Annotated in this window: 49 protein-coding genes (1 of these 49 running past the window's edge); 9 read left to right on the top strand and 40 right to left on the bottom strand. The window is 70.7% G+C overall.

All coding sequences use genetic code 11. The features are described 5' to 3' along the window. The 3 genes from ACFQRJ_RS10695 to ACFQRJ_RS10685 all read left to right on the top strand — a co-directional run. A protein-coding gene (locus ACFQRJ_RS10695) for a hypothetical protein (protein WP_377019054.1) crosses the window boundary here: on the top strand, positions 1-675 show its 3' portion. The gene continues 219 nt to the left of window position 1, outside the view; the window shows 675 of its 894 coding nt (coding positions 220-894); its start codon lies beyond the left edge, outside the window; the stop codon is at positions 673-675. 43 nt (positions 676-718) lie between these two features. Further along, a complete protein-coding gene (dapD, locus tag ACFQRJ_RS10690; protein ID WP_377019053.1) occupies positions 719-1,717 on the top strand; it encodes a 2,3,4,5-tetrahydropyridine-2,6-dicarboxylate N-succinyltransferase in 999 nt (332 codons plus the stop codon). Between the two features lie 79 nt (positions 1,718-1,796). Beyond that, a complete protein-coding gene (locus ACFQRJ_RS10685) occupies positions 1,797-2,672 on the top strand; it encodes a hypothetical protein (RefSeq protein ID WP_377019270.1) in 876 nt (291 codons plus the stop codon). Positions 2,673-2,780: 108 nt separating this feature from the next. Here the strand turns inward: ACFQRJ_RS10685 and ACFQRJ_RS10680 are convergent, their stop codons facing one another. Genes ACFQRJ_RS10680 through fdxA form a run of 3 tightly spaced genes read right to left on the bottom strand, consistent with a single transcriptional unit; the run spans position 2,781 to position 5,734 of the window. Further along, positions 2,781-4,178 carry a citrate synthase gene (locus ACFQRJ_RS10680; protein WP_377019052.1) on the bottom strand — a complete coding sequence of 466 codons (1,398 nt, stop codon included), beginning with the start codon at positions 4,176-4,178 and terminating at the stop codon, positions 2,781-2,783. 53 nt (positions 4,179-4,231) lie between these two features. Further along, positions 4,232-5,401 carry a succinyldiaminopimelate transaminase gene (gene dapC / locus ACFQRJ_RS10675; RefSeq protein ID WP_377019051.1) on the bottom strand — a complete coding sequence of 390 codons (1,170 nt, stop codon included), beginning with the start codon at positions 5,399-5,401 and terminating at the stop codon, positions 4,232-4,234. Between the two features lie 3 nt (positions 5,402-5,404). Next, entirely contained in the window at positions 5,405-5,734 is a 330-nt protein-coding gene (gene fdxA / locus ACFQRJ_RS10670; protein ID WP_377019050.1) for a ferredoxin, read from the bottom strand. On the opposite strand from fdxA, the gene ACFQRJ_RS10665 reads away from it, so the two are divergent. Beyond that, positions 5,733-6,263, top strand: a complete 531-nt coding sequence (locus ACFQRJ_RS10665) for a hypothetical protein (RefSeq protein WP_377019049.1) — start codon at positions 5,733-5,735, stop codon at positions 6,261-6,263. The genes fdxA and ACFQRJ_RS10665 overlap by 2 nt on opposite strands. On the opposite strand, the gene ACFQRJ_RS10660 is transcribed toward ACFQRJ_RS10665, so the two are convergent. From ACFQRJ_RS10660 to ACFQRJ_RS10630, 7 genes are all read right to left on the bottom strand, one after another. Continuing rightward, a complete protein-coding gene (locus ACFQRJ_RS10660; RefSeq protein ID WP_377019048.1) occupies positions 6,202-6,783 on the bottom strand; it encodes a CDP-alcohol phosphatidyltransferase family protein in 582 nt (193 codons plus the stop codon). The two genes, ACFQRJ_RS10665 and ACFQRJ_RS10660, sit on opposite strands and share 62 nt — an antisense overlap. A gap of 18 nt (positions 6,784-6,801) precedes the next feature. Further along, positions 6,802-7,239 (bottom strand): hypothetical protein, encoded by a 438-nt coding sequence (locus ACFQRJ_RS10655; RefSeq protein WP_377019047.1) that lies wholly within the window; start codon positions 7,237-7,239, stop codon positions 6,802-6,804. A gap of 4 nt (positions 7,240-7,243) precedes the next feature. Beyond that, positions 7,244-9,166, bottom strand: a complete 1,923-nt coding sequence (gene typA / locus ACFQRJ_RS10650; protein WP_377019046.1) for a translational GTPase TypA — start codon at positions 9,164-9,166, stop codon at positions 7,244-7,246. A 192-nt stretch (positions 9,167-9,358) separates the two neighbouring features. Further along, a complete protein-coding gene (locus ACFQRJ_RS10645) occupies positions 9,359-11,233 on the bottom strand; it encodes an ABC transporter ATP-binding protein (RefSeq protein ID WP_377019045.1) in 1,875 nt (624 codons plus the stop codon). Then, positions 11,230-12,183 carry an ABC transporter permease gene (locus ACFQRJ_RS10640; RefSeq protein WP_377019044.1) on the bottom strand — a complete coding sequence of 318 codons (954 nt, stop codon included), beginning with the start codon at positions 12,181-12,183 and terminating at the stop codon, positions 11,230-11,232. Before ACFQRJ_RS10640 ends, ACFQRJ_RS10645 begins: the two co-directional genes overlap by 4 nt. Beyond that, complete coding sequence (locus tag ACFQRJ_RS10635) at positions 12,173-13,102, bottom strand: ABC transporter permease (RefSeq protein ID WP_377019043.1); 930 nt, start codon at positions 13,100-13,102, stop codon at positions 12,173-12,175. Before ACFQRJ_RS10635 ends, ACFQRJ_RS10640 begins: the two co-directional genes overlap by 11 nt. A 168-nt stretch (positions 13,103-13,270) precedes the next feature. Beyond that, positions 13,271-14,911 (bottom strand): ABC transporter substrate-binding protein, encoded by a 1,641-nt coding sequence (locus ACFQRJ_RS10630; RefSeq protein ID WP_377019269.1) that lies wholly within the window; start codon positions 14,909-14,911, stop codon positions 13,271-13,273. Between the two features lie 290 nt (positions 14,912-15,201). Between ACFQRJ_RS10630 and pgi the strand changes: the two genes are divergently transcribed. Next, positions 15,202-16,899: a glucose-6-phosphate isomerase gene (pgi, locus tag ACFQRJ_RS10625; RefSeq protein ID WP_377019042.1), complete on the top strand. Its 1,698-nt coding sequence runs from the start codon at positions 15,202-15,204 to the stop codon at positions 16,897-16,899. A 193-nt stretch (positions 16,900-17,092) separates the two neighbouring features. On the opposite strand, the gene ACFQRJ_RS10620 is transcribed toward pgi, so the two are convergent. Beyond that, complete coding sequence (locus ACFQRJ_RS10620; protein ID WP_377019268.1) at positions 17,093-18,520, bottom strand: MFS transporter; 1,428 nt, start codon at positions 18,518-18,520, stop codon at positions 17,093-17,095. A 194-nt stretch (positions 18,521-18,714) separates the two neighbouring features. Between ACFQRJ_RS10620 and ACFQRJ_RS10615 the strand changes: the two genes are divergently transcribed. Continuing rightward, the gene (locus tag ACFQRJ_RS10615) at positions 18,715-20,280 is read left to right on the top strand and encodes a flotillin family protein (protein WP_377019041.1); all 1,566 of its coding nucleotides are present in this window, start codon (positions 18,715-18,717) and stop codon (positions 20,278-20,280) included. 85 nt (positions 20,281-20,365) lie between these two features. Here the strand turns inward: ACFQRJ_RS10615 and ACFQRJ_RS10610 are convergent, their stop codons facing one another. The 25 genes from ACFQRJ_RS10610 to ACFQRJ_RS10490 form a co-directional block, all read right to left on the bottom strand. After that, complete coding sequence (locus tag ACFQRJ_RS10610) at positions 20,366-21,571, bottom strand: acyl-CoA dehydrogenase family protein (RefSeq protein ID WP_377019040.1); 1,206 nt, start codon at positions 21,569-21,571, stop codon at positions 20,366-20,368. A gap of 50 nt (positions 21,572-21,621) precedes the next feature. Further along, positions 21,622-25,182 carry a DNA polymerase III subunit alpha gene (gene dnaE / locus ACFQRJ_RS10605; protein ID WP_377019039.1) on the bottom strand — a complete coding sequence of 1,187 codons (3,561 nt, stop codon included), beginning with the start codon at positions 25,180-25,182 and terminating at the stop codon, positions 21,622-21,624. A 105-nt stretch (positions 25,183-25,287) separates the two neighbouring features. Next, a complete protein-coding gene (locus ACFQRJ_RS10600; protein ID WP_377019038.1) occupies positions 25,288-26,025 on the bottom strand; it encodes a hypothetical protein in 738 nt (245 codons plus the stop codon). Between the two features lie 84 nt (positions 26,026-26,109). Next, entirely contained in the window at positions 26,110-27,036 is a 927-nt protein-coding gene (locus ACFQRJ_RS10595; RefSeq protein WP_377019037.1) for an RluA family pseudouridine synthase, read from the bottom strand. Continuing rightward, the gene (gene lspA, locus ACFQRJ_RS10590; RefSeq protein ID WP_377019036.1) at positions 27,033-27,668 is read right to left on the bottom strand and encodes a signal peptidase II; all 636 of its coding nucleotides are present in this window, start codon (positions 27,666-27,668) and stop codon (positions 27,033-27,035) included. The genes ACFQRJ_RS10595 and lspA overlap by 4 nt, the downstream gene beginning before the upstream one ends. 59 nt (positions 27,669-27,727) lie before the next feature. Next, positions 27,728-28,426 carry a DivIVA domain-containing protein gene (locus ACFQRJ_RS10585; protein WP_377019035.1) on the bottom strand — a complete coding sequence of 233 codons (699 nt, stop codon included), beginning with the start codon at positions 28,424-28,426 and terminating at the stop codon, positions 27,728-27,730. 95 nt (positions 28,427-28,521) lie between these two features. Next, the gene (locus ACFQRJ_RS10580; protein WP_377019034.1) at positions 28,522-28,812 is read right to left on the bottom strand and encodes a YggT family protein; all 291 of its coding nucleotides are present in this window, start codon (positions 28,810-28,812) and stop codon (positions 28,522-28,524) included. Between the two features lie 8 nt (positions 28,813-28,820). Further along, entirely contained in the window at positions 28,821-29,309 is a 489-nt protein-coding gene (locus ACFQRJ_RS10575; RefSeq protein ID WP_377019032.1) for a cell division protein SepF, read from the bottom strand. 148 nt (positions 29,310-29,457) lie between these two features. Continuing rightward, on the bottom strand, positions 29,458-30,174 hold the full coding sequence (gene pgeF / locus ACFQRJ_RS10570) for a peptidoglycan editing factor PgeF (protein ID WP_377019267.1): 717 nt from the start codon (positions 30,172-30,174) through the stop codon (positions 29,458-29,460). A 14-nt stretch (positions 30,175-30,188) separates the two neighbouring features. Further along, positions 30,189-31,655 (bottom strand): cell division protein FtsZ, encoded by a 1,467-nt coding sequence (ftsZ, locus tag ACFQRJ_RS10565; protein WP_377019031.1) that lies wholly within the window; start codon positions 31,653-31,655, stop codon positions 30,189-30,191. 243 nt (positions 31,656-31,898) lie between these two features. Further along, the gene (locus ACFQRJ_RS10560; RefSeq protein WP_377019029.1) at positions 31,899-32,531 is read right to left on the bottom strand and encodes a cell division protein FtsQ/DivIB; all 633 of its coding nucleotides are present in this window, start codon (positions 32,529-32,531) and stop codon (positions 31,899-31,901) included. Between the two features lie 545 nt (positions 32,532-33,076). Further along, positions 33,077-34,657, bottom strand: coding sequence for a UDP-N-acetylmuramate--L-alanine ligase (gene murC, locus ACFQRJ_RS10555; protein WP_377019027.1), 1,581 nt, complete (start codon positions 34,655-34,657; stop codon positions 33,077-33,079). A 35-nt stretch (positions 34,658-34,692) separates the two neighbouring features. Further along, on the bottom strand, positions 34,693-35,784 hold the full coding sequence (locus ACFQRJ_RS10550) for a glycosyltransferase (RefSeq protein WP_377019025.1): 1,092 nt from the start codon (positions 35,782-35,784) through the stop codon (positions 34,693-34,695). Next, positions 35,781-37,373, bottom strand: coding sequence for a putative lipid II flippase FtsW (gene ftsW, locus ACFQRJ_RS10545; RefSeq protein ID WP_377019024.1), 1,593 nt, complete (start codon positions 37,371-37,373; stop codon positions 35,781-35,783). Before ftsW ends, ACFQRJ_RS10550 begins: the two co-directional genes overlap by 4 nt. Continuing rightward, entirely contained in the window at positions 37,370-38,893 is a 1,524-nt protein-coding gene (gene murD / locus ACFQRJ_RS10540) for a UDP-N-acetylmuramoyl-L-alanine--D-glutamate ligase (protein ID WP_377019022.1), read from the bottom strand. The genes ftsW and murD overlap by 4 nt, the downstream gene beginning before the upstream one ends. Continuing rightward, positions 38,890-39,990 carry a phospho-N-acetylmuramoyl-pentapeptide-transferase gene (gene mraY / locus ACFQRJ_RS10535; RefSeq protein ID WP_377019021.1) on the bottom strand — a complete coding sequence of 367 codons (1,101 nt, stop codon included), beginning with the start codon at positions 39,988-39,990 and terminating at the stop codon, positions 38,890-38,892. The genes murD and mraY overlap by 4 nt, the downstream gene beginning before the upstream one ends. Continuing rightward, positions 39,987-41,459, bottom strand: a complete 1,473-nt coding sequence (murF, locus tag ACFQRJ_RS10530) for a UDP-N-acetylmuramoyl-tripeptide--D-alanyl-D-alanine ligase (protein WP_377019019.1) — start codon at positions 41,457-41,459, stop codon at positions 39,987-39,989. Before murF ends, mraY begins: the two co-directional genes overlap by 4 nt. A 2-nt stretch (positions 41,460-41,461) precedes the next feature. Continuing rightward, entirely contained in the window at positions 41,462-43,087 is a 1,626-nt protein-coding gene (locus ACFQRJ_RS10525) for a UDP-N-acetylmuramoyl-L-alanyl-D-glutamate--2,6-diaminopimelate ligase (protein WP_377019018.1), read from the bottom strand. Then, positions 43,084-44,874 (bottom strand): peptidoglycan D,D-transpeptidase FtsI family protein, encoded by a 1,791-nt coding sequence (locus ACFQRJ_RS10520; protein ID WP_377019017.1) that lies wholly within the window; start codon positions 44,872-44,874, stop codon positions 43,084-43,086. The genes ACFQRJ_RS10525 and ACFQRJ_RS10520 overlap by 4 nt, the downstream gene beginning before the upstream one ends. Positions 44,875-44,876: 2 nt before the next feature. Next, complete coding sequence (locus ACFQRJ_RS10515; RefSeq protein ID WP_377019016.1) at positions 44,877-45,404, bottom strand: hypothetical protein; 528 nt, start codon at positions 45,402-45,404, stop codon at positions 44,877-44,879. Between the two features lies 1 nt (position 45,405). Beyond that, entirely contained in the window at positions 45,406-46,401 is a 996-nt protein-coding gene (gene rsmH / locus ACFQRJ_RS10510; protein WP_377019015.1) for a 16S rRNA (cytosine(1402)-N(4))-methyltransferase RsmH, read from the bottom strand. 215 nt (positions 46,402-46,616) lie between these two features. Further along, entirely contained in the window at positions 46,617-47,048 is a 432-nt protein-coding gene (gene mraZ, locus ACFQRJ_RS10505) for a division/cell wall cluster transcriptional repressor MraZ (protein WP_377019014.1), read from the bottom strand. Between the two features lie 945 nt (positions 47,049-47,993). Beyond that, positions 47,994-48,401, bottom strand: a complete 408-nt coding sequence (locus ACFQRJ_RS10500) for a DUF3040 domain-containing protein (protein WP_377019013.1) — start codon at positions 48,399-48,401, stop codon at positions 47,994-47,996. Positions 48,402-48,575: 174 nt separating this feature from the next. Further along, positions 48,576-49,844 carry a DNA polymerase IV gene (dinB, locus tag ACFQRJ_RS10495; RefSeq protein ID WP_377019012.1) on the bottom strand — a complete coding sequence of 423 codons (1,269 nt, stop codon included), beginning with the start codon at positions 49,842-49,844 and terminating at the stop codon, positions 48,576-48,578. A 72-nt stretch (positions 49,845-49,916) separates the two neighbouring features. After that, entirely contained in the window at positions 49,917-50,399 is a 483-nt protein-coding gene (locus ACFQRJ_RS10490; protein ID WP_377019011.1) for an SAV_6107 family HEPN domain-containing protein, read from the bottom strand. Between the two features lie 188 nt (positions 50,400-50,587). On the opposite strand from ACFQRJ_RS10490, the gene ACFQRJ_RS10485 reads away from it, so the two are divergent. Beyond that, positions 50,588-51,472 carry a spermidine synthase gene (locus ACFQRJ_RS10485; protein WP_377019010.1) on the top strand — a complete coding sequence of 295 codons (885 nt, stop codon included), beginning with the start codon at positions 50,588-50,590 and terminating at the stop codon, positions 51,470-51,472. Between the two features lie 76 nt (positions 51,473-51,548). On the opposite strand, the gene ACFQRJ_RS10480 is transcribed toward ACFQRJ_RS10485, so the two are convergent. Together ACFQRJ_RS10480 and ACFQRJ_RS10475 are read right to left on the bottom strand one after the other, a co-directional pair. Continuing rightward, entirely contained in the window at positions 51,549-51,752 is a 204-nt protein-coding gene (locus ACFQRJ_RS10480) for a cold-shock protein (RefSeq protein ID WP_010551414.1), read from the bottom strand. Positions 51,753-52,120: 368 nt separating this feature from the next. Then, complete coding sequence (locus ACFQRJ_RS10475) at positions 52,121-53,095, bottom strand: proteasome assembly chaperone family protein (protein WP_377019009.1); 975 nt, start codon at positions 53,093-53,095, stop codon at positions 52,121-52,123. A gap of 153 nt (positions 53,096-53,248) precedes the next feature. Between ACFQRJ_RS10475 and ACFQRJ_RS10470 the strand changes: the two genes are divergently transcribed. Beyond that, a complete protein-coding gene (locus tag ACFQRJ_RS10470) occupies positions 53,249-55,495 on the top strand; it encodes a HelD family protein (protein WP_377019008.1) in 2,247 nt (748 codons plus the stop codon). Between the two features lie 201 nt (positions 55,496-55,696). On the opposite strand, the gene nrdR is transcribed toward ACFQRJ_RS10470, so the two are convergent. Both nrdR and ACFQRJ_RS10460 read right to left on the bottom strand, forming a co-directional pair. Next, positions 55,697-56,185 (bottom strand): transcriptional regulator NrdR, encoded by a 489-nt coding sequence (gene nrdR / locus ACFQRJ_RS10465; RefSeq protein ID WP_377019007.1) that lies wholly within the window; start codon positions 56,183-56,185, stop codon positions 55,697-55,699. 49 nt (positions 56,186-56,234) lie between these two features. After that, entirely contained in the window at positions 56,235-56,630 is a 396-nt protein-coding gene (locus ACFQRJ_RS10460) for a LysM peptidoglycan-binding domain-containing protein (RefSeq protein ID WP_377019006.1), read from the bottom strand. A 173-nt stretch (positions 56,631-56,803) separates the two neighbouring features. Between ACFQRJ_RS10460 and lexA the strand changes: the two genes are divergently transcribed. Then, on the top strand, positions 56,804-57,505 hold the full coding sequence (gene lexA / locus ACFQRJ_RS10455; protein ID WP_377019005.1) for a transcriptional repressor LexA: 702 nt from the start codon (positions 56,804-56,806) through the stop codon (positions 57,503-57,505). The last annotated feature ends 166 nt before the right edge of the window (positions 57,506-57,671 follow it).

Genomic DNA, 57,671 nt, shown 5'->3' with positions numbered 1-57,671 from the left:
GTCGACGACTTCGCCGTGCGCCTGGCCGACGAGCGCCGGGTGGTGCTCGAGGAGGGGGCTGATCGGGTCTGCGACGAGGTCTCCTCCGCCGCGGAGGCGGAGCAGGCGGCACGGCAGAGAGGATGGCGCGTGCTGGAGACCGCGCTGGTGCTGGTCGCGCTGGGATGCGTGGTCGCACTGATCGTCCTCGGGGTGACCTCCGACGAGACCGGCGTCGGCGCGATCCCGCTGGGTTCCTGGCCGCTGGCCGTGGTGGCCGCCGCTGCCCTGACCGCCGCCGCGATCGTCGGCCGGGTCGCGACCCGGCTGCGGGACCGGGCGCTGCTGGACTGGGCGGTCTCCCGCCCGGGCCAGCTGGGCCGCGGGCTGCCCCTGGCCCGACCCCTCCAGCGCGACTCCGCGGGTCCCGCGATCCTGCGGGCGCTGCTGCCCGCGCTGCTGGTCGCCGCAGGGGTGATCGCGATCTGCGCGGGCGCCGCGATCCTGCTGATCACGCTGCTGCGCGGAGACGAGAGCGCGCTGATCCCGCCGGCTCTGTGGTCGCTGGGCGGCGGAGTCGCGGCCCTCCTGCTCGCGGTGCTCTGCGTCCATCTCCGAAGTCGTCGGCTCGAGCAGATCGCGCGCCGGGTCCGGGCGACGGAGTGGTTCGGGACTCAGGACCCCGCCGGTCGGTGACCGGGGCGCGTCCCCTCCCACCCAGGATTCGTAGACTCTCCCCATGACTACGACGACGGACACCACCGCTCCCGCCGCGACCCACGCCTGGGGCATCGCGCTCGCCACGATCGCCGCCGACGGGTCCACGCTGGACGCCTGGTACCCCTCCCCCCAGCTCGGCGACGCCCCGGAGGCACCCGAATCCCACCCCCTGTACGCCCAGCTCGGCGCCGCCGCCCACGCCGACGAGGTACGGGGCACGACGCAGGAGGTCGTGGTGCGCAGCATCGACCTGACCGCCGCGCCGGCCGACCCCGCCGATGCGTACCTGCGCCTGCACCTGCTCTCCCACCGCCTGGTCCAGCCCAACGCCCAGAACCTCGAGGGCCTGTTCTCGGCGCTGACCAACGTGGTGTGGACGTCCGAGGGCCCCTGCGCCGTTCCCGGCTTCGAGGAGACCAGGCTGCGGCTCGTCGCCGCCGGTCGCACTCCGACCGTGTTCACCCTCGACAAGTTCCCCCGCATGGTCGACTACGTCCTTCCCACGGGCGTGCGCATCGGGGACGCGGACCGGGTGCGGCTGGGCGCGCACCTGGCCGAGGGCACCACCGTCATGCACGAGGGCTTCGTGAACTTCAACGCCGGCACGCTGGGCACCTCGATGATCGAGGGCCGCATCTCGCAGGGCGTGGTGGTCGGGGACGGCTCGGACGTCGGCGGCGGCGCCTCGACCATGGGCACCCTCTCCGGCGGCGGCTCCGAGCGCGTGCGCATCGGCCGTCGCTCGCTGGTGGGTGCGGAGGCCGGCATCGGCATCGCCCTCGGCGACGACTGCGTGGTCGAGGCGGGTCTCTACCTCACCGCCGGCACCAAGGTGATCGTGGTCGGCGAGAAGGCGGCCGACGGGGGCGCCGAGGGCGAGCAGCACGTGGTCAAGGCCCGAGAGCTCTCGGGCACGGCCAACCTGCTCTTCCGCCGCAACTCCCTGACCGGTGCGGTCGAGGCCGTCGCCCGTCAGGGTCAGACCGTCGAGCTCAACGCCGCCCTGCACGCGAACTGACGGTCGAAGGGGGCATCAGGTGGCACGCACCGCCCGCTCCCGCGGGGGCTTCGTCCGGCACCTGGCGATCCCGCTGACCATGGTGCTGCTGCTGGCCGGGATCGCCGGAGGCTCCTACCTCGCCCTCGAGCGCTACGGCTCACCCGCGCACGACGGCACCTGCACGGCCACCGGCCTGGGCACCAGCCACCGCTACTCCACCGAGCGCGTGGCCAATGCCGCCCTCATCAGCGCGGTAGCGGTGGACCGGGGCCTCCCGCCGCGGGCGGCGTCGATCGCGCTGGCGACCGCCTACCAGGAGTCGCAGCTGCGCAACATCGACTACGGCGACCGTGACTCGCTCGGGCTGTTCCAGCAGCGGCCCTCACAGGGCTGGGGCAGCGAGGAGGAGCTCCTGGATCCGCTCTATGCGACCAACGCCTTCTACGACGCGCTCGAGCAGATCGAGGGATACACCAGCGCCGACATCAACGACGTCGCCCAGCGGGTCCAGCGCAGCGGTCACCCCGAGGCGTACCGCGATCATGAGACCGAGGGCCGCCTGTACGCCTCCGCGCTGACCGGCCAGTCGGGCCCGAACCTCGTCTGCACACTGGGCGCCGTCGGCAGCACCGTCTCCCCCGAGCAGGTCAGCGCGCAGCTGGAGCGCCAGTTCCCGCGGCTGACGGACTCCGGAGCGCTGACCTCATCCCTCGCCGGCGCGGGATCGGTGGCCCCGCAGCTGCCCGCCGGCGCCGGAGCGACCGCGCTGGTGGTCGACCCCGGCGGGGACGAGGGGCGGGGCTGGGCGGTGGCCAACTGGGCCGTGGCCCGCGCCGCGGAGGACGGCGTCGTGCAGGTCTCCTACCAGGGCCGGATATGGGACCGCAGCCTGCGCGGGGATGACGCCGCGGTCTGGGGCGAGGCTGCCGGCGGCGACCCCGACCGCGTCGTGGTGCTGGTCAGCGGTACCTGACCGCGGCGCCACCGGCCCGCCCGACGCGAACGACCCGCCGCGGCGCATCGTCGATGCGCTGCGGCGGGTCTGCGGTGTCGTGCTGTCCCCGGCGGGAGCGGTTCGGTCTCAGTGGTCCAGGCGGCGCTCCTGGGCGAGCTTCTCCTGCTGGGCGCGCCGCTCCTCCTCGAGCTCCGAGGCGAGCTGCTCCAGGCGCAGCTCCGTGGTGCCCGTGCGGGACTCCATCGGCACGTACTCGCGCTCGGCGTGACCGGTGTAGATCTGGCGGGGACGGCCGATCTTCGTCTCCGGGTCGTGGATCATCTCCTGCCACTGCGCGATCCAGCCCGGCAGGCGGCCGATCGCGAACAGCACCGTGAACATGTGCGTCGGGAACCCGATCGCCTTGTAGATGATGCCGGTGTAGAAGTCGACGTTGGGGTAGAGCCTGCGCTCGACGAAGTAGTCGTCGTTCAGCGCGATCTCCTCGAGCTTCATCGCCAGTTCCAGACGCTCGTCGTGGACGCCGAGCGTCTCGAGCACGTCGTCGGCGATCTTCTTGACGAAGCGGGCGCGAGGATCGTAGTTCTTGTACACCCGGTGGCCGAAGCCCATCAGCCGGATGCCGTCCTCCTTGTTCTTCACCTTCTCCATGAACTCGCGCGGATCCAGGTCACGCTCCTGGATCTCGTCGAGCATCTCCATCACGGCCGCGTTGGCGCCGCCGTGGGCGGGGCCCGAGAGCGCGCCGATGCCGGCGGAGATCGAGGTGAACAGGTTCGCCTGCGCGGAGCCGACCAGGCGCACCGCGGAGGTCGAGCAGTTCTGCTCGTGGTCCGCGTGCAGGATCAGCAGCTGCTCCATCGCGCGCACCACGACGGGGTCGGCGATGTAGTCCTCGACCGGGAAGCCGAAGGTCAGCCGCAGGAAGTTCTCGATCAGCGAGAGCCGGTTGTCCGGGTACAGCAGCGCGTGGCCCTGGGCGATGCGATGCGCGTAGGCCGCCATCGTCGGCACCTTCGCCAGCAGGCGCACGGTGGACAGTCGGGTCTGCTCCTCGTTGAAGGGGTCCAGGGAGTCCTGGTAGAAGGTCGACAGCCCCGAGACGCCCGCCTGCAGCACGGCCATGGGATGGGCGTCGCGCGGGTACCCGTCGAACATGCGCTTGAAGCGCTCGTCGAGCAGGGTGCGCCGCTCCACCTGGGCCTCGAAATTCTCCAGTTGGCCCTTGGTGGGCAGCTCCCCGTGGATCAGCAGGTAGGAGACCTCCAGGAAGGAGGACTTCTCCGCGAGCTGCTCGATGGGGTATCCGCGGTAGCGGAGGATGCCCTCGTCGCCGTCGATGTAGGTGATCGCGGACTTGGCGTTGGCGGTGTTCATGAAACCGGGGTCGTAGGTGACCTCTCCGGTCTCCTTGCGCAGCGGCCCGATCCCGATGCCGGAGTTCCCCTCGACGGCGGGGACGAGGGGGAGGTCGAGGGACTTGTCCCCGAGCGTGAGCTGGGCAGAGGACGTCTCGTGATCCATGGGCTCTCCGTTGTGCGTGGTGGGACCTGTGGGTGGCGCCGGCGGCGCAGGTATCAGAGGCGCTCGAGGCGCCTGGCGGCGGTGGTGATCCGCTCGTCGGTCGCGGTCAGAGCGACACGGACGAAGACATCGCCCCCCTCACCATAGAACATCCCCGGAGCGACCAGGACACCGGCGTCCGCGAGCCGGTCGACGGTGCTCATCGCCGGCTCGGCGAAGGTCGTCCACAGGTACAGTCCCGCCTGCGAGCCGCGGATCTCTCCCCCGGCGGCGCGCAGGGCCGGCTCCAGGACGTCGCGGCGGCCGCGGTAGATCTCACGCTGGGCGGCGGCGGCCGCGTCGTCGCCGAGGGCGACGGTCATGGCGTCCTGCATCGGCCCGGGGAGCATCATGCCGGCCTGCTTGCGCACGGCCACCAGCTCTCCGACCAGCTGCGGGTCGCCGGCGACGAAGGCTGCGCGGTACCCGGCGAGGTTGGACTGCTTGGACAGCGAGTACACGCAGAGCACGCCGTCCAGGACGCCGCCGCTGACGCGCGGGTCCAGCACGGAGGGCACCTCGTCCACCGTCCACGGCAGCAGGGCATAGCACTCGTCGGAGGCGACGATGATCCCGCGCTCGCGCGCCCACGCCACGATCGCCGCCATCTGCGCGGCATCGAGCACGTCCCCGGTCGGGTTCGACGGGGAGTTCAGCCACAGCAGGCGGATGCGGGAGGCGGCCGACGGATCGGGCAGCGCCGCGTCCCCGTGCGCTGCCAGGGCCGCCATGTCCACGGCGATCGACTCGGCGCCGATGAACCGGGCGCCCATGTCGTAGGTGGGGTAGGCGATGTGCGGGAACGCCACGGCGTCCTCCGGGCCGAGCCCGAGCTGGAAGGGCAGGTGCGCGACCAGCTCCTTGGAGCCGACGGTCGGCAGCACGCCGTCCGTGCCGAGGTGGGCGGGGGCCGCGCGGTGGCGGCCCACGAAGTCCACCAGGGCCTCGCGCAGGGCGGGGGTGCCGACGGTCGTGGGGTAGCCGGGGCGGTTCGCGGCCTCGATCAGGGCCTGCTGCACCGAGGCCGGCGTCGCATCCACCGGGGTTCCCACGGAGAGGTCGACGATCCCCCCGGGGTGACCGGCGGCGCGCTTCTTGGCCGTGGCCAGCGCGTCCCAGGGGAACGCGGGCAGGCGGCCGGCGAGTCCGCGACGGGTGGTGGCCTGCGGGTCGGAGACGGCCACGGATCAGCCCAGCGGGTTCGGCTGCGGGGGCAGGGCTTCGATGAGGGGGTGGTCCTTGTCGATCACGCCCATCTTGGCGGCGCCGCCCGGCGCACCGAGGTCGTCGAAGAAGTCGACGTTGGCGTTGTAGTACTCGGCCCACTGGTCCGGGGTGTCGTCCTCGTAGAAGATCGCCTCGACCGGGCACACGGGTTCGCAGGCTCCGCAGTCCACGCATTCGTCGGGCTGGATGTAGAGCATCCGGTTGCCCTCGTAGATGCAGTCCACCGGGCATTCGTCCACACACGCGCGGTCCTTGACGTCCACGCACGGCAGCGCGATGACATAGGTCATGAGCAGCATCCTTCTCTCGGCGACGGACCCCATCATCTCATTCCGCGCCGGGACCGGCCCGCCGACCGAGAGTCTGCGGGCCGGACGTGACGCGACGAACACGGCCGGCGGCGATACCCTCGCCACGGTCTCCGGCCGAGGTGCTGGCACGATGTCTGCCGGGCATCCTGAGACGATGTCGGCCGGACGCCCCGGGCAGCGCGCTGAGCGGGACCGCCGGGGAACGAACCACCGCTCGAACGAGGAGCACTGCATGATGACGATCCGCGACGGACACCGGGTGCGTGCCGGCTGGGCGCCCTTCCTGCTGACGGGCAGGCGCGTGGTGCTGCGCTACGCGATCGACCGCGAGTCCTCGCCCCACGGGGAATCGATGACCGACGCGCTGGGCACCGTCCTGACGACGGACGACGCGGAGGTGCGGGTGATGACCAAGCGCGGCCAGGTGCGGATCCCGCGACGGCTGGTCATCGCGGCGAAGGAGGTCCCTCCCCCGCCGGTGCGGCGCGCGGCGCCCGACGCGCCCTGAGGACATAGTCCGCGCTGGCGACCACGTGCATCGCCACGCCGGCCCACAGCAGTGCCTGGACCGCGGGGAGCAGACCGGGCACCCAGGCGGCCGCCGCGGCCAGCAGCAGCACCGCGGCCATCAGCACGAACGTGCGGACCTTCCCGAGTGCGGAGACCGAGATCCGGCGACCGAGGGCCGCCCGGCTCGCCAGCAGGGCGACCGCGACGTCCGAGACCACGATCACCACCAGCGCCAGCCAGGGCAGCAGCCCCGTGAGGGTGAGGGTCAGGACGATCGCCGCGAGCCCCAGCCGATCAGCGATCGGATCGATGATCTCCCCGGTGCGGCTGGTCTGGTTCAGCGCACGGGCCAGCACGCCGTCGACCCAGTCCGTCGAGGCCCACAGCAGCAGCAGGACGACAGCGACCGTGTCCGGCCCTCCCGCCAGCAGCACGCAGACCGGCACCAGCAGCACCAGGCGCACCAGAGTCACGGCATTGGGAAGGGTCGCCCAATCGGGGCGACGCGCGGAGCTCATGGTGATCATTGTCCCCGATCAGCGCGCGGACAGCCGCCGCCGCAGCGTGACCACCAGCGCCACGGCGAACGGGATCGCCACGCCGAGGCCCTGCACGATCCATCCCGAGTACTGCGTCTGCTCGCTGATCACCGCGGGCATCAGCACCCCACCGCCCGCTCCGCGGCCGAGGAACGGGGAGGCGAGCAGTCCCCACAGGCAGCCGAGCACCACCACCGGCAGCCGGGATCCGGTCGCCGCGTAGAGGAACACGCAGGCCACGACCTGGAATGCGCCGCCGAAGAGCAGGCCGGCCGGCCAGTCGACGCCGCCGATCTCGAGGCGCACGCGATGGGTGGTCACCATCAGCAGCACGGAGATGACGGCCAGCACGATCGCCATCGTCGCCTGCGTGAGGCGGGCGGCGAGGGAGTTCGTGTCGACCGTGACCCCCGGCCCGCGCTGCGGCGCCGTCACCGCATCACCGCCCGGCCTTGGCCTTCGCCCTCGCCCGCGAGCGCTCGTTGGCGTCGAGGATGACCTTGCGGATGCGCACGATCTCCGGGGTGACCTCGACGCACTCGTCCTCGCCGGCGAACTCGAGGGACTCCTCGAGCGTCAGCCGGCGCGGCGGGATCAGGTTCTCGAAGGAGTCGGAGGAGGCTGCACGCATGTTCGTCAGCTTCTTCTCCTTGGTGATGTTCACGTCCATGTCCTCGTTGCGGGAGTTCTCGCCGACGACCTGACCGGCGTAGACCTCGCTGGTCGGCTCGACGAAGAAGGAACCGCGCTCCTGGAGGTTGATCATCGCGAACGGCGTGACCGTGCCGGGGCGGTCGGCGACCAGGGAACCGGTGGCCCGGAACTCGATCGGCCCCATCCACGGCTCGAAGCCCTCGGCGAAGGAGGAGGCGATGCCGTTGCCGCGGGTCTCGGTGAGGAACCGGGTGCGGAAGCCGATCAGGCCGCGGGAGGGCACCACGAACTCCATGCGGACCCAGCCGGAGCCGTGGTTGGACATCGTCTCCATGCGGCCCTTGCGGGAGGCCATCAGCTGCGTGACGGTGCCCAGGTACTCCTCCGGCACGTCGACGATCATGCGCTCGACCGGCTCGTGGACCTTGCCGTCGATCTCCCGGGTCAGCACCTTGGGCTTGCCCACGGTCAGCTCGAAGCCCTCGCGGCGCATCTGCTCGACGAGGATCGCCAGGGCCAGCTCGCCGCGGCCCTGGACCTCCCAGGCGTCGGGGCGCTCGGTGGGCAGCACCTTGAGGGACACGTTGCCGATCAGCTCCGAGTCCAGGCGGTCCTTGACCTGGCGGGCGGTGAGCTTGTGCCCCTTGCCGTTCTTGCCGGCCAGCGGGGACGTGTTGATGCCGATGGTCATCGAGATCGCCGGATCGTCGATGGTGATCAGCGGCAGCGGGCGCGGATCCGAGAGATCGGCGAGGGTCTCACCGATCATGATGTCGGGGATGCCGGCGACGGCCACGATGTCGCCCGGGCGGGCCGTGCGCGTCATGGGCTCGCGGGAGAGCCCCTTGGTCTCCAGCAGCTCGGTGATCTTGACCTGCTTGACGGTCTGGTCGCGGGTGCACCAGGCGACCTGCGCGCCCTTGGTCAGCTCGCCGTTCTTGATGCGCAGCAGCGCGAGACGGCCCAGGAACGGGGAGGCGTCGAGGTTGGTCACGTGCGCCTGCAGCGGCATCTCGTCGTCGTAGCTGGGGGCGGGGATCGACTCGAGGATCGTCTTGAACAGCGGCTCGACGGTGGTGTCCTCGGGCAGCTCGCCATCGGCGGGCTTGGTGGTCGAGGCGCGACCGGCCTTGCCGGAGGCGTAGACGACGGGCACGTCCAGGACCGCGTCGAGGTCGATGTCGTCCATCTCCTCGGCGAGGTCCGAGGCCAGGCCCAGCAGGAGGTCGGTGGAATCTCCCACGACCTCGTCGATGCGGGCGTCGGGACGGTCGACCTTGTTGACCACCAGGATCACGGGCAGCTTCGCCGCGAGCGCCTTGCGCAGCACGAAACGGGTCTGCGGCAGCGGGCCCTCGGAGGAGTCCACCAGCAGCACGACGCCGTCGACCATGGACAGGCCGCGCTCGACCTCGCCGCCGAAGTCGGCGTGGCCGGGGGTGTCGATGACGTTGATGGTGATGCCGTCGGGCTCGCCGGCCGCGGCGGCCGAGGGGCCGGTGTAGCGGATCGCGGTGTTCTTCGCGAGGATCGTGATGCCCTTCTCGCGCTCCAGCTCACCGGAGTCCATGGCCCGCTCGTCGTGCGTGTCGTGGTCGCCGAAGGCGCCACCCTGGGTGAGCATGGCGTCGACGAGGGTCGTCTTGCCGTGGTCGACGTGGGCGACGATGGCGACGTTTCGCAGGTCTGTGCGGAGGCGGGGAGTCATGCGTGAAGGCTCGTTTCGGGTCGCGGGACGGGTCACGGACCGAGCAGCGCCCGGCCGCACAGGGTGCGGCCCGCTCCAGGGCCATAGCGATCCTACCGGCCTGGGCGCCGAGTCCCAGGGGCGAGGGAGTGAGAGTTTCGACGCCATGGCGCCCCCGGGGACCGCGAACGCGATCCCGCGGGCGCCATGGGGTCAGACGTGGCCCGACTGCGAGAACGGATCGATCACGTCGTCCGGTCGCGGATCGGCGGTCTCCCCCGCGTCGTGCGCGGTCGTGTCCGCTGTCGTCTCCGCGGGCGCGTCGACGTCGATCGTCTCGGCCCCCGCGAGCGGGATGGTCCGGCCGGGGATCGCCGCGAGCAGGCGCTTCGTGTAGTCCTGCTGCGGATCGTGGAAGACCTCGTCGGTGGTCCCCTGCTCGACGACCTCGCCCTTCTCCATGACCAGCGTGCGGTCCGCGATCTGGCGGACCACCGCGAGGTCATGGGTGATGAAGAGATAGGACAGTCCCAGCTCGGCCTGCAGATCATTGAGCAGGTCGAGCACCTGGGCCTGGACCAGCACGTCGAGCGCCGAGACCGCCTCGTCGCAGATGACGACCTCCGGGTCCAGGGCGAGGGCGCGGGCGATCGCGATGCGCTGGCGCTGACCGCCCGAGAGCTCGTTGGGGTAGCGCTGCATCATCGAGGCCGGCAGCGAGACCTTCTCCAGCAGGTCGCGCACCCTGGCCTCCCTGCTCCTGGCGTCGCCGATGCCGTGCAGCCGCATCGGCTCCTCGATGGTGCGATAGATCGAGTACATCGGATCCAGCGTGCCGTAGGGGTTCTGGAAGATCGGCTGCACCTTGCTGCGCAGCGTCTTCAGCTCCCGGCGCGAGTGCGTCGTGACGTCCTTGCCCTCGAAGAGCACGCGGCCGGAGGTGGGCTTCAGGAGCCGCAGGACCATCTGCGCGACGGTCGACTTGCCGGAGCCGGACTCCCCCACGATCGCCGTGGTGGTGCCGCGCTGGAGCTCGAAGGAGACGTCGTCGACGGCGCGGAACGGCGTGGATCTCCACGGCACGGCCCCACGGATCGGGAAGTCCTTGGTCAGGTGCTCGACCTGGATCACCGCCTCGTCGGCGGAGCCCTGACCCGGAGCGTCGTCCCGTTCGGCCGCATGGCGCCGGGCTTCGGCGGAGGTGCGCTCGCGCTCGCTGACGGAGACCAGTCGGCGCGAGGCCAGCGACGGCGCGGCCGCGATGAGCCGCTTGGTGTAGGGATGCTGCGGCTTCTGCAGGATCTCCAGCGCCGGGCCGGCCTCGACGACGCGGCCCTTGTACATGACCACCAGGTTCTGGGCGCGCTCGGCGGCGAGGCCGAGGTCATGGGTGATCAGCAGCACCGCGACCCCGAGCTCCTTGGTCAGCGAGTCGAGATGGTCGAGAATCTGCTGCTGGACGGTGACGTCCAGGGCACTGGTGGGTTCGTCGGCGATGAGCAGCTTCGGGCGCGCGGCCAGGCCCATCGCGATCAGCGCACGCTGCTTCATGCCGCCCGAGAACTCGTGCGGGTACTGGTTGGCGCGGCGCTCCGCATCGGGAAGGCCGGCCTCCTTCAGCAGCTCGATGGTCCGCTCGTGCGCGGCGGAGCCCTTGACCACGTTGTTCGCGGTCAGAGCCTCCTGGATCTGGGAGCCGACCTTCCACATGGGGTTGAGGTTGCTCATCGGATCCTGCGGGACCAGTCCGATCTCGCTGCCGCGCAGGGCGAGGATCTCGCGCATGGGCACATCGGTGATGTCCCGTCCGGCGAAGCGGATCGAGCCGGCGGTGACCGAACCGTTCTCGGGCAGCAGCCGGGCGATGCTCATCGCGGTGGTGGACTTGCCCGATCCGGACTCGCCCACGATCGCGACGGTCTCGCCGGGATAGACCTCGAGATTCGCGGCCCGGACGCCCTGCACGGGACCCGAGGAGGTCGTGAACGTGATCTCGAGATCGGAGAGCTCGAGCAGGGGCTCGGCCGGCTTCCCTCCCGGATTCTCCGGCTGGGAGAAGGGCTGGGACTGCGGAGAGGTGGTGGTCATCGCTTCTTCGCCTTCGGGTCGAGGGCGTCGCGCACGGCGTCACCGAGCATGATGAAGCTCAGAACGGTGATGGCCAGCGCCAACGAGGGGTAGAACAGCATCATCGGCTGGGAGCGCAGAGCGTCCCGCGCGGTGGAGATGTCCCCGCCCCAGGACACTGCCGAGGGCGGCAGCCCGACCCCGAGGAACGTCAGGGTCGCCTCGGCCACGATGTACACGCCGAGGTTCACGGTGGCCGTGACGATCACCGGGGCGATCGCGTTGGGGATCACATGCTTCAGCAGGATCGACGTGCGTGAGGCGCCGAGTGCCGTCGAGGCCGTCACGAAGTCCTGGTTCTTCACCGAGATGACGGAGCCGCGCATGATGCGGGCGATGTTGGTCCACCCGAAGATGCCGAGCACGAGGACCACGATCCACACGTTGATGTTGTCGAAGCGGTTGCCGATCACGATGGCGCCGAGGATCAGGGGGACCGCGAAGAAGATGTCGGTGACGCGGGAGAGGATCGCGTCGAAGATGCCGCCGACGAAGCCCGCGATCGAGCCCAGCACGCTGCCGATCAGCGTCGAGAGGATCATCGTGAAGAAGCCGACCGTCACCGAGGCGCGGGCCCCGTAGAGCGTGCGTGCGAGCACGTCGTAGCCCTGGATCGTGGTGCCGAAGGGATGTTCGCCGCTGGGTTCCTCCCGCGCTTGCGAGAGGTCGCCGTAGGTCGGGTCCTGATCCGTGAACACGCCGGGGAACGCGGCGATGAACAGCAGTCCCAGGATCATGATCGCGGAGATGATGAAGACCGGGTTGCGGATCAGGCTGTGCAGGGCCTCGCCCCACATCGAACGCGGTGTCGCGGTGGTGTCGACGGCGTCGACGGCCTGCAGCGGGGTCTCCTCGAGCGGCGCGACGTAGTGCTCCGCCGAGGGGCGGATGGCGCGGGCTTCACTGGGCATAACGGATCCTCGGGTCGAGCACGGCGTAGAGCAGGTCCACGATGAGGTTGGCGAGCAGGAAGATGATCACCAGCAGCGTCACGATCGAGACGATCAGCGGGCTCTCACCGTCGTTGATGGCCCGGAAGAGCAGCGAGCCGATGCCGCTGATGTTGAAGATGCGCTCGGTGACGATGGCGCCGCCCATGAGGGCGCCCAGATCGGCACCGATGAAGGTGACGACGGGGATGAGCGAGTTGCGCAGGATGTGCTTGGTGATCACGCCGCCGCGGGAGAGGCCCTTCGCGGTCGCGGTGCGGACGTGGTCGGCCGTGGCGACCTCGGCGACCGAGGTGCGGGTCAGGCGCAGCACGTAGGCGAAGGAGACGGCTCCCAGCACGGTGGCCGGGACCAGCAGGTTCACGAAGGACGGGTCGCGGCCGACATTGACGGGCACCACGCCCAGCTGGACGCCGAGCACGAACTGGGCGACGAAGCCGATGACGAAGGTCGGCACCGCGATCAGCAGCAGGGACACCATCAGCAGCGTGGTGTCGATCAGCGTGCCCTTCTTCAGCCCGGAGATCACGCCGGCGATCACACCGAAGACTGCCTCGATGACCACCGCCATGATCGCGAGCCGGAACGTGACCGGGAACGCCGCGGCGATCTGATCCGCGATGGGCCGGCCGTTGAAGCCGACGCCGAAGTCGCCTTGGACCAGGTTCCCCAGGTAGATCAGCCACTGGATCAGGACCGGCTTGTCGAGGTTGTACTGCTGCCTCAGCTGGTCCTCGATGGCCGCGGAGATGGGTTTGTCCCCGGCGATCGTCGCGATGGGATCGCCGGCGGAGGCGAAGGCCATCAGATAGACGATGAGGGTGGCACCGAGGAACACGGGGATCATCTGCAGCAATCGCCGCACGATGTACCAGATCACGTTGTTCGCTTTCGACGTCGGATTCGGGGCACAGGCCCCGGCGGGCAGCCCGGGACGAAGGGTACCGGGCGCACGACAGCGGGAACCGGGCTCGGCCCGATCCCCGCTGACGGGTGTGACGGATCAGTTCGGTTCAGACCGCAACGACGTCTGATCCGTCACAGAGGATCACTTGGTGATCTCGTAGTACAGCGGCACCGTGTCCCATCCGTACTCCACGTTCGAGACCAGGTCCGAGTAGCCGCCGAAGGTGTTCTGGTACCACAGGGGGATCACCGGCAGGTCCTCGAGGAGGATCGCCTGGGCCTCCTTGTACTTCTCCAGCGCGGCATCCTGGTCGGGAGCGGCCAGGCCCTCCTCGAGCAGGGCGTCGAACTCGGGGTTCTTGTAGTCGCCGTCGTTGCTGCCGCCGCCATCGGCTGCGGCGGACGAGTACAGCGGGCCGAGGAAGTTATAGACCGACGGGTAGTCGGCCTGCCAGCCGGACCGGAACGATCCCTCGAGCTCGCGGTTGGTGATCTGCTCGCGGAACTCGCCGAAGGCCGGGAACGGCTGCCCGGACGCCTCGATGCCCAGCACGTTGGAGATCGAGTTGCAGACTGCCTCGACCCAGCTCTGGTGCGGGCCGTCGGCGTTGTAGGACAGGGTGAAGGGGCCTTCGAAGGGCTCCATCTCCTCCGCCTGGGCCCACAGCTCCTGAGCCTGCGCCTCGTCGAAGGTGAGGACCTCGGCGCCGGGGATATCGGTCTGGCCGCCGCCGTCGATCACCGGGGCCACGAAGTCGGTCGCCGGGGTGCGGGTGCCGAAGAACAGGTTCTCGCAGATCGAGTCACGGTCGATGGCGTAGGAGATCGCCTTGCGGCGCAGCTTGCCGACCTCGCCCTGGAACTGGGGGTCGTAATTGGGGATCGTGAACGACTGGAACACCGCTCCGGGGGCGTTCACCGCGCGGTCGCCGAGCTCATCCTCGAAGGACTCCAGCGCGGAGTCCGGGATCTGGTCGGTGACGTCCACGGCGCCCGACTGAAGGTCGTTGTACATCGTGTCGTTGTCCGCGTAGATCACGAAGGTGACGCCGGCGTTCTGGGCCGGGCGGGCGCCGGCGTACTCGGGGTTCGGGACCAGCACGATCTCGGAGTCGTGGGTCCAGGTGTCGACCATGTAGGGCCCGTTGCCGACGGGCTTCTCGCCGAAGGCCTCCATGTCCTCGAAGGCGGATTCCGGCAGCGGGGAGTACGCGGTGTAGCCCAGGCGGCTCGGGAAGTCCGACTGGGGCGAGACAAGCTTGACCGTGAACGTGGTGTCGTCGACGACTTCGAGGCCGGACATCGTCATGTCCTCGGTGGCGTCGTCGGCCGAGACCTCGTCGTACCCCTCGATGGGCTCGAAGAACGAGTTGCTCAGCTGAGCGTTGGTGGCGTTCGCCCCGAAGTTCCAGGCGTCCACATAGTTCTTCGCGGTCAGCGGCGTGCCGTCGGAGAACTTCTGGTCGGCCTTCAGCGTGATGGTCCAGGTCTGGTTGTCCTCGGACTCGATGGACTCGGCCATCTCGTTCTCGACCTTGCCCTCGGCCGTGTAGTACACGAGCCCGGAGAAGATCGACGTGACCACGCGGCCACCACCGACCTCGTTGGTGCTGGTGGGGATCAGCGGGTTCTGGGGCTCGGTGCCATTGGCCAGGACGGGCTCGCCGGATCCTCCGCCGTCGCCGGAACCGTCACCGGCTCCCCCACCGGAGCAGGCGGCGAGGGCCGCGGCAGCGCCGGTGACTGCGGTACCGAACATGAGGGATCGTCGGGAAAAGGCCATGGGGGTCTCCTCGGAGATGACTCGGGTTGTGGTCATCGTGCTTCGTCACACACGACGCTTAAGCCAGTGTGCACCCTCGGCTGTCAACGACAGTCCACCTGTCGGTAACGCTTCGGTCTCGTCCGCGACACCTCGCCCTGTCGCACGGCGCCCGCCCCGCAGATGTCCAGCGCGGCGGTCCGCCCGGAGTCGAGCGCGGCAGGGCGCGCACAGCACACATGCGCACAGGGGCGCTCGACGCGATTCCCGCGGGGTGTCGGCGATCCCGGCTGACGGTGTTCAATGGCGGTATGACTGCTTCGAACGCCGCTTCGTCCGCCCCCGTCGACCCGACTTCCACCGCCGCCTGGGAGGCTCTCGAGGCGCACGACCTCGAGCTGACCGGCTCCCTGCGCGAATGGTTCGACGCCGATCCCGACCGCGCGGAGCGCTTCAGCCTCGAGGCCGCCGACCTCCACGTGGACCTGTCCAAGAATCTGATCACCCCCGAGACCATGGAACTGCTCCAGCAGCTGGCCCGTGAGGTCGGCGTCGAGCAGCGCCGTGACGCGATGTTCGCCGGCGAGCACATCAACACCACCGAGGACCGCGCCGTGCTGCACACCGCGCTGCGCCGGCCCGTCGGCACCCCGGACGCCCTGGTCGTGGACGGCCAGGAGATCGATCGGGACGTCCAGGCCACCCTGCGCCGGGTCTACGACTTCGCGAACGCGGTCCGCTCCGGCCAGTGGACCGGCGTGACCGGCAAGCCGATCCGGACCGTGGTCAACATCGGCATCGGAGGCAGCGATCTGGGCCCGGTCATGGTCTACGAAGCGCTGCGTCCCCTGGCGCAGGACGGCCTCGAGGCCCGCTTCATCTCCAACATCGACCCGACCGACGCCTACGCCACCACCGAGGACCTCGATCCCGAGACCACCCTGGTGATCGTCGCGTCGAAGACCTTCACCACCCTGGAGACCCTCACCAACGCGCGCCTGGTTCGTCAGTGGCTGCTGTCGGGCCTGCGGGAGAACGCCGCGCTCACGCCCGAGCAGGAGAAGGAGGCCGTGGCCAAGCACTTCGTGGCCGTCTCCACCGCGCTGGACAAGGTCGAGGCCTTCGGGATCGATCCTGACAACGCCTTCGGCTTCTGGGACTGGGTGGGGGGCCGCTACTCCGTGGACTCCGCGATCGGGACGGTGCTGGCCGTCGTGCTCGGCCCGGAGGTGTTCGAGGAGCTGCTGTCCGGCTTCCACGCGATGGACGAGCACTTCCGCACCGCGCCGGCCGAGGCGAACGTGCCGCTGCTGATGGGCCTGATCAACGTGTGGAACGTGAACTTCCTGGAGGCGGAGACCCATGCGGTCCTCCCCTACTCCCAGTACCTGCACCGCTTCCCGGCCTACCTCCAGCAGCTGACCATGGAATCCAACGGCAAGTCCGTGCGCTGGGACGGCTCGACCGCGGCCACGGAGACCGGCGAGGTGTTCTGGGGCGAGCCCGGCACCAACGGTCAGCACGCCTTCTACCAGCTGATCCATCAGGGAACCCGCATCGTCCCGGCCGATTTCATCGCCTTCGCCACGCCCAACCACGCGCTGGCCGACGGCGACCAGGACGTCCACGAGCTGTTCCTGGCCAACTTCTTCGCCCAGACCAAGGCGCTGGCCTTCGGCAAGAGCGCCGAGGAGGTACGGGCCGAGGGCACCGAGGGACCGCTGGTGGCCGCCCGGGAGTTCTCCGGCGACCGTCCCACCACGTCGATCATGGCGCCGAAGCTCACGCCGTCCGTGCTGGGCCAGCTGATCGCCCTGTACGAGCACATCACTTTCGTCCAGGGCGTCGTGTGGGGCATCAACTCCTTCGACCAGTGGGGCGTGGAGCTCGGCAAGCAGCTCGCCAAGGACCTCGGCGCGGCCGTGGCGGGGGACGACGCGGCGATCGGGAGCGAGGACTCCTCGACGGCCTCGCTGATCCGGTACTACCGCAGCCACCGCGAGAGCTGAGCGGCGCGCGGGCGCCGGGCGCTCGGTCGAGCGCGCCGGGCCCCGACACGCTGAGCGCAGGAACCTGAGCGCCGGAAGAGGGCGGTCCCTGACGGGGCCGCCCTCTTCTGACGTGAACCGTGCTCGTCGACCACGTGACCGCGCACGCGGCAGCCGCGCAGTCGAACAGTCACGCAGTCACGCAGTCACACAGTCACGCCAGGTAGTCGATCTCGCGGGTCTCCTTGCCGATGAGCAGTGCGGCGAGCGTGATGAATGCGGCGAGCGTCAGGTAGCCGCCCACCAGCCACAGCGGACCGTCCATCAGCTGCCACAGCGCGATCATCGCGTACGGGGCGGGCGCGGCTCCGATCACCGAGGCCATGTTGTAGCTGACCGCGCTGCCGGTGTAGCGGACGTCGGCCGTGAACATCTCCGGGAGGAACGCCGCCATCGGTCCGAACGTGAGGCCCATCAGCGTGAATCCGAGGATCAGCGTGGCCATCACACCGATCGTGCCGGCGTGGATCAGGGGCTCGATCAGCAGGCCGAAGACGGCGATCCCGGCGGTGACGCCGAGCAGCAGCTTGCGGCGACCGATCCGGTCCGCGAGCGGACCGGAGACCAGGGTGAAGATCCCGAAGAACACGACGCCGATGATCAGCATGGTCAGGAACTCGGGCCGCTCATAGCCGAGGCCGGGCGTGAAGGCGTCGGGGTTGAACTCGTTGCCGGCGGCTTCGGCGGCGGCGCGGGCGGTCTCCTCGTCGGCGACGGTGGTGCCGACGACCATGAGAAAGGCGGTCATCAGGTAGAAGAGCACGTAGGTGGCGACCATGGCGATGGTGGCCAGGATCAGCGGCTTCCAGGCGGTGCGGAAGACCCGGGCGATCGGCACCGCGGCGACCCGCTGCTCGTCGATGACCTTCTGGAACGCCGGGCTCTCCATGAGTTTCAGCCGCACCCATAGGCCCACCACGACCAGGATGGCCGAGAGCAGGAACGGCAGTCGCCAGCCCCACGTCATGAACTGCTCGTCGGTCATCGTGACGCTGAGGACCACGAACAGCAGGTTCGAGAGGATGAACCCGATCGGCGCGCCGAGCTGCGGGAACGTCCCGTACAGCGCGCGCTTGCCCGGCGGGGCGTTCTCGGTCGCCAGCAGCGCGGCGCCGGACCACTCCCCGCCGAGGCCCACGCCCTGGCAGAAGCGCAGGAGGACCAGGATGGCCGGCGCCAGGAACGCGAAGCCGGGCGTCGATGCGGTGGGCAGCACACCGATCAGGAACGTGGCGATGCCCATCACCAGCAGGCTCGCCACCAGCGTGGTCTTGCGACCGACGCGGTCCCCGAAGTGACCGAACATGAGGGAGCCCAGCGGCCGGGCCACGAACGCGACTCCGAAGACCGCGAACGAGCTCAGCAGCTGGTTCGCCGGGGTCTGGGTGGGGAAGAAGAGCTGCGGGAAGACCAGGGACGCCGCAGTGGCGTACGCGTAGAAGTCGAAGAACTCGATCGTCGTGCCGACCATCGACGCGGTGATGACGCGCCCGCGCGTGTTGGCTGGTGCCGCCGCAGGCGCGGACGTGAGGTGGGGAGAAGGCGGAGTGCTGTTCACGAGCGCCGACCTTAGCCCGCACATCCCATCATGCGGACGTACTGCACACATGGTGAGACGAGCGCTGGGACCGTGCCGGCGATTGGCGTATCGCCCCAGGTCAGCGGCATCTGGTCCGGTTCTGAGATCGACCGCCATACAGCGGCGTTCGATGGAAGACTGTCCCTCGGCGGGTCTCGGACGGAGGAGATCCGCCCACTACTGACTGAGGGGACTCCATGGAAGCACTCATACCGATCCTGGGCGGCGCGGCTGTGCTGCTCGTCGCGGTCCTGATCCTGGCCGTGATGCTGATGCGCAGCTATCGGATCGCGGCTCCGAACGAAGCACTGATCATCACCGGCCGCAATGCGAAGACCAGCCCGACCGGCGACATCGATCTCGAATCGGGCAGCGCCCGTGTGATCATCGGCGGTCGCGCTATCGTGCGGCCCATCGTGGACCGCGCGTTCGTGCTGAGCCTGAGCTCGCGGCAGATCCCGGTCGAGGTCGAGGGCTACTCGATGAACGGCATCTTCCTGCGACTGCGCGGGGTGGCGCAGGTCAAGGTCGGCGGCAATATCGAGGATGTCCGCAAGGCCTCGCAGCGCTTCCTCGATCAGCAGCAGCAGATCGACCACTACACCCAGGAGATCCTCTCGGGCACCCTGCGCGCCGTGGTCGGCACGCTGACGGTCGAGCAGATCATCCGCGATCGCGCATCCTTCGCCAGCCAGGTCCAGGCCGAGGCCGAGCATTCGATGAACAATCAGGGTCTGGTCATCGATACCTTCCAGATCTCCGCGATCGAGGACGACGGCTCGTACCTGCGCGACTGGGGCCGGCCCGAGGCGGCCCTGGTGGCCAAGCGCGCCGCCATCGCCGAATCGGACGCCAACCGGGAGTCCACCCAGGCGAAGAACCTCAACCTGCAGCAGGAGGCGGAATCGAAGCAGTCCTTCGATCTGCGCCAGGCCGAGATCAAGGAGGAGACCGACGCCCGTCAGGCGATCGCGGACGCCGCCGGTCCGCTGGCCCGCGCCGCGCAGCAGCAGAAGATCATCGAGCAGGACGAGCTGATCGCTGTCCGCAACAACGACCTGCGCGAGAAGCAGCTGATCGCGGAGGTCCACAAGCCGGCCGAGGCCAAGCGCTACGCCGAGCAGCAGGACGCCGACTCCAAGAAGTACGCCCGCGTGGCGCAGTCCGAGGCGGAGCTGACCGACGAGCGCAACCGCGCGGAGGCCCGCAAGGTCACCTCCGAGGCGGAAGCATTCTCGATCGAGGCCCGGGGCCGGGCCGAGGCCGAGGTCGAGCTGCAGCGTCGTTCGAAGGACGCCGAGGCGGTCCGGCTCGAGGGTCAGGCCGAGGCCGACTCGCTGCGCGCCAAGGGTGAGGCCGAGGCGGCCGCCATCCTGGCCAAGGGTGACGCCGAGGCGGAGACGACGCGTGCCCGTGCCGAGGCGTACAAGCAGTTCAACGACGCCGCGGTCCTCGCGCAGGTGCTCGAGGTGCTGCCGTCCGTCGCCAATGAGCTGGCGGCGCCCTACTCGAACATCGACAACCTCTCGGTGTTCTCCACCGATGGGGAGGCCAAGATCGGCCAGAACATCTCGGTCGGTCTCGCCCAGGTGCTCGACATGGTCAAGTCCACCACCGGTGTGGACTTCCAGGACACCCTCCAGCGCGCCGCCGAGGGCGGTCGCGTGGTGCGCGAGCAGTCCGAGTCCGCCGGCGCGGCACCGTCGTCCACCGCTCCCGAGCCGGCGGACGACCTCCCCGTTCCCGCCGACGAGACCTCCTAAGCCCGCTCAGGTCAAGCGCCTCCGCGAGGCCATCGATCGCCCCGGCACTCCTCCTGGAGGGCCGGGGCGATCGTCGTACGTGCAGTCATCGCGGCAGCACCGGCCGCGTGCCGCCGATCTCGCCCAGCAGCGACTTCGCGTAGGAGGCGTGGACGGACTCAGCGTCGGAGGGGTGGTACATCGCGGCACGCACGTCCCGGGAGAGCCGTTCGAGCTCGCTGCGCCGGAAGTACTGGGCCCCGCCGCTGGCGCGGAGGACCTGGTCGACCGCACCGATGGCAACCTCGGTGGCTCGGGACTTCACCCCGGAGAAGTGCTGGAACCATTTGGGGCCGTGGTCGGTCACGCCGACGCCGCTCTCCCCCAGCCCCAACGCGTCGAGGTCGGCCATGAGCTTGTCGATCTGCAGGACCACTCCGTCGACGGCGATCGCGGCGTCGGCGAGGCGCCAGCGGATGTCGGGGTCGTCGGCGTGGACGATGCCGCGCGTGACGTTGCGGCGCGTGGTGGCGAGGTCCGCGCCGACGATGATCGCGCGCTCTGCGATGCCGGTGTACACCGAGGCGATCAGCAACTCGAACGCACCGAAGATGCCCATCACGAACGGGTCCTGATTGGGGCCGACGGGGGTCAGCGCCAGGACCCGGTCCGCGGCGATCGGGGCCCGGTCCAGCACGGTGGTGCACGACTGCGTGGCCCGCATCCCATGCGTGTCCCAGTCCGGGACCGTCTCGACGGCGTCGGTGCGCTCTATCACGCCGAACACCAGGCGAGGATCGACTTCGGAGGTGCGGGCGAGCCGGCCGTGGACCACGAGGCGGTCCCACACGGGGGCGAGGGAGGTGAAGATCTTGGTGCCGCTGACCTGGTAGCCGCCGTCGCGCCGGGCGTCGGCCCGGGTCGAGGAGTCGAACAGCATGGCCTCGTTGCCGGGCTCGGAGATCCCGAAGGCGAACAGACGGTTCGCCGCCGCGTCCTCGAGCATCGTGCGCACCGAGCCGGCTCCGAGCCGGTGGGCGTGCAGGGAGGCACCGGTCACCACGAGATGCATGTTCATCGCCAGCGCCGTGGCCGGCGCGGCCTGCGCCAGGCGCCGCTGGACCTGGGTCGCCTCCAGCAGGCTCGCGCCGAGACCGCCGAGCTCGACCGGCACCAGCAGGCGCAGGTAGCCGCGCTCGCGCAGATCCGCGAGATCCTGCTCCGGGAAGGTGTTCTCCCGGTCGTGGATCACGGCGCGCTCGCGGAACGTGTCCAGCAGGGAGGCGGGCAGCAGGTCGTCGGCGATGCTCATGGACCTACGCTAATCCAGCGCGCCCCGTTCCAGCACGCCGGGCAGCGCCGTCACTGCAGGCAGCTGGGGCCCAGCAGGGCCTTCAGGGAGGCGTACAGTGCGGCCGACGGCGACACCGAGAGGCGCTTGTCCAGCTGCATGAGCGTGGTGCGTCCCGGTTCCTGCAGGCGCAGACGCACCTCGCTGGAGCCGGGGTTGTCCTCGAGCACCCCACGCAGCTTCTCGGCGACAGCACTGGTGGCGCGCATCGCCGGCAGAGCGATCACGACGGGCCCGTCGGGGCCTGCGCCCGTCTCCGGGATCGACATCTCCATCACGCGCAGCTCGGGCATGCCCTTGGAGGTGTCCACCCGACCCTTCATCGAGACGATGAGGTCCTCGGCGAGCTCCGTGGCCACCGTCTGGTAGGTCGAGGGGAACATCAGGCAGTCGATGGAGCCCTCGAGGTCCTCGACCGTGGCGATGGCCCACATGTCGCCCTTCTTGGTGGTCTTGCGCTGCAGCGACGTGATCAGCCCGGCGATGGTGACCATGGAGCCGTCCTCGACGGCGCCATCGTCGGCGAGCGCACTGATCGACGTCGAGGAGTTCTGGGCGATGACGTGCTCGAGGCCGTACAGGGGGTGGTCCGAGACGTACAGGCCCAGCATGTTGCGCTCGAAGGCGAGCTTCTCCTTGCGGTCCCACTCGGGGACGTCGGGGACGACGATGGTGGCGGCCGAGCCGGTGGCCACCCCGTCGTCACCACCGCCGGCGCCTCCGAAGACGTCGGCGAACAGGTCGTACTGGCCCTGGGCCTCCTTGCGCTTGACGTCGACCACGGAATCGACCGCGTCCTCATGGATCAGCACCAGGGAGCGGCGGTTCGCGCCCAGGGAGTCGAAGGCGCCGCCCTTGATCAGGGACTCGATGGTGCGCTTGTTGCACACCGACAGCGGGACCTTGTCCAGGAAGTCCGTGAAGGAGGTGAAGGCGCCCTTCTCCTCCCGCGTCTTGATGATCTCCTCGACCACGTGGGCGCCGACATTGCGGATCGCCGAGAGACCGAAGCGGATGTCGTCGCCGACGGCGGAGAAGTAGAGGTCGGATTCGTTGACGTCCGGCGGCAGCACCGTGATGCCGCGGTGGCGGCAGTCCCCGAGGTACAGGCCCAGACGGTCGCGGTTCTCCTGGGTGGAGGTCAGCAGGGCCGCCATGTACTCGGTGGGGTGGTTGGCCTTGAGGTAGGCGGTCCAGTAGGAGACCACGCCGTAGGCGGCCGAGTGGGACTTGTTGAACGCGTAGTCGGCGAAGGGCAGCAGCGTCTCCCACAGGGCCTTGACCGCCTCCGGGGAGTACCCGTTCTCCCGCATGCCGGCTTCGAAGGAGACGTACTGCTTGTCCAGCTCCGCGAGCTTCTTCTTGCCCATCGCGCGGCGCAGGATGTCGGCTTGGCCGAGGCTGTATCCGGCGACCTTCTGCGCCGTCTGCATCACCTGCTCCTGGTAGACCAGGACCCCGTAGGTCTCGCCGAGGATCTCGGCGAGCGGCTCCTCGAGCTCGGGGTGGATCGGGGTGATCTCCTGCAGCCCGTTCTTGCGCAGCGCGTAGTTGGTGTGCGAGTTCATGCCCATCGGCCCCGGGCGGTACAGCGCGGAGACGGCGGTGATATCGCCGAACTGGTCGGGCTTCATCTGCCGCAGCAGCGTGCGCATGCCGCTGCCATCGAGCTGGAAGACGCCCAGGGTGTCGCCGCGCTGGAGCAGCTCGTAGGTCTTCTCGTCGTCGAAGGGCAGCTGCTCCAGATCCGGCGGGGTCTTCCCGTTGCGCGCCATGTTGTCGACCGCGTCGGAGAGGACGGTGAGGTTCCGCAGGCCCAGGAAGTCCATCTTCAGCAGCCCGAGGGTCTCCAGGGTGGGGTACTCGAACTGGGTGATGATCTGGCCGTCGGAGGGGCGGCGCATCATCGGCACGATGTCGATCAGCGGGTCGCTGGACATGATGACCGCGCAGGCGTGGACGCCCCAGCCGCGGGTCAGGCCCTCGACGCCCTTGGCGATCTCGACGACCTTCTGGACGTCGGGGTCCTCGTCGTGGATCTTGCGGAACTCCCCCGCCTCGGCGTAGCGCGGATGATCGGGGTCGAAGATGCCCTTGATCGGGATGTCCTTGCCCATCACCGTCGGCGGCAGCGCCTTGGAGAGACGGTCGCCCATCGCGTACGGGTAGTCCAGGACGCGAGCGGCGTCCTTGAGGGAGTTCTTCGTCTTCATCACGCCGTAGGTGATGACCTGTGCGATGCGGTCGTCACCGTACTTGCGCTCCACGTACTCGATGACCTCGCCGCGGCGGCGATCATCGAAGTCGACGTCGAAGTCGGGCATGGAGACGCGGTCGGGGTTCAGGAACCGCTCGAACAGAAGCCCGTGCTCGAGCGGGTCGAGATCGGTGATGCGCATGGCGTAGGCGACCATCGAGCCCGCGCCGGAGCCACGGCCCGGCCCCACGCGGATGCCCTGCTCCTTGGCCCACTTGATGTAGTCCGAGACGACCAGGAAGTAGCCCGGAAACCCCATCTGCAGGATGATGCCGACCTCGTAGTCGGCACGCTGCTTGACCGCGTCGGGGATGCCCATCGGGTAGCGGTACTCCAGGCCGCGCTGGACCTCCTTGACGAACCAGGACTCCTCGTCCTCCCCGGGCGGGGTGGGGAAGTTGGGCATGTAGTTCGCGCCCTCGTCCGTGGTGCGGAAGTGGACGTCACACATCTCGGCGATGCGCAGAGTGTTGTCGCAGGCCTCGGGGAACTCGCGGAACAGCTCGCGCATCTGGGCGGCGGACTTCAGGAAGTAGCCGGAGCCGCCGAACTTGAAGCGGTCGGGGTCACTCAGGCGCGACCCGGAGTTGATGCACAGCAGGACGTCCTGGATGGTGGCGTCCTCCTCGCGCACGTAGTGGAGGTCGTTGGTCGCCACCAGCGGGGCGCCGACAGCCTTGGCCACCGCCAACAGATCCTTGGTCACCCGTTGCTCGATGGACAGGCCGTGGTCCATCAGCTCGATGAAGTAGTTCTCCTTGCCGAACATGTCCTGGAACTCGCCGGCCGCCTTGACCGCCTCGTCGAAGTGGCCCAGGCGAAGGCGGGTCTGGATCTCGCCGGAGGGGCAGCCGGAGGTGGCGATCAGCCCGTCGGAGTACTTCGAGAGGATCTCGCGGTCCATCCGGGGCCACTTGCCCATCTGGCCGTCCAGCGAGGCCTCCGAGCCCAGCCGGAAGAGGTTGTGCATGCCCGCGGTGCTGCGCGAGAGCAGCGTCATGTGGGTATAGGCGCCACGAGCGGAGACATCGTCCCCGGCGATCTGCTGCTCGCGGGTCCCCCACTGGACACGGGTGCGATCGTGACGGCTGGTCCCGGGCGTCACATAGGCCTCCAGCCCGATGATCGGCTTGACCCCCGCGTTCTTCGCCGTCTTGTAGAACTCGTAGGCGCCGAACAGGTACCCGTGGTCCGTGATGGCCACGGCCTGCTGCTCCTGGCGGACCGTCTCCTCGACGAGTCTGTCGATCTTCGCCGCCCCGTCCAGCAGGGAGTAATCGGTGTGGACGTGGAGGTGCACGAAGTCGTCGGACATGCGTTCCAGGGTAGCCAGTCAGGCCCTGCGACGCGCCGCGCCGGGGCCGGTCCGACCCGTCGGGGAGGTCACCTCGGCGAGTCCGGCGTGTCGGGAATAGCGGGCTCAGGTCCCCGAGTCGTCGCCTTCGGCCTCCTGCTCGCGGCGCATGTCCGACAGGAGCGTGTTCATGTAGTCGTGGACATCCTCGAAGCTGAGGCTGCGCTCGTCGCGGCGAGGGGGGATGCCGCCCACGAAGGCGCCGCCGTGCCAGGCCATCGAGTCGTCCGGGAGGGTCGGGTCGTCACCGCGCCACAGGTCCAGGGGGATCGCGTGGGCGGCGAGGTCACGCGCGATCTCGTCGGCCTGGGCCGGGTCGCCGGAGCGCTGGAGCACGGCGACCAGCAGGGACTGGGCGGCCCATGCCGACGCATCGTCCGTGCTGCTCTCGCCGGGGTCGACCGATTCCTGGACCAGGGCAATGTAGCTCGCAGCGAGCTCGTCGGCGCCGTCCTCGTAATGGTCCTTGGCCACGCGCAGCGCGATGCGCGGCACCAGCTCGCGCGCGTCCCACAGCACCGCTGCGCCGACCAGCGCCATACCCACCCCGGTCGGGAAGTCCGGGTCCAGGGCGATGGGCGTCGACGGCGACCGGCCGGCCCGGCGGGCGTCGTCGGCCTCGAGGTAGGCGCGGGCGGCCTCCGCGATCGCTGCGCGGGCGCGATCGTCGTCGCGCAGGGTCACCTCTGCGCCGGCCGGGTCGATGCCCAGGCGGCGCGCGACCCGGGCGAAGGGGAAGTCGGGCCTTGCCAGGGCCGCGTCCCGGGATGGGGTCAGCGCACCGGAGGTCTGCTCGTCGCTCATGCCTCGACGGTAGCCGCTCCGCGACTCGGGCGCGTCACCGGTGGCCGTCGCGCGAGGTGCTGCGGCGGGATCTGCCACGGCCGGTCAGCTGCCGCGCAGTGCCTCGAGCGCATCCTGCAGGTCGCGCGGGTACTGGGAGACGAACGTGACCTCCCGGCCGCTGACCGGATGGACGAAGCTGAGCTCCATCGCGTGGAGCCACTGACGGATCAGGCCGATGCGCGCCGCGAGCGTCGGATCCGCGCCGTACAGCGGGTCGCCCACCAGCGGATGGTGCAGCGCGGCCAGGTGCACGCGGATCTGATGGGTGCGGCCGGTCTCCAGTCGCACCTTCAGCAGCGTGGCGCCGTGGAGCGCTTCCAGCGTCTCGTAGTGCGTCACCGAGTGCTTCCCGTCGCGGCGCACGGCGAATTTGTAGTCGTGGTTCGGGGAGCGGGCGATCGGGGCCTCGATGGTGCCCTGCGGCTGGTCCGGGGTCCCCTGGCAGACGGCGTGATACACCTTGCCGACCTCGCGGGCACGGAAGGAGTCCTTCAGCGTGGTGTAGGCGCGCTCGGTGCGGGCGACGACCATCAGGCCGCTGGTGCCGACGTCCAGCCGGCTGACGATGCCCTGGCGGTCGGGGTCACCGCTGGTGCGGATGCTCACGCCGGCGGCGGCGAGATGCCCCAGCACCGTCGGCCCGGACCAGCCGGGACTGGGGTGTGCGGCGACGCCGACGGGCTTGTCGATCACCACGATGTCGTCGTCCTGGTGGACCAGGCTCATGCCCTCGGCGATCATCGGCCGGACCTCGGCGGCGGGACGCTCATCGGGCAGCTCGACGTTCAGCATCGCCCCGGGCTCCAGACGGGTGGAGCGTGACGGTGCCTGCCCGTCGATCTCGACGTGGCCGCCGTCGATGAGGTCGGCGGCGCGGCTGCGCGAGAGGCCCAGCATGCGCGAGATGCCCACGTCCACGCGCTCGCCGGCGAGTCCGTCGGGAACCATGAGGAAGCGCGAGGAGCTCACCGGGGATCCTCCGTGGGCGATGCGTCGTCGGTGCTCGGCCGGTCCTGCGTGCTCGGCCGGTCGTCCGTGCTCGGTCCGTCCTCGCTGCTCGGTCCGTCGACGGCGGACGGCGAGGTCTCTGCCCGCTCCGCTCCAGCTCGTGCCTCGGCCTCGGCCGGATCGGCGGCATGGCCGAGCACCCCCAGCAGCACGATGAGGATGGCGCCGCCGACGACGCCCATGTCCGCCACGTTGAAGACGGGCCAGTTGGGCAGCTCGAGGAAATCGACGACCTCGCCGCGGAAGGGGCCGGGGTCGCGCAGCAGCCGGTCATGGATGTTGCCCAGGGCCCCGCCGAGAATCAGGCCGAGCGCGAGGGTGTACCAGAGCGAACGCACCGCGCGCACGGCGAAGATCACCACGCCGGTCACGATGACCATCTGCAGGCAGGTCACCACCGGGGTGATCCCGGCGCCCATCCCCCAGGCCGCGCCGGAGTTGTACAGCAGCGTCAGCTGGAGGACCTCACCGAGGAACGGCTGGGGCTCGAGCTCCGTCAGGTTGTGCTCCGCCCATGCCTTGGTGATCTGGTCGGCCACGGCGATCACCGCGGCGACGGCGGCCATCCCCGTCAGGACGACGAGACGGCTCACACGGCGACGAGCGCCGGACCCCTCGGGCCCGGCGCTCGTCGGCGTGGAAGCAGCGTGGTTCACAGACCGAAGTTCGCCTGCTTGTCCTGCGTCTCGCTCGTGTCCAGCTCGCGGAGCTGGTTCTCGAGGTAGTTGCGCAGACGGTTGCGGTAGTCGCGCTCGAAGGTGCGCAGGCCCTCGATGGTCTTGTCGAGCTCGGCCTTCTTGGTCTCGAGCTCGGCCAGCGTGGTGCGGGACTTCTCCTCAGCCTCGGAGACGATGCGGCGGTGCTCCTCGTTGGCCTCGGAGATGAGCCGGTCGCGCTCGTCCTCACCGTTCTTGACGTACTCGTCGTGAAGGCGGTTCGCCAGGGCGATGATGCCGGCCGCGGACTGGTCCGGGCTGCCCTGGTCGGCGACAGCGGGAGCGCCGGCGACGGGCTCCTCGGCCGGAGCCTCGGCGACCGCGGGCTGCTGAGCCGTCGTCTCGGCGTCGACATCCGCCGTCGCCGAGACCGGCGTCTCGTCGATGACCGCCTCGTCCTCGACGACCGGGGCGTCGGTGGCCGCTGCGGCAGCAGGCGCGGACTCGAGCTCGGCGATGCGGTTGTGCGCCTCCTCGAGCTCCTTGGTCAGGCGGTTGTTCTCGTCGATCAGCTCTTGCAGGCGCGGCAGGATGTCGTTGTCGAGGTAGTTGTCCACCTCGTCCATGTCATAGCCCTCGGAGAACCGGACCGGGGTGAACCGCTTGGACAGCAGGTCATCGGGCATCAGAGCCATGGGTCACCTTCTCGTCGTTCTGGGGTCGTGGTGCGCGTACGGCGCGGTGCCGACAGCCTAGCGGATGTTGGAGGACGTCCTGGACGCCGCGCGCATCAGCGCGCGAGCGGGGCCAGCACGGCGAGCAGGATCCAGCCGCCGACGAGCAGGATCATCAGGCTCAGGTCGAGGGCGACGGGGCCCAGGCGCAGCGGAGGGATCAGGCGCCTCAGTGCCTTCACGGGCGGATCGGTCAGCGTGTAGACGACCTCGAAGAGCACCAGCACCAGCCCCGAGGGGCGGAAGTCACGGGCGTAGGCCTGGATCCATTCCAGGACCAGACGTGCCAGCAGCACGAGCGTGTACACCAGGACGGCGATGTACAGCACCGCGGCGACGAATTGCACCGAATTGCTCAGCTCTGGTTGTAGAAGCCGGTGTCGTCGGCCGAGGTGTCCCCGTCGACCTCGACGAACTCCGGCGAGAGCAGGAAGACCTTGGAGGTGACGCGCTCGATGTCGCCGCGCAGGCCGAAGATCAGCCCGGCGCAGAAGTCGACCATGCGCTTGGCGTCGCCGTCCTGCATCTCCGAGAGGTTCACGATGACGGGGACCCCGTCACGGAAGGACTCGCCGATCGCCTTGGCGTCATTGTAGGAACGCGGATGGATCGTGGTGATGCGATGCATCGACTCCTCCACTGCGGGCGCCATGGGCACCACGTTCGACCGCTGTCGGATCGGGGTCACCTGGGCCTCCCGTTCGGGTGCGGGCTCCGGGCCACGCTCGGTGCGGCGAGCCGGAGCGGCCGCCTCGTCCTGGCGGATCCGCTCGTCCTCGTAGTATTCGTCGTCGACCTCATTGGCGAGGCCGAGTGCGACCATGGCGTTGCGCCAGTTGCCCATCGCAGATCTCCCAGTTCGTTGTTCACGCTGACCTGGGCTTCGGGGAAGCACGGGGAGTGCGTGGAAGCCCTTCTCCCCAGAAAGTACAGCAGGGCTTTCCGCCTCCACGGGAAGCGGTCGGCGTGTCGTGGGGCCGTGTCGTGCGAGGTCACTCCCGACGGATCACGCCGGCGAAGCGACCGGTCCGTGCCGCTCGCCGATAGGAGAAGTACTCCTCGTCTTCGAGTGTGCACGCAGCGCCTGCGTCGATCGCGGCCGCCGGGACCCCGGCCTCGGTGAGCACGGCGACCGCCCCGGCACGCAGGTCGAGAGCGGGCGTGCCCCAGCGGGTCACGGCATGGACGGCGGGCAGGAGCTCGGCGGCCTGGTCCCGCATCTGCTCCGGCACCTCGTAGCACTGCCCGCAGATCGACGGGCCGACGGTGACCGTCACGTCCCCGGGCCGGGCACCGAAGCGCGCCATCTCGACCACGGTCCTCTCCAGCACCCCGCCGAGCAGCCCGGCGCGACCGGCGTGGGCCGCCGCGACGGTCCCCGAGACCGGGTCGGACAGCAGAACCGGCAGGCAGTCGGCGACCATGATGGCCAGCGCCACGTCGCGCCGGGTCGTGACCAGCGCATCCGCCGTGACGGCGGGGACGGGCCCCGTCTCGGGCAGCACGTGGACGGCGGCCGAGTGGACCTGGTCGACGAACACGAGCGGCGCACCGACTGCCTCCGCCACCAGCTGACGATTGTGCTCGACGCACTCCGCGTCGTCCCCGACGTGACGTGCGAGGTTCAGCCCGGTGAAGTCTCCGGTGCTCACTCCCCCGGTCCGCCCCGTGAACAGGGTGCGGGCCCCGCGATGTCGCGAGGCCCGCACCGGGAGAGCTGAGCTCACTTCAGGAAGGACGGCAGATCGAGGTCGTCGTCGTCCGACGGCGGCTCCTCGATGCGCGGGGGCCGCGCCGGCTCCTCCTGGGTGCGGGGCGCCGACTGTGAGCCGTCCTGACCCTGCTGCGGGGGCTGGGCCTGCTGCTCCCCGCCGTGGTGACCGGACTGACCGTGCTCCTCCGCCTGGCCGTTCTGACCTGCCTGGCCGCTCTGTCCCGACTGACCGCTCTGGGCGGCCTGACCGTACTGGCCGGACTGACCGTTCTGGCCGGTCTGGCCGTACTGCCCCTGAGCGGACCCGGCCTGCTCGGTCGCGGATCCGGCCTGGTCCTGACGGGACGGCGAGAAGGTCTGCTGCGGCAGCCCCCAGGCACCCGGCGTGGCGGCCGCACCGGCGCCCGCGCCGACAGCGGCCGGCCGCTCCGTGCCCGAGGCCGACGGCTGCGACTGCTGTGAGGAGGCACGCGGAGCGGGGATCGGCTCGGAGCGCTGCAGCGGCGGGGTCTCCGCGCGCGGGGCGGGCCCGCCGCCCTCGAAGCCGGCGGCGATGACGGTCACCCGGACCTCGTCCCCGAGGGCGTCGTCGATGACGGAGCCGAAGATGATGTTCGCGTCGGGATGGGCGGCCTCCTGGACCAGGCGAGCGGCCTCGGAGACCTCGTACAGCCCGAGGTCGCTGCCGCCCTGGATGGAGAGCAGCACGCCGTAGGCGCCGTCGATCGAAGCCTCCAGCAGCGGGCTGGAGACGGCGAGCTCGGCGGCCTGCAGGGCACGGTCGTCCCCGCGGGCCGAGCCGATGCCCATCAGGGCGCTGCCGGCCCCTTGCATGACGGATTTGACGTCGGCGAAGTCGAGGTTGATCAAGCCCGGCGTGGTGATCAGGTCCGTGATGCCTTGGACACCGGACAAGAGGACCTGGTCCGCCGATTTGAAGGCATCGAGCATCGAGACCTGCTTGTCCGCGATGGACAGCAGGCGATCGTTGGGGATGACGATGAGGGTGTCGACCTCGGCCTGGAGCGCGTCGATGCCGGACTCCGCCTGCGTGGAGCGGCGGCGTCCCTCGAAGGTGAAGGGTCGGGTGACGACACCGATCGTCAGCGCGCCGAGGCTGCGGGCGATCTTGGCGACCACCGGGGCGCCACCGGTGCCGGTGCCGCCGCCCTCACCGGCGGTCACGAAGACCATGTCTGCGCCGCGGAGGACCTCTTCGATCTCCTCGGCGTGGTCCTCGGCGGCGCGCTTGCCCACCTCGGGGTCGGCGCCGGCACCGAGACCACGGGTGATCTCCTTGCCGACGTCGAGCTTGACGTCCGCGTCCGACATGAGGAGCGCCTGGGCATCGGTGTTGATCGCGATGAACTCGACGCCCTTCAAGCCGGAGTCGATCATGCGGTTGACAGCGTTGACACCTCCGCCGCCGACGCCGACGACCTTGATGACTGCTAGGGAGATCTGGGTTCCGGCCACGTTTGGGTCCTTGCTCTTGTCGTTCACCTGCAGAGAGGGGCCTGCGTCGCATCTGGTCGCCGACTGCCGAAGAACCCTCAACCTCGACTCGAGGTTCGGACTTCGGGGCGCCTCTCCTTTCCTTTGACGCTATGGACGAGGACACGTGCACGCAAACACCACGGGCGCGTGTCGGCCGCGGATGGCGGGATGGATCACCGCCCGTGGATGCTCCGGCTCGCAGCGTGGGCCGGCGAGGGCAGATCAGCGCGTGACCGGGGCGACCGGGGAGGAGACGTCGATGACGTCGCCCGGCTGGGAGACCAGTGCCTGGACCACATCCACCTTCAGCTCGGAGTCGGCCGCGTCGCCCCACACGACCGTCTTGGTGCCGCCGTCCTCCAGGGCGAGTTCGAGCGTGACATCGCTGTCGCTGGAGGCGGAGACCTTCTGGACGGACCCGCGCAGCGTCTCCGGCATGGCGGCGAGGACCTCGCTCATCGCGGCCGTGGCGCCCTCGGGGTCCGAGGAGTTCTCATCGAGCACGAAGGGCACCAGAGTGGCCCCCTCGGCCGCTGCGGCGGGAAGCTCCTGCCCCTGGGCGTCGAGCACCCCGGTGCTCCCGTCGGTCCGGGTCAGCTGGGCGACCGGGGTGGCCTCGGTGACGGTGACGTGGACGCCGTCGGGCCAGGCACGCTCGACCTCCGCGGACTCCACTCCCGGGACACCGGCGACGTCCTCGGCGATCTCGGAGCCCGGCAGCAGCAGCACGCTGTCCCCGGTATGGCCCTCGACCGCTTCGCGCACCTGCTGCTCCTCGACGTAGCCGAGCCCCGCGATGGTGATCTCGCGGACCTGGAGCGAGGGCAGGAACACCGCGGTGGCGAGGCCTGCCACGATCAGCAGTGCGAGCGCCGAGACCGTGGCCAGGATCGCCCGGCGGCGGCGGCGCCAGGGGCGGCCCGCGACGAGGTCGCGGAAGCGACCGGCGGCCGGGACGACGGAGCCGCCCTCCGCGCCATCGCCACCGGCCGTGCCGCGACCGGCGTCACCGCGCCGACCGACGCTCCTCGCGCGCGGACCAGCGGTTCCTGTGGTGCCAGCAGTCTCCGGACGGGATGACGCCGAGCGACGCGGCGCCCCGGTGGGCCTCGTCCGCGCCGGCGCGGGTGACGGGGACTGCGGCGCCGGACGCCGGTTCGGTGAGGTCGTGGACGCGGCCGGATTCGCGGAGGCGGGCGATGATGCCGAGGCAGCAGAGGTCGCCGAGGATCCCGCGGACGACGAGGGCAAGGACCGCTCCCGGGAGGCAGGCGCCGCGGAGCTGGGACTCGTCGCCGACGGTGAGGAGCCGTCCGGTCGCCGGGTCGCGGCGGGGCGGGCCGCGGGGGATGCGGGCCGGGTCGGTCGGACCGGCCGCGGAGCAGTGGGGCGGCGAGCCATCACGTCTCCTCCCGTGGCGAATCGAGGGCGGCCATCACGGCAGGCGTGAGCTCGACGACGTCTCCCGCGCCGAGCATGAGCAGCAGGTCCCCGGGCCGCGCGACCTCGCGCACGGTCGCGGGGAGCTGGTCGCTCGCCGTCAGCGGCTGCACACTCGCGCCGGGGGCGTGGGCGGTGATGGTGCGGGCGTCGATGCCCGGGTCGGGGTCCTCGCGGGCCGCGTAGACGGGCAGCACCCAGGAGCGATCGGCGCCGCCGAGCACTGCGGCGAAGTCCGCCGCGAAGTCGCGGGTGCGGGAGAAGAGGTGAGGCTGGAACGCGACCAGCACGCGACCGCCGCGCTGCTGCGTCTCGACGATGCCCCGGGCGGCCTCGATGGTGGCGGCGACCTCGCGGGGATGGTGGGCGTAGTCGTCGACGACGGTCACTCCCCCGGCCAGGCCCGCGACGTCGAAGCGCCGCGAGGCCCCCGTGAAGGTGGCCAGGCCTCCCAGCAGCGCGCCGACGTCCGCGTCGGGGACGGCGGCGCTCACGGCCGCCAGGGCCCCGACCGCGTTGAGGACGTTGTGATGGCCGGCCACCGAGAGCTCGCAGGTGTACCGGTCCGCGGATGTCCCGATCTCGATCTCGGCCCCGGCCGCGCCGCCGCGCTCGGACAGCACCCGCCAGTCGGCGCCGGGATCGCTGCCGTACGTGGTCACCGGGACGCCGCGAGCCGCGGCCCGCTCCCCCAGCGCGCGGGCGCCGGGATCGTCGGCACAGACGATAAGGCTGCCACCGGGCACGATCTGCATGGTCAGCGCGTCGAAGGCCGCGGTGAGGGTCTGCTCGTCGCCGTGGAAGTCGAGATGGTCGGGCTCGAGGTTGGTGACCACCAGGGAGCGCGGCGAGAAGGCGAGGAAGGACCCATCGGACTCGTCGGCCTCGATGACTGCGATGCCACCGCCGGGTCCGGTCGCGCCGTCGGGCGCGGAGCCGGCGCCGGGCGCGGAGTCACTGCCAGGCGCGGAGTGGTCGCCGGTGCCGCCGAATCCCGCATTGCGACCGAGGTCCGGCACGGCCGCGCCGAGTGCCCAGGCGGGATCCTGGCCGGCGCCCCGCAGCGCCATGACGGCCATACCCGTGGTCGACGTCTTCCCGTGCGTCCCCGCGACGGCGACCAGTTCCCTGCCCGCGAGGAGACCGGCGAGTGCGGCTGCACGGTGGATGACGGGGATGCCGCGCTCGTGCGCTGCGAGGACCTCGGGGTTGTCGGGCCGAACGGCGGTGGAGACCACGACCACGTCGACGTCCTCGGCCAGCAGGGCGGCGTCGAAGCCGATGCCGATGCGGGCCCCCGCCTCGCGCAGAGGGCCGATGAACTGGCCGTCCTGGGAATCGGAGCCGCTGACCTGCAGACCGGCCTCGAGGGCGAGGCGGCCGACGGCGGACATGCCCGCGCCTCCGATGCGGACCACGTGCAGGCTGCGGACCGCGCGGTCGGCCGGCCAGCTGGGCTGGGTGATGACGTCCCCGGGGCGCAGGATGGAGCGCGGCGCCGGGTGATCCCAATGGCCGGGGCGGGCTTCGACGGGGCTCATGTGGTCACCGTAGCCGGGCGGTGGGCGCGACCGGCTCAGGCTCGGCGTGCGACGCCGGTCACGACGTCGGCCATGACCTCGGCGGCGTCGGTGATGCCGAAGGCGCGGGCAGCGTCGGCCATGGTCCTCAGGCGCTCGGGGTCCTGGAGGAGCGGGAGGACGTGGTGGCGCAGATGGGCGGCATCGAGGTCCGCGTCCTCGACCCTGAGGGCGCCGCCGGCGGCCACCACGTCGCGGCCGTTCAGGGCCTGCTCGCCGTTGCCGATCGGCAGCGGGACCAGGACCGAGGGCAGGCCGATCGCCGTGAGCTCGCAGACCGTGCCGGCTCCGGAGCGGGTCAGCGCGAGGTCAGCGGCGGCGTAGGCGTCCTCCATCGCGGTGACGTACTCGACGACCCGGTGACCGGGTCGTCCGGTGAGGCCGTCGGCCTTGCCCCGGCCGGTGATGTGGAGGATCTGGGCGCCGGCGGCGATGAAGGAGTCTGCGGCCTCGGCCACGGCACGGTTGAGGCGTTGGGCGCCGAGGGAGCCGCCGGTGGCCAGCAGGACCGGCGCCGAGGGGTCCAGGTCCAGCGCCCGGCGCGCTTCGTCGCGGCGCGCGGCCCGGTCGAGGTGGGCGATGCCCTCCCGCATCGGCATGCCGATGTGGCGGGCTCCGGGAAGCTTGGTGCCCTCGAGGGCGGTGAGCACGGCGGCGGCGCGGCGGGCTCCGAGCCGGTTGGCCAGGCCGGGGCGCCGGTTGGCCTCGTGCAGGACGACGGGCAGGCCCGCGGAGGCGGCGGCAAGGTAGGCGGGCGGACAGACGTAGCCGCCGAAACCGGCGACCACGTCGATCCGGCGCTCGCGCAGGAGCGTGCGGACCTCGCGCAATGTGCGTGTGAAGCGGGCGGGGAAGCGCAGTGCGGCGCCGTCGGGGCGCCGCGGGAAGGGCACCTTGTCGATGGTCGCCAGCTCGTAGCCGGCGGCAGGGACCAGATCGGTCTCGAGGCCGTCCGGAGTGCCGAGCACGAGCACCTCGGCAGCCGGGGTGCGCCGGCTGATCTGGGCGGCGGTGGCGAGCAGCGGGGAGACGTGGCCTGCGCTGCCGCCGCCGGCGAGCAGGATGCGGACGGGGGCGGGCGCGGTCATCGTGTCCTCCGTGAGGACGGCGCGGACTTCCGCGACGCCCGGGACTGGCGGGATCCGGTGGAGTTCCGGCTGCCCGCGGCGTTGTGCGTGCCGGCGGGCTTCCGGGAGCCGCCGGTCCCGGAGGGCCCGCCGGACGTCCGGGCACCCCCGGGCTTCGAGGACCCCGAGGGGCCCGAGAGTCCTGCCTTCGAGGTCTTCGACGATGTCGAGCTCCGCCCGGCCTTGGCCCGGTCGCGGCGCGGGCGCGCGTCGGACTTCCCGGCGGCGTCGCGCGGTGCGGGCAGCACGCTGATGGAACGGCGCACCGCCCCCATGCGCGCGCCGATCGCCTCGCGGGCGCCTGGCTCCCGGCGGGCGAAGGAGATGAGTACTCCCAGTGCCGCCATGGAGGCGAGCAGGGCCGAACCGCCCGAGGAGATGAAGGGCAGCGGCACACCGATCACGGGCAGCAGGCCGGTGACCACCATCATGTTCACGAAGGCCTGGCCCAGCAGCCAGGCGCTGATGCCGGCGATGGTGATCTGGGTGAAGTGGTCCTCGATCCGCGTGATCATGCGGAACATGATCAGGGCGAGCACGGCGAACAGGGCGAGCACGCCGAGGGTGCCGAGCAGTCCCAGCTCCTCGCCGATGATCGCGAAGATGTAGTCGTCCTCGGCCGCCGGCAGCCGGCCCCATTTCATGCGGGACTCGCCGAGCCCGACGCCCCACCAGCCGCCCTCGGCCAGGCCCATCAGACCCTGCTCGGCCTGATAGCAGGAGTCGCCCTCGCAGGTGCCATGGAGCCAGTTGCCGATGCGGGCCATACGGTTCGCGCTGGTGATGGTCAGGGCGATCACGCCTGCCAGGCCCGCGGCGCCGACGGCCAGGAACCACCGTCGTGGCACGCCGGCCACCCACACGGCCCCGGCGACGAGCAGACACATCACCATCGCGGTGCCGAGATCATGACCGAGGACGACCAGGCCCAGCGCGGCGACGATGCCGGGGACCAGCGGGAACAGCATGTGTCCGGGCCGGTGGAGCAGGGGGCGCTTGGTCGCGAGCAGGGCTCCCAGCCATACGGCGAGGGCGAGCTTGAGGAACTCCGAGGGCTGGAGGGTCTGGCCGCCGATGCTGATCCAGTTGCGGTTGCCGTCGACCTCCACCCCGAGACCGGGGACGTGGACGAGGCACTGCAACGCCAGCCCGAGGCCGAGCAGCGGCCAGGCGGCCTTGCGGTAGAACCCGGTCGGGAGGCAGGCGGCGACGACGAGCAGGACCAGCCCCATCGCCGCGAAGGTGCCCTGCCGGAACAGCCCGGCGAACCCCGAGTTGCCCCGCGAGATGTTCAGGACCGCGCTCGAGGACAGGACCATCACCAGGCCCACGCCGATCAGCAGGGTCCCGACGATGATGAGTCCGTAGAAGTCCAGGGCCGGGGACCGCAGCCAAGAACCGACGCCGTCACGCACGCGGGTCCCGATGTTCCCCAGCGGCTGGACCTCGTCGGGACGGACGACACCGGCGGACCGGCGGGAATCCTGCCCCTGCCGGGTCCGCTGCCCCTGCGGGGTCCGCTGCGTCTGACGGGTCTCGTCGATCGTCATGCGCTCGCTCCTGGCAGTCGGGATACGGCCGCCGCGAACAGATCCCCCCGCTCCGCGTAGTCACGGAACTGGTCGATGGACGCGGCGGCCGGTGCCAGCAGCACCACGTCCCCTGCGGTGGCGAGGGATCTCGCGGCCTGGACCGCATCCTCCATGAGCCGGGTGCGCCCGGCGGCATCGTCAGTGTCACCCGGATCGATGCGCCGCACGGGGACGTCGGGGGCGTGTCGCTGCAGTGCCGCGGTGAACGGCGCCTCGTCGCGTCCCAGCAGGACGACCCCGGTCAGCCGATCGCGGGCGGAGGCGACCAGCTCGCTGAGGTCCGCGCCCTTGGTGTCACCTCCGGCGATCCACACGATGCGCTCGGCCCCACGGAGCGAGGCGGCCGCGGCGGCCGGGTTGGTGGCCTTGGTGTCGTCGACGAAGGTGATGCCGTCCACCGTCGCGATCTGCTCCGCCCGGTGACCGCCCATCCGGTAGGCGCGCAGTCCGTCGCGGACCGCTGGGGCCGGGACGCCGTAGGCACGCGCCAGCGCCGCCGCGGCCAGCGCGTCGAGCACGACGTGGGGGCCGGCCCCGTGCGGACCGAGGTGCTCGAGGTCGGCGAGGGTGCCGATCTCGGCCGCGGCGCTGCGACGCTCGGCGAGGAAGGCGCGGTCGACCAGGACCCCGTCGACCACGCCCAGTTCGGACAGGCCCGGTGAGCCCAGTGTCAGGCCGACGGCCCGGGCGCCCTCGACGACGTCGGCGTCCTCGACCAGGCGCAGGGTGGTCTCGTCGGCGACGGTGTAGATGCAGGCGGTGCGCACGCCCTCGTAGATCCGGCCCTTGGCGCGCGCGTACTCCTGGGCGCCGCCGTGCCAGTCGAGGTGGTCCGCGCTGACGTTCAGCACCGCGGCGGCCTCGCAGTCCAGGTGCTCGGTCCAGTGCAGCTGGAAGCTGGACAGCTCTATCGCCAGCACGTCGAAGCCCTCGAGGTCCAGCGCCGCCTCGATGACGGGCAGCCCCACGTTGCCGCAGGCCACTGCTCGCAGGCCCGCATGCTGCAGGATCGATTCGAGCATGGTGACCGTCGTGGTCTTGCCGTTGGTGCCGGTGACCCCCAGCCAGGCGGGCCCGTCGGGCGCCTGCATCCGGCGGGCCAGTTCGACCTCGCTCCACACGGGGATCCCGGCTTCTGCCGCCTCGGTCAGCAGCGGCTGATCGGGTCGCCATCCCGGCGAGGTCACCACCACGTCGATCTCGCGGTCGCGGGGAAGGGCGAGGGTGTGCTCCCGGCCGAGGCGGACCTCGACCCCGAGCACCTCGAGGATCTGGGCCCGCTCGCGGATCGCAGGGGTCTCGGAGCCGTCGACGACGAGCACCCGGGCACCGCGCTGCATGGTCTGGTCCGCGACGGCGTAGCCGGAGACGCCGAAGCCGGTGACCAGGATCCGCAGTCCCGACACGTCGAGCCCGGGCCAGGGCCGGTCCTCGACGGCGCGAGACCGGCCGGCAGGCCCCGTCGCGGTCGCGGTCATGAGGTGAGCCTCGGCAGGGCGTCGAGGTAGAAGATGCCCAGGCCCACCCCGGCGAGGATGCCGGCGACGATCCAGAAGCGCACCACGATGGTGACCTCGTTCCAGCCCTTGAGCTCGAAGTGGTGCTGCAGCGGTGCCATGCGGAACACGCGCCGCCCGGTGAGTTTGAAGCTGCCGACCTGGATGATCACCGACAGCGAGATCATCACGAACAGGCCGCCGATGATCGCGCCCAGGATCTCGGTGCGGGAGACGATCGTCAGCCCCGCGATCGCGCCGCCCAGGGCGAGCGAGCCGGTGTCCCCCATGAAGATCTTGGCGGGCGAGGTGTTCCACCACAGGAAGCCGACGCTGGCCCCGATGATCGCGGCGCACAGCACGGCGGCGTCCAGGGGGTCCCGGGCCTCGTAGCAGCGCACCATTCCCCCGGCGTCGAGATCGACGTTGCACACCTGGCGCCATTGCCAGAAGCACACGACCAGATAGGTCGCGGTGAAGATGATGGTCGCCCCGCTCGCGAGACCGTCGAGCCCGTCCGTGAGGTTCACCCCGTTGGACCAGGCCGCGACCAGGAAGTTCGCCCAGATCGCGAACAGGATGAAGCCGAGCACGGTCCCGCCGAAGGCGAGATCCAGCCAGGGGATGTCCCGCACCAGGGACAGCTGGGTCGAGGCCGGGGTGTTGCCCTCGCCGTCGGGGAACAGCAGGGCGAGCACCGCGAACGCGGTCGCGACCAGGAACTGACCGAGCAGCTTGGCGCGGGGACGCAGACCGAGGCTGCGCTGCTGGGAGATCTTGAGGTAGTCGTCGAGGAAGCCGACGACGCCGAGCCCGACCATGAGGAACAGCACCAGCAGCACCGAGACGCTGGGGGGCGTCAGCAGCACCAGGTGGGAGAGGGAGTATCCGAGGATCGTGGCCAGGATGATCGCCACGCCGCCCATGGTGGGCGTGCCGCGCTTGGTGGCGTGCGAGGTGGGTCCGTCGTCGCGGATGAACTGACCATAGCCGCGTTTGACCAGGAGCTTGATGTACAGCGGGGTCCCCGCGATGGAGAGGATGAGGGCACCGGCGCCCGCGATGATGATCGCGATCATGCGTCGTCTCCTCCATCCGCCCGCGAGGTGGGCTGAACCTGCCGCTCCAGGTGCGCGATCAGTGGCTGGGCGATCTGCCGCAGACCGGCGTCCCGGGACGACTTCAGCAGCACCGCGTCTCCGGGCGCCACCGTACGTTCTAGCACAGCGATCGCATCCTCCACGGTCTCGAGGTATTCGGACTCGCCCCCGAAGCTGCCCTCGAGGCTCGCGCCATGGTGGATGGGGGCCGCGCCGTCGCCGACGACATACAGCTGGCTGATGTTCAGCCGCACCACCAGCCGGCCGATCTCGTCGTGCAGACGCACCGAGTCCGGGCCGAGCTCGAGCATCTCGCCGAGGACCGCGATGGTGCGGCGCCCCCGTCCGAGGTGGGCCAGGGTCTTCAGCGCGTGCCGCATCGAATCCGGGTTCGCGTTGTAGGCGTCGTCGATGATCAGCGCGCCGCCCGCGCGGATGGCCTCCATGCGCTGGCCGGAGGCGAGCTTGGCACCATCCAGCGCGGCGACCGCGGCGGCGGGGTCCACCCCGGCGGCCAGCGCCGCGCTCAGGGCGGCGACCGCCGTGGCGGCCAGGTGCTCGCCGAGGAGGTCGGGGCGCACCGGGAAGCGCCCGGCCGGGATCGGCTCGCCGCGCAGGGTGGTCACTCCCTCGGGGACGACGAGGGTGAAGCGGATCCGTGCCTCGTCGTCGAGGGTGAGGTCGTCCCCGCGCACGTCGCCGGAGGTGAAGCCCCACATCAGGGAGTCGGCGGCGGTGCGGGACGCCATCGCCGCCACCCGCGGGTCCTCCGCGTTCAGGACTGCCCGTCCGGTCGCCTCGAGCGCTTCGACGAGCTCGCTCTTGGCCGTCGCGATCGCCTCGACGCTGCCGAACTCGCCGAGGTGGGCGCTGCCGACGTTGAGGACGAGGGAGATGTCGGGGCGCGCGATGGCGGTCAGTGCCGCGATGTGCCCGATGCCGCGGGCGCCCATCTCCAGGACGAGGAAACGGGTCTCGCTGGTCAGCCGCAGCACTGTCAGCGGCAGCCCGAGTTCATTGTTGAAGCTGCCGACGGGTGCGATCGTCGGCCCCTGTGTGCGCAGGATCGTGCCGAGCAGATCCTTGGCGCCGGTCTTGCCGGCGCTTCCGGTGATCGCCACGACCACCAGGTCCGGGCCCACCTCCCGGGCCCGTGCGAGCTGGGCCCGCGCCAGCTGGGACAGGGCCTCGCGCACGTCGTCCACCAGGACCGCGGGCACCCCGAGGTCCCGGGAGGCGAGCGCGAGCGCGGCGCCGGCCTCACGGGCGACGCCGAGGTAGTCGTGGCCATCGGCGTGCTCGCCGGCGAAGGCGGCGAAGAGGTCACCGGTGGTGACCTCGCGGGAGTCGATGCGGGCCTCGCCGGTGACGGTCTCGTCCCCGGTCGCTCCGCCCACCAGTCGGCCGCCGGTGATGTCGGCGATCTCCCGTGCCGTGGTTGTGAGCATGGTCAGCGTCCTCCGTCGGTGTCGTCGGCGCCCGATCCGCCGCGCGCGGCCAGCGCGTCGCGCAGCCGGAGGCGGTCATCGAACGGATGGACGATACCGCCGATCTGCTGTCCGGCCTCGGCCCCCTTGCCCGCCACGAGGATGGTGTCTGCCACGTCGGCCAGTCGGACGGCGAGATCGATCGCGTCGCCCCGTCCTTCCACGTCGTGGACCTGCGCGTTCGTCCCTGCGGGGATGCCGGAGCGCACGGCGCGGCGGATCTCGGCCGGGTCTTCGGTGCGGGGGTTGTCGTCCGTGATGATCACCACGTCCGCGAGGCGGGCGGCGACCTCGCCCATGACCGGTCGTTTGCTGCGGTCACGGTCCCCGCCGGCTCCCATCACGACCAGCAGCCGTCGGGTGCCAGGGACGGTGCGCAGGGTGCTCAGCGCCTGTTCGAGGGCGTCGGCGGTGTGGGAGTAGTCGACCACGCCGCGCACCGGCTCCAGGGCCACCAGCTCCATCCGACCGGGCACCGTGCCGGCCTCGGCGAGGGCGCGGGTCACGTGGGGGCCGCTGTGCCCGACCGCGGCCAGCAGCAGCTCGGCGGCGAGGGTGTTGGCGACGTAGTGGCGGCCGGGGAGGGCGGCGTGCAGCGTGCGCGTCCCCTCGGGGCCGTGGACGGTGAAGGTGCTGCCGTACTCCTCGGCGCGGATGGCGCTCGCGGTGTGATCCGCCTGCACCTCGGGCAGGGTGGCATAGGTGGTCACGGGCACCTCTGCCTCGCGGGCCAGCCGCCGGCCCCACTCGCCGTCGACACAGACGATGCCGCGGGCCGAGTGCTCGGGAGTGAACAGGCGTCGCTTGGCGGCGTAGTACTCCTCCATCGAGCCGTGGAAGTCCAGGTGGTCCTGGCTGAGGTTGGTGAAGCAGGCGATGTCGAAGACCAGACCGTCGGCCCGGTGGAGGACCAGGGCGTGACTGGAGACCTCCATGGAGGCGACCTCCACGCGGTCCTCGCGCATGCGGGCGAGGATGCCGTGCAGTTCGGGGGCCTCAGGCGTGGTGCGCACGGTGGAGACGGCATGCTCGGTCCCGTCGGCGGAGCGGTAGGTGGTGCCGCTGGTGCCGATCACGCCGGCGGGCACGCCGAGGGCGTCCAGCGCGCGGGTCACGACCGTGGTCACCGACGTCTTGCCGTTGGTGCCGGTCACGCCGACGGTGCGAAGGTGGTCGGCAGGCCTGCCCTGGACCAGCGCCGCGGCGACGGCGGTGGCCCGCCGGGGGTCCTCGACCACGAGCACAGGCAGACCGGCGCGGCGGCAGCGCTCCTCGCCGGTGGGGTCCGTCAGCGCCATGACCGCCCCCAGCTCGCGAGCCTGGACGGCGAAGTCGGCGCCGTGGGCGGTGGCTCCCGGCAGCGCGCACCACAGGTCCCCGGGCAGGACGCTGCGGGAGTCGAGGGTGACCCCGGTCAGGGGCAGATCCTCGACGGGCGCAGGGGCTCCCAGTGCGCGCGCGACGGCACCTGCGCCCGCGCCTGCGGGCCGACGGGGCCGAGCGGGGTCGATGATCGGTTCCGCGTCGCGGGATCCGTCGGCCGCAGAGTCCGCGGGAGGCTGAGGAGCAGGGGGCACGGCGTCGCTCACCACTCGTTCTCCAGCTCGCGGCCCGGCTGACCGGTGGGCGGGATGCCCTGGTTCTGCAGGGCGAAGGTGGTCAGCTCGGAGAAGGCGGGGGAGGCGGACTTGGTCCCGGAGATGAAGCTGTCCAGACCGAAGAGGAACACGCCGACCACGAGGTCGGGGTCGTCGGCCGGGGCGAAACCGATGAAGGAGGCGGTGTAGGTGTCCTTCCCGGTCTGCGCGGTCCCGGACTTCCCGGCGGTGGCATAGCCCGTCACGCTGGCTGCGGAGCCCTCCTCGACGTTGTTGTCCATGAGGGCGCGCATCGTCGCAGCCGTCTCGCTGGAGACCACGCGGGTGCTCTCGGCCTGGTGAGCCGGCTCGATGCTGCCATCCTCCTGACGGGTGCCGTCGATGAGCGAGGGCTGGACCCGCACGCCGTCGTTGGCGAAGGTGCCGACGGCGGAGACCATCTGCAGGGCATTGACGCTGTACCCCTGTCCGAACGATGCCGTATAGCGGGTGCGCCCGTTCCACTCATCGGCCGGGCGGAGTATGCCGGCGGACTCGCCCGGCAGCTCCACCCCGGTCGGCTCGCCGAGGCCGAAGGCGCGCAGGTAGTCGTAGCGAGTGTCCGGGGAGAGAGTCTCGGCGACCTGGACGGTGCCGACGTTGGAGCTGTGCTTGAGCACGCCCGCGAGGGTGAGCCGCTGGTGCTCGTGGTAGTGGGAGTCCTTGATCCGGTGCCCGTCGAAGTACTTCTCGTAGGGAATCTCGTACTGCGACTCCGGCGTCACCTTTCCTTCCTCCAGGGCGGCGGACATCGTGAACAGCTTCCCCGTCGAGCCCGGCTCGAACACGCTGGAGATCGACCGGTTGCCGCGGTTCTTCTCCTCGGCGGCACCGGGGTCGTTGGGGTCGAAGGTGGGGTGCTCGGCCAGGGCCAGCACCTGACCGGTCTGGGCGTTCAGCACGACCGCGCTGCCGCCGGTGGCGCCCCACTGATCCACGGCTCCGGCGACGATCTGCTGCGCCTTCCACTGCAGGTCGCGATCGATGGTGAGCACCACATCACTGCCGTCGACGGCAGGGGTGGTCTCCTGCTTCCCGGTCGGGATGATCTGACCGCCGGCCCCGCGCTCGTAGGTGGTCTTTCCGTCGGTGCCGCTGAGTGCCTCGTCGAACGACAGCTCGGTGCCGGCCAGCGCGGTGCCGTCGGATCCGACGAAGCCGAGGATGTTGCCGCCGACGGACCCGGCCGGATAGATGCGGTCGGCGACGCGGTCGGCGCCGATGCCGTTGATCCGCAGTGAGATCACCGCGTCGCGCACCTTGGGGTCGACGTTCTTCTGGAGGTACTTGAACCCGCTGTCGCCGGTGAGGGCCTTCTCGGTGTCGGCGACGGACATGTCGAGCACGGGCGCCAGCTCCTGGGCGGCGGCCTCGACGCCGGAGGCCTCCCCGTCCTCGGCGTTCTGCTTGTAGTCGTCGACCTGCCGCTGGTTGACCCACAGGTCGTAGCGCTCGACGGAGCTGGCCATCGTGGTGCCGTCACGGTCGAGGATGTCCCCGCGCAGAGCCGGGATGGTGCGCTCGACGGTGCGCTGCTCGATCGCCTCCTGCGCCCGCGCGCTCGCGTCCAGGCCCTGGACCCAGATCAACCGTCCGGACAGTGCCATGACGGCGACCATGATCATGCAGATCAGCAACCGGTGACGAACGGCCGGGGCGCCGACCCGGGCCTGGGGGAAGCGCGCCCCGCCCGCGGGCCGGCGGGCCCGGGTGGTGCGCGAGCTGCGGGACCGCGCCATGGTCAGTCTCCCTCGTTGCCCTCGTTGCCCATGCCGTGGTAGCTCTCGGGCTCGTCGTAGATCTCTGCCTGCGGGACGGCGGCCTCCGCAGGCACCTCCTTGAGTTCCGGATTGCCCTCAGTCTGCTCCGACGGGGACGTCTCACCGATGACCTCGCCCGTGTCGAGGTCGATATATGCCGGATCGCTGACCGGGACCATGCCGATCTCGCGGGCCTGGCGCTCGAGCTCCTGCGGCGTGCCGAGCCGTTCATTGGTCTCCGCGAGCGCCTGGCGCTCCTCGGTCAGCCGCTGGGATTGGCTCTGCAGCCGGGTGATCTCGTAGCTGGTGCCGGACATCTGGATGTTCATGTACAGCAGTGCCGCGAGCGTGGCCGCGACGATCAGGGTGCACAGGAGGGTGAACGGCATCGAACTGCCGGCGGCCTTCGGGGCGGCGACGACGGTCAGTCGCGGCTTCGGGGCGGCGCTCGTCCCGGGCTTGCGGACCGGGCGGACGGCGGGGGCGTGAACGGCTGACGTGGTGGCCATCTCAGTGTGCTCCCTCGGCGGATCGGGTACGGGTCAGTGCGCGGAGCCGGACGGATCCGGCGCGGGCGTTGGATCCGCGCTCGATCTCGTCGGCCTGGAGGGCCCCGCGCACGAGCGGGGTGAAGGTGGGCCGGTGCTCCTCGAGCTCGACCGGCAGTCCGGGGGGTGCCGAGGACCGGGTCCGTCGCGCGAAGGCGGTCTTGACCAGGCGGTCCTCGCCCGAGTGGTAGGACTCCACGACGATGCGGCCGCCCACGTGCAGGCAGTCCAGGGCGGAGTCGATCGCGGAGGCGAGGATCTCGAGCTCCTGGTTCACGGCGATCCGCAGCGCCTGGAAGGTGCGCTTGGCCGGGTGCCCTCCGCTGGCCTTGGAGGCGGCGGGGACCGCGCGGTCCAGCAGCTCGACCAGCTCGCCGCTGCGGGTCAGCGGAGCCTCCTGGCGGCGCTCGACGATGCGGCGGGCGATACGGCGGGCGAAGCGCTCGTCCCCGAGGTCGTGGAGGATGCGGGAGATCTCGGCCTCGGGGAGCTCGCGCAGGAGATCAGCGGCGGTGGGGCCGTCCGATGAAGTGTCCATCCGCATGTCCAGCGGCGCGTCGGCCGCGTAGGAGAAGCCTCGCTCGGCGGTGTCGATCTGGAAGCTGGACAGGCCCAGGTCCATCATCACGCCGTGGGCGCCGGGCAGCCCGAGCTCCTCCAGGACGTCGGGGATCTCGTCGTAGGTGGCGTGGACGAGGGTGGCCCGCTCCCCCAGCCCCTCCTGCTCCAGCCGACGGCGGGCGAGTTCGAGCGCCTGCGGATCGCGGTCGATCCCGACGAGCCGGGCCTGGGGAGCGGCGTGGAGGACGGCGGCGGCGTGGCCGCCCATCCCGAGGGTGGCGTCGACGTGGACGGCTCCGGGCTCCTGGAGGGCGGGGGCGAGGAGCTCGACCGAGGTCTCGAGCAGCACGGGGACGTGCCGGTCCTCCGCGGGCAGGTCGCGCTGCGTCTCGTCCATGTCACCCCTCCCCTGGGTCCGGTGTGTGCTGTCGGTGTTCCGTGTTCTGGATGCCGTGGTCCGGGTGCGGATCGCTCCGTCCCGGTCGGCCCCGGGTTCCTGGTCGCGGTGCCGTCCTGTCAGATTCCTCGTCGTTCCCGACCCGCTGCCGGGGAAGTTGCATCGGGGCGGGAACGACGAGAGGTCTCACAGGACGGATGGCCCTCGGGCGGAACTCAGAACAGGCCGGGGACCACCTCTTCGGAGGTCTCGGCGAAGCCTTCTTCCTTCTGCTCGAGGTAGCGCTCCCAGGCCGGGAGCGACCAGATCTCGAGCCGGTCGAGTGCACCGATGACGGCGCACTCCCGGTCCAGGTCCGCGTAACCGCGCAGATGTCCCGGGATGGTGATCCGGCCCTGCTTGTCCGGGATGACGTCCTCCGCGCCGGACAGCAGCACACGCAGGTAGTCGCGCGTGCGGCGATCGGTGGTGGGCGCCCGACGGGCCTCCTCGAGCTTCTGGCGGAACTCGGCGAGCGGGTACACGGCGATGCAGTGCTCCTGCCCACGAGTCATGACCAGTCCCGAGGCGAGCTCGTCGCGGAACTTGGCCGGGAAGATCAGGCGTCCCTTCTCGTCGAGCTTGGGCGTGAAGGTGCCGAGGAACATCTCGACCCCCCTTCACTCACCGTGACTCGTGCGATCCGAAACCCATCTCCTCCCAACGCGCTCCACTTTACCCCACTAGTCCCCACATACCGCTACCCCTGCCCCCAGAACGACGGCGCTTCGTCACATCAACCCAGGTCAGAGACGTGGTGCAAGGTGGGGGAAATCTCCGCGCGGCGCGTTGGCGAGGCCGCCACAGCGCCCGGCGGGACCGGGCGCCGTCGGCACGCCCGAGCCTCACGTTCACCAAAGTCGCAGGTCATAGCACCGCGGCCGGCACGAGGAGGAACGCGGGGATGGCGGTGGAGCGAGAGGGAGGGCTCCGGTGGAGGGATGTGGGGAATCCGGGGGAAACGCCTGGGCGTGGCGCGGAGGGAGTACCCGCCGGGGCATGACGATGCCCCGGCTCGAGGGAGCCGGGGCATCGGTGGAGCAGGGTGTGCGTCGTCGGGCCCAGTGCGTCAGGAACCGCTGCCCGGGTCCAGTCGGCACGCTGCGCGGGCGCTCCGGCCGGTGTGCTGCGCGGGCGCTCCGACCGGCGTGCTGCGCGGGCGCTCCGACCGGCGTGCTGCGCGGGCGTTTCCGGCTGGACGGTACTGACACGCACAGGCGCGGCGATATGCGCCGCGCCTGGTCGCTGGAGTACCGCCGGGCAGGATCCGGACGCGGGCAGCAGCTAACTTCTGCGGGCAGGATCCGGACGCGGGCAGCAGCTAACTTCTGCGGGCAGGATCCGGACGCGGGCAGCAGCTAACTTCTGCGGGCAGGATCCGGACGCGGGCAGCAGCTAACTTCTGCGGGCAGGATCCGGACGCGGGCAGCAGCTAACTTCTGCGGGCAGGATCCGGCCGCGGGCTACTGCTGGCCCGTACCGGAAGGATCCGGCAGGCGGCGGCTAGCCCCGGCAGGCGGGATCGAGCCTCGGGAGTCCGCTTGCGGAGAGGATCACAGTCGGGGATCGTCCCCGGACCGCTTCTCCCAGCGCTCCTCCAGCTTCCGCATGAAGGTGCCACCGCTGTCGCCGCGCGGGGCTCCGGGCCCGGATCCGCCGTTGCCTCCGTTGCCCGACGAACCGTCATCCTGCGTGGACGACCCGGGAGCGGTGACCGCGTAGATCGCGCCGGCGAGCATCCCCAGGAAGGCGATCACTCCGAGCCAGACGGCGGGCAGAGCCACGGCCAGGACCAGGACTCCGAGGCCGACGACCACCCCTCCGAGCCCGATGGCGATCCGGCGCCCGTTGCGACGCGGGTTCTTGGCCGGCGTGAAAGCGCGCGCGAGGCGCGGATCGTCGGCGTAGAGCTGACGTTCCATCTCGTCGAGCATCTTCTGCTCGTGTTCAGACAGCGGCATGGTCCCGCTCCTTGTCCCCGTCCTTTCGCGCCTGGTCGGCGCCCCGGCCGCCGATCGTGGAGGGGCCCTGGTGGACCACTGCCCTCGTCGGCGGTTCACCCAGTTTAGAGCCCCTTCCTGAGTAATGGGAACACTCGCGCTCGAGCAGCGCGACACCGGCGCCGCCGCCTGCGCTCAGGGGTGCGCCGAACCCTGGTCCGGCCCGGTCTGCTGCGACCCGTCGGGCGGCGGGCCCAGCGTGGAGCCCCTGCTGAGACTCGAGGACCCGAATCGGTCCAGAGTGCGGTCCATAGCCGCCTCGAGGTCGTGCCAGCCTGCGGACCGCGCGGTCAGCTCATGCTGGATGGGAGCACCGGAGGCCGGCTCCAGATGGGTGGCCCGCACCCCGGCCAGACGGACCCTGCGCAGCCGGTGCCGCTCGCGATCCCAGAGGGCGACGACCTGTTCTCGCAGTCTCTCTCCGCTGGCCGTCGGATGCTCCAGGCTCGAGGATCGCGTGATCGTGGTCCCGTCGGGACTGCGGAGCTTGAGCACCACGGTCCGCGCCACGAACCCGGAACGGCGCAGCTGCCGGGCGACGTCATCGGCCATCACGGTGATCCGCCGGCGCACTTCTCCTGGATCGGTGAGGTCCTCGTCCCAGGTGCGCTCGGTGCCCAGCGACTTATCACGCACCCGTTGCCCGAGCCCGGTGCGATCGCTGCCGTCGGCCAGCCTGGCCACCTCCGCGGCCCGCGGGCCGAGCGCCCGGGTCAGCGTCGTCAGCGGGATCTCGCGGACCTGACCGACGGTGTGCACCCCGATCCGCTCCAGGGACTCCACGGCCTTCGGGCCGATGCCCGAGATCACCGAGACCGGCAGCGGCGCCAGGAACTCGGCGGTCTGCGCCGCGGGCACGATGAGCATGCCGTCGGGCTTGGCCTGTGCCGACGCGATCTTGGCGACAGGACGCGAGACCGAACCGCCCACGGAGCTGGGCAGCCCGAGCTCGTCGCGAATCTTCCCCCTCAGCAGAGCGGCGACGTCCTCGGGCTCCCCGAAGAGCCGGCGCGCGCCGCGGACGTCGAGGAAGGCCTCATCGATGCTGATCTGCTCGACCTGGGCGACCACGGACGCCAACAGCTCCATGACGCGCGCCGACGTCTCGCGGTAGCGATCGATACGGGGCGGGATGATCACAAGATCCGGAGCCAGGCGCCGCGCCGTGGACATCGCCATGGCCGAGCGGATACCGCGGCGGCGGGCGGGGTAGCTCGCGGCCGCCACCACTCCGCGGGCGCCCGATCCCCCGACCACGACGGGAAGGCCGCGCAGGCCGGGATCGTCACGGACCTCGACGGAGGCGAAGAAGGCGTCCATGTCCAGGTGCAGGATGCCGGGGATCTCCTCCGGGGCGGCCCCGGCGGCCGCACCCGCCTCGCGTCCACCGCGTGCACTGTCCATCGGCACCTCCTTCGTGCCGGAACTCTACTCGGGACCTCCGTGCCGGGACCCGCCTGGCGGTCGGCGATCGGATCAGCCGGCCAGTGCCGTCATGTGCGCGGGCAGGTCGGCGAGGACGCGCTCGGAGATCTCCTCCAGGTGCTCCCCGGTCTGCTCGAGATGCTGGCGAAGCAGCTGAGGGTCGGGCATCGCCGTCGGATCACGGTCCAGACGGACCCGTTCGGCGACCAGAGGTGTCAGGCGGCTCGCGCGCTCCGCGTCCGGGCCGCCGAGGCGTTCCAGCGCGGTCCACACATTCAGGGGGAGCTTCCGGCGGCGGTCGCGATTGGCGCGGGCGACCAGCACGCCCGCCCCACGCAGCGCTGCGCGGTGGACCAGTTCGAACGCTTCGCGGGGATCGTCGGCGGCCGCGGCACTCCCCTGCCGAAGGAGATCGCGGGCGCGTTCGAGATCTGCCTGGTCCTGGTCCAGGTGCGCGAGACGCAGTCGCAGGCTGCGGGAGCCGGCCGAGAGCGTGGAGGCGTCTCCTCGCCGGCGGGACTGCGTGGTGCTCATCGGTGCTCCTCTCCTGGTCCACGTCGAGCCGACCGTGCGATCCGCGTGATCGCTGTGGCTGCGTCGTACCGTGAACGCTAGAGGCGGGCTCCGACGGATGAGCCGCGCGGCTGTTTCGAGTGGAGGACGGAGCATTGGGGAGGAACGGTCGCCGCGCGCCGGGACCCGAGGTCTCCTACAGTGGGTCGATGCCCCGTCGCCAGCGTGTGCGTCACGCCCCCTTCGAGCACCTCGGTCCGCTCGACACCGCCATCCCCGTCTCCACGGGTACCGCCCGGCTCACCCTGGAGAACGACGGCTCCGTGCTGCTGGATGTCAACGGGGTGCCCTCGTCGCAGCTGAACCCCGATCCCGAGCATCTGGTGTTCGAGTACATGCGCTGGATGCTGCTCGTCCTCGACGAGGGATTCGGCGGGCCGGCCGGGTACGAGGCCGAGGGTGACGTCGCCGCTGGGGCACTGCAGGTCGCCCACCTGGGCGGAGGCGGCTGCTCGCTGCCGCGGGCCATCGCCTCCCGGTACCCCCGTTCCCGGCAGATCGTCGTGGAGATCGACGAGCTGCTGGCGAAGCAGGTGCGCACCTGGTTCGACCTGCCGCGCTCGCCGCAGCTGCGCCTGCGCATCGACGACGCGCTGACGGCGTTGGAATCGTGGCGCGATGACCGCTTCGATGTGCTGGTCCGGGATGTGTTCTCCGGCCCGGTCACTCCCGAACCGCTGATAAGCATCCACGCCGCGGAGCACGCGGCGCGGGTGCTCCGCGGCGGAGGGATCTATCTCGCCAACTGTGCGGCACCGCCCGGGACCGGGCTGCTCGCCGACGAGATCGCGACCCTCTCGGCCGTGTTCGGGTACGTGGGCGCCATCGCCGAGCCCGCGCACCTGACCGGCAAGCGCCGGGGCAACTGCGTCCTGGTGGCCTCGGATCAGCCGCTGCCGGAGGGCATCGATCGTGCGCTGCGGTCGGATGCGGTCTCGGTACGGCTGGCACCGGCGTCCCAGGTTGCCGCCCTGGCTCGAGCAGGAAAGATCCTGGGCCAGGATCAGGGGCGGGCCGGTGCTCCATCCCGGTGACCGCCCGGACGACGACGGGCCGGGCAGGAGCGCGATGCTCCTGCCCGGCCCGTGAGATTCGGGGAGTTGCCGTGGATCAGAGGGGGCGAACCTGCTCGGCCTGCGGCCCCTTGTCGCCCTGGCTGACCTCGAACTCCACGCGCTGACCCTCGTCGAGGGCGCGGTAGCCGTCCATGTCGATCTTGCTGTGGTGCACGAAGACGTCTGCGCCGCCTCCGTCGATCTCGATGAATCCGTAGCCCTTTTCGGCGTTGAACCACTTGACCGAGCCCTGTGCCATACCTGTCACCTTCTGTGTCGTCCATCAACGATCGCAATGCGCGATCGCGGTGCCGCGTGAAGCCGTCCCCCGCCGAGGCGGGTGGCGTCAGGTGCATGCCGTACTGCTGTGCCGAGGCACCGTCGACGGACTTTCCTGCTGGACCTGCATCACCGCAACACCACCATTCTGTCACGGCCGTGGCCCCGTTCACACGGAGTTCCGCGACGCACGGTCACGAAGGCGTAACGAACTCCGCAGTGCCGACCGGACGCACTGAGCGGTCCCTGGCACCGGAGCCGACGCGGGAGAGAGCGCCTGAGGGGCGACTTCGGCCTCACGGTGCGGGCAGGCGGCACCCGGGCCGGACGGACCCGAAGACCCGGTCCTCACAGCCGGGGCGGATCCTCGGGGCCGTCGTCGTGATCGGCCAGGAAGCGCTCGAAGTGCTCCCCGATCTCCTCGGCCGTCGGCAGGTCCATCGTGGTCCCGATCGGCGTGGAATCGCCGTCCTCACCGGTGGAGTCGTACTGCTCCTCCAGGGCGGTGACGATCTGGCGCACCTCGCTGTTCTGCGCGAGGGTCTCCTGCAGGGCGACGGTCGCCGCGTCCGTGAGATCTCCCAGGTGGACCAGGGGCAGGTCGAGTCCGGCCGCGCCGCTGACCCGCCTCAGCAGCGCGAGGGCTCCGGCCGGGAAATCGGTCCTGGTGAGGTAATGCGGGATCTGCGCCGCGTATCCCATCGCCGGGTGGTCCGCACTGCCGAGCCGGTTCTCCAGCAGAGCGCCGAACGCCGCCGGCACGACGATCTCCGAGGACTCCCCGTCCTCGTCGCCCATGCTCGTGCCGGGGGCGGGCGTGCCCTGGGCCTGGGGCCGCCCCAGCAGGGAGGGATCGTTGGCGTGCGCGAACAGACCGATCGGACGGGTGTGCGGGACGGCCATGGGAACCGCCTGCATCCCGACCACGCGTTCGACCTCGAAGAACTCGACCAGATCGATCAGCGCCTCGGCGAGCCGGCGCCACTGGAGGTCCGGCTCCGGCCCGTCGAGGAAGAGGAAGGGACGGTCCGCCTCGTCGTACATCAGCGACAGAGTCAGATCCGGGACGTCGACGCTCGTGTACGACGTCCCGTCGAAGACCGCCTGCGGACGGGAGCCGCGATAGTCCAGCAGCTCGTCCATGTCGAACGAGACGAGCCGCAGATGCCGCAGCTCATCACGCAGGTACGTGGAGGCGATCTTGCAGGCATTGCCCGCATCGACCAGACCCGGCAGGGCATGGACCAGAGTCAGACCGGTACGGGGCACTGCCGCCAGCACATCGGCGGACTCGAACCGGTACAGGTCACGCGGGTCACGCATCGGCGTCTCCTCCCTCGCGGCCGGCTGGATGTCACGTACCGGATGGCACGCACACCCAGACCCGTCCACCATAATGGACCACCGTGCTTCGCCGACCCCGGGTCCGCCCGGCGCGGCGGGGCGTGAGGATCAACCGTCAGGGGGAACAGGTCCGTGGACGACGCTGAAGGACAGATCGCTCGGGAGATCGCGCGTGAACAGGCCTACGCCGATCGGCTCTACGAGCGACTGGATGAACTGATCGGCCAGGTCGAGGGCAATCTCGACCAGATCCAAGCCTCGCAGCACGCATCGACGCACCAGAATCGGTCCGAGCGCGACTCGTTCATGGCGCTGTACGAGGATCGGCTCGCCCTGCTGCGCTCGGTCGCCCGCAGCGTCGTGTTCGGCCGCCTCGACACCGAGGACGAGGCCCGCCGCTACATCGGCCGGATCGGCCTGTTCACCCCGGACCGCGAGCAGCTCCTGGTGGACTGGCGCGCACCTGCGGCGGCCGCCTTCTACCAGGCCACCAGCACCGACCGTCAGGGAGTGCGCCTGCGCCGGCACCTGATCAGCCGCGGCCGGACCGTCGTCGGTCTCGAGGACGACGTGCTGGACCAGTCGGTCCTGGACAACGAGGATCACGACGTGGTGCTCCAGGGCGAGGGAGCTCTGCTCGCAGCCGTCTCGGGCCAGCGCACGGGGCGCATGGGGGACATCGTCGCCACCATCCAGTCCGAGCAGGACCGCATCATCCGCTCCGAGAACCGTGGTGTCCTCGTCGTCCAGGGCGGGCCGGGCACGGGCAAGACCGCGGTAGCCCTGCACCGCGCCGCCTACCTGCTGTACACCCACCGTCGCCGCCTCGAGCATTCCGGCGTGCTGATCATGGCCCCCACCCCGGGGTTCCTGCGCTACATCGAGCGCGTGCTGCCGAGCCTCGGAGAATCCGGCGTGGTCATGCTGACCCCCGGCGAGCTCTTCCCCGGCATCGAGACGTTCGTCCATGACACCGATGACGTCGCTCGCCTCAAGGGCGACGTCGCCATGACCGAGCTGATCGCCCGTGCCGTCAAGCAGCGCCAGGTGGTCCCGGCGTCCGACATCACGCTGCGCATCGACGGCACGCCGCTCACGCTCACCCGGGATGCGATCCGGTCCGCCCGCCGCGAGGCACGTGCCACCCACAAGCCCCACAACGCCGCCCGCGCCGTGTTCGTGCGAGCCGCCATGGACCGCCTCGTCGAGAGCTACGAGAAGGCTCTCAAGGCCCGCGGACACACCGTCGTCCCGGAGGACCGACCGGATCTGCTCTCGGACCTGCGGCATGACCCCGAGATCAAGCGACAGCTGAATCTCGCCTGGCTCCCCTACACCCCGCAGGGTTTCCTGCGGATCCTGTTCTCCCGGCCCGACCGGCTGCGGGCCGCAGCTCCGCGGTCGCTGGCCGACCGGGTCGACGTGCTGGTGCGCCCCAAGGACTCCCCGTGGACCGTCGAGGACATCCCGCTGCTCGACGAGGTCGCCGAACTCCTCGGGGAGGATGCCGCGCCGGCGGAGGCACGTGCCCGCGAGGCCGCCGGCCGGCGCGAGGCCGACGTCGACTACGCCCGCAAGGTGATCGAGAACATCGACACCTCCGGCATCGTGCGCGCCGAGGACCTCGCCGACCAGGTCAGTCAGCTGCGGGACGGCCGCACGCTCGCCGAGCGGGCGTCCTCCGAGCGCAGCTGGACCTACGGACACGTGGTGGTGGATGAAGCGCAGGAGCACTCCCCGATGAGCTGGCGCGCGCTGATGCGACGGGCCCCCACCAAGTCGTTCACCGTGGTCGGCGACGTCGCCCAGACCTCCTCGGCCGGCGGCACGGCGTCGTGGTCCGATGCGCTCGGCCCCTACGTGCAGGATCGGCTCCAGGTGGAGCGCCTGACTGTGAACTACCGCACTCCGAGCCGGATCATGGATCGAGCGGTCGCGATGGCGACGGCTCACGACCTGCCGGTGACAACGGTCAGCTCGGTGCGCGAGGGCGATCGGGGCCCCCTCATCGAGCGCGCGGCCGAGCCGGAGCTGGCACAGCGGGCCGGGGATGCGGTCGCCGCCGCGCACGCCGACGGGATCGGACGGCTGGCCGTCATCACGGCCGAGGGGCGGACGGCTGCCATGCTGAAGGATCTGAGTTCGCGCCCGGACCTGCCCAGCGTGGGCGGCGGGTCTGCGGGTGTCGACGACGAGGTCGCCGTGATGACCGCTCAGGAGGCCAAGGGCCTGGAGTTCGACGGCGTGATCATCGTCGAGCCGGCCGAGCTGGTCGAGGACCACGGCGCCGGGGGTCTCTACGTCGCGATGACGCGGACCACGCAGCATCTCGGCATCGTCCACGCCCGGGATCTGCCGCCCGGCATCGAGCCGGCCTGAGAGAGGGATCGGCGGCCGTGGCTTCCCCTCCACGACCGCCGATCAGGTGTGCACTGCGTGAGTGCACGAGGGATATCCTATGCACAGCCGGCCGTGGTCCTGAACCACGTCCACATAATCCGTCGATCCGAGGGCTCCCGGAGAGGCGTCGGATCGGGCTCGAGCCGACACTCGCGCCGGTCGGTCCGCACCTGCCGCGGGTCAGTCCGAGCTTGCCGGGCTCGCTGCGCCCCGGGCCGTGCCGCCGCCCTCGGCCCGCAACCGGGCGATCGCCGCATCGAAGTCATCGAGCGAGTCGAAGTCCTGGTAGACGCTCGCGAACCGGAGGTAGGCCACCAGGTCGAGTTCCTGGAGAGGCTGCAGGATCGACAGACCCACCTGGTGAGCCTCGACCTCTGCCTGGCCGCTGGCGCGGATGTCCTCCTCGACCCGCTGGGCGAGCATCGCCAGCTCGTCATCGGAGACCGGCCGGCCCTGGCAGGCTTTGCGGACGCCTGAGATCACCTTCGCGCGGCTGAACGGCTCGCTCACACCGGAGCGCTTCTGCACCGACAGCGATGCGGTCTCCGAGGTGGAGAAGCGCCGGGAGCAGTTCGGGCACTGTCGTCGGCGCCGGATGGTCGCGCCATCGTCCGACGTGCGGGAGTCCACGACCCGGGAATCGGGATGGCGGCAGAACGGGCAGTGCATCCACTCAGGATACCGCCGCGTCCCGGACGTCAGGCCGGCACCCGGAGTGTCAGTGGGCCGCGCCCTCGGCGGCCGGCAGCTCGATCTGCTGGCCGGCGGTGATGCGCCCGGTGGGCAGATGGTTGAGGTTGCGCGCCTCGGTCACGAACTCGTGCGGGCTCATCCCCTCCGGAGCGTACTGCTCGGCGTACCCCCACAAGGTGTCCCCGGCCTCGACGGTCACCGTGACCTGCTGCTCGTCCTCGGAGTCGGCGAGCGCGAACGGGACGTCGAAGGCGAGCAGCGCAGCGGCGGCCACCAGCAGGCCGAGCACGAAGGCGATCATCATCAGCACGAGGCGCCCGCGGCGACTGACCTCGAGTCGAACGTTCGCTCGACCGGCGCCCTCGCCCGGCTCGGTGCGGCGCTGCGGGAAGGGGAGAACAGCGGCTGTTTCCGTACGCATGTCCGAACTCCTGTTCGATCGAATGTGTGTGCGACTGTAGCCCCATCGCCGCGCGACACGCAAGGGAAACCTCGAACAGGTGTTTGGCATCCGGTGCGTGCCGCCCTACGCTGGGTGACAGGACAACGGAACCGCGAGGGTCCGACAGACGAAGCCAGGAGGCCTGCCCGATGATGTCGAGCATCCCCACCCCCAGTCAGCCGACCAGGGCACGGGGCGACGCGCCGGCCGACGCCGCGACCGCCGGGCTCACCCGGCGTCAGCGCCTGGTGCTGGAGACCATCAATGCCGCGATCGCCGCGCGCGGGTACCCGCCGAGCATGCGGGAGATCGGTGACGCGGTCGGCCTGACCTCATCCTCGTCGGTCTCCCATCAGCTGCAGGCCCTCGAGCGCAAGGGGTTCCTGCGCCGCGACCCCAAGCGTCCGCGCGCGATGGAGGTGTTCCTGCCCGAGGACGATGGGGCCCCCGAGCCGCCGCCGGTTCCGGAGGTCTCCGCGAACTCCGTCTCGGTCCCACTGGTCGGCCGGATCGCCGCCGGCGTCCCCATCACCGCCGAGGAGCAGATCGAGGACGTCTTCACCCTGCCCTCGCGCCTGGTGGGCGATGGGGACCTCTTCCTGCTGCAGGTCGTAGGCGACTCGATGATCGATGCCGCCATCTGCGACGGGGACTGGGTGGTCGTGCGCAGCCAGCAGGAGGCGCAGAAGGGCGAGATCGTCGCGGCGATGATCGACGGCGAGGCCACCGTCAAGACGTTCGCCCGCCGTGACGACCACGTCTGGTTGATGCCGCACAATCCGTCCTTCGCCCCGATCCTCGGGGACCACGCCGAGATCCTGGGCAAGGTCGTGGCGGTGCTGCGCGCCGTCTGATGCCGCTCAGGACGTGCTCCGCCCGTGGCGCCGCGTCGAGGCCCGTCCCCTGCTCTGCCGCTCAGACGCTATGAGGGTGGCGGGGTTGAGAGGTCTTGTGGCCCAGGGCCCCGCTATGAAGACTCGTGGATCACCCTGGTCGATGGGCGGCCGGGGTGCGCACATT

This window comes from Brachybacterium sp. GCM10030252 (genome assembly GCF_042666535.1).
GTDB lineage: Bacteria > Actinomycetota > Actinomycetes > Actinomycetales > Dermabacteraceae > Brachybacterium.
This window is presented reverse-complemented; position numbering and strand designations above follow the sequence as displayed.

Coding starts and splice junctions, on each gene's coding strand:
- dapD (WP_377019053.1), top strand. CDS start 719: ATGACTACGACGACGGACACCACCGCTCCCGCCGCGACCCACGCCTGG.
- ACFQRJ_RS10685 (WP_377019270.1), top strand. CDS start 1,797: ATGGTGCTGCTGCTGGCCGGGATCGCCGGAGGCTCCTACCTCGCCCTC.
- ACFQRJ_RS10680 (WP_377019052.1), bottom strand. CDS start 4,178: ATGGATCACGAGACGTCCTCTGCCCAGCTCACGCTCGGGGACAAGTCC.
- ACFQRJ_RS10665 (WP_377019049.1), top strand. CDS start 5,733: ATGAGCAGCATCCTTCTCTCGGCGACGGACCCCATCATCTCATTCCGC.
- fdxA (WP_377019050.1), bottom strand. CDS start 5,734: ATGACCTATGTCATCGCGCTGCCGTGCGTGGACGTCAAGGACCGCGCG.
- ACFQRJ_RS10660 (WP_377019048.1), bottom strand. CDS start 6,783: ATGAGCTCCGCGCGTCGCCCCGATTGGGCGACCCTTCCCAATGCCGTG.
- typA (WP_377019046.1), bottom strand. CDS start 9,166: ATGACTCCCCGCCTCCGCACAGACCTGCGAAACGTCGCCATCGTCGCC.
- ACFQRJ_RS10645 (WP_377019045.1), bottom strand. CDS start 11,233: ATGACCACCACCTCTCCGCAGTCCCAGCCCTTCTCCCAGCCGGAGAAT.
- ACFQRJ_RS10640 (WP_377019044.1), bottom strand. CDS start 12,183: ATGCCCAGTGAAGCCCGCGCCATCCGCCCCTCGGCGGAGCACTACGTC.
- ACFQRJ_RS10630 (WP_377019269.1), bottom strand. CDS start 14,911: ATGGCCTTTTCCCGACGATCCCTCATGTTCGGTACCGCAGTCACCGGC.
- pgi (WP_377019042.1), top strand. CDS start 15,202: ATGACTGCTTCGAACGCCGCTTCGTCCGCCCCCGTCGACCCGACTTCC.
- ACFQRJ_RS10620 (WP_377019268.1), bottom strand. CDS start 18,520: ATGTGCGGGCTAAGGTCGGCGCTCGTGAACAGCACTCCGCCTTCTCCC.
- ACFQRJ_RS10615 (WP_377019041.1), top strand. CDS start 18,715: ATGGAAGCACTCATACCGATCCTGGGCGGCGCGGCTGTGCTGCTCGTC.
- ACFQRJ_RS10610 (WP_377019040.1), bottom strand. CDS start 21,571: ATGAGCATCGCCGACGACCTGCTGCCCGCCTCCCTGCTGGACACGTTC.
- dnaE (WP_377019039.1), bottom strand. CDS start 25,182: ATGTCCGACGACTTCGTGCACCTCCACGTCCACACCGATTACTCCCTG.
- ACFQRJ_RS10600 (WP_377019038.1), bottom strand. CDS start 26,025: ATGAGCGACGAGCAGACCTCCGGTGCGCTGACCCCATCCCGGGACGCG.
- ACFQRJ_RS10585 (WP_377019035.1), bottom strand. CDS start 28,426: ATGGCTCTGATGCCCGATGACCTGCTGTCCAAGCGGTTCACCCCGGTC.
- ACFQRJ_RS10575 (WP_377019032.1), bottom strand. CDS start 29,309: ATGGGCAACTGGCGCAACGCCATGGTCGCACTCGGCCTCGCCAATGAG.
- murC (WP_377019027.1), bottom strand. CDS start 34,657: ATGAGCCCCGTCGAAGCCCGCCCCGGCCATTGGGATCACCCGGCGCCG.
- ACFQRJ_RS10550 (WP_377019025.1), bottom strand. CDS start 35,784: ATGACCGCGCCCGCCCCCGTCCGCATCCTGCTCGCCGGCGGCGGCAGC.
- ftsW (WP_377019024.1), bottom strand. CDS start 37,373: ATGACGATCGACGAGACCCGTCAGACGCAGCGGACCCCGCAGGGGCAG.
- murD (WP_377019022.1), bottom strand. CDS start 38,893: ATGACCGCGACCGCGACGGGGCCTGCCGGCCGGTCTCGCGCCGTCGAG.
- mraY (WP_377019021.1), bottom strand. CDS start 39,990: ATGATCGCGATCATCATCGCGGGCGCCGGTGCCCTCATCCTCTCCATC.
- murF (WP_377019019.1), bottom strand. CDS start 41,459: ATGCTCACAACCACGGCACGGGAGATCGCCGACATCACCGGCGGCCGA.
- ACFQRJ_RS10520 (WP_377019017.1), bottom strand. CDS start 44,874: ATGGCGCGGTCCCGCAGCTCGCGCACCACCCGGGCCCGCCGGCCCGCG.
- ACFQRJ_RS10515 (WP_377019016.1), bottom strand. CDS start 45,404: ATGGCCACCACGTCAGCCGTTCACGCCCCCGCCGTCCGCCCGGTCCGC.
- rsmH (WP_377019015.1), bottom strand. CDS start 46,401: ATGGACGAGACGCAGCGCGACCTGCCCGCGGAGGACCGGCACGTCCCC.
- mraZ (WP_377019014.1), bottom strand. CDS start 47,048: ATGTTCCTCGGCACCTTCACGCCCAAGCTCGACGAGAAGGGACGCCTG.
- ACFQRJ_RS10500 (WP_377019013.1), bottom strand. CDS start 48,401: ATGCCGCTGTCTGAACACGAGCAGAAGATGCTCGACGAGATGGAACGT.
- dinB (WP_377019012.1), bottom strand. CDS start 49,844: ATGGACAGTGCACGCGGTGGACGCGAGGCGGGTGCGGCCGCCGGGGCC.
- ACFQRJ_RS10490 (WP_377019011.1), bottom strand. CDS start 50,399: ATGAGCACCACGCAGTCCCGCCGGCGAGGAGACGCCTCCACGCTCTCG.
- ACFQRJ_RS10485 (WP_377019010.1), top strand. CDS start 50,588: ATGCCCCGTCGCCAGCGTGTGCGTCACGCCCCCTTCGAGCACCTCGGT.
- ACFQRJ_RS10480 (WP_010551414.1), bottom strand. CDS start 51,752: ATGGCACAGGGCTCGGTCAAGTGGTTCAACGCCGAAAAGGGCTACGGA.
- ACFQRJ_RS10475 (WP_377019009.1), bottom strand. CDS start 53,095: ATGCGTGACCCGCGTGACCTGTACCGGTTCGAGTCCGCCGATGTGCTG.
- nrdR (WP_377019007.1), bottom strand. CDS start 56,185: ATGCACTGCCCGTTCTGCCGCCATCCCGATTCCCGGGTCGTGGACTCC.
- ACFQRJ_RS10460 (WP_377019006.1), bottom strand. CDS start 56,630: ATGCGTACGGAAACAGCCGCTGTTCTCCCCTTCCCGCAGCGCCGCACC.
- lexA (WP_377019005.1), top strand. CDS start 56,804: ATGTCGAGCATCCCCACCCCCAGTCAGCCGACCAGGGCACGGGGCGAC.